This window comes from Dermacoccus sp. NHGro5, from assembly GCF_017565385.1.
Classification (GTDB): Bacteria; Actinomycetota; Actinomycetes; order Actinomycetales; family Dermatophilaceae; genus Dermacoccus; species Dermacoccus nishinomiyaensis.
On sequence record NZ_JAGEKQ010000018.1, the window covers coordinates 56,616 to 113,621 of the forward strand.

Annotated in this window: 50 protein-coding genes and 2 tRNA genes (1 of these 52 cut by a window edge); 30 read left to right on the plus strand and 22 right to left on the minus strand. The window is 70.1% G+C overall.

All coding sequences use genetic code 11. The annotated features are described in order from the left end of the window. Positions 1–552, minus strand: partial view of a TetR/AcrR family transcriptional regulator gene (locus J4Z35_RS09100; protein ID WP_038567284.1) — the 5' portion only. The gene continues 84 nt to the left of window position 1, outside the view; only the first 552 of its 636 coding nucleotides appear in the window; its start codon is at positions 550–552; its stop codon lies off the left edge, out of view. Positions 553–643: 91 nt separating this feature from the next. Here J4Z35_RS09100 and J4Z35_RS09105 point away from each other — a divergent pair, with 91 nt between their 5' ends. The 4 genes from J4Z35_RS09105 (at position 644) to J4Z35_RS09120 (ending at position 9,207) form a co-directional block, all read left to right on the plus strand. After that, positions 644–1,951 carry a HesA/MoeB/ThiF family protein gene (locus tag J4Z35_RS09105; RefSeq protein WP_074040397.1) on the plus strand — a complete coding sequence of 436 codons (1,308 nt, stop codon included), beginning with the start codon at positions 644–646 and terminating at the stop codon, positions 1,949–1,951. A 7-nt stretch (positions 1,952–1,958) separates the two neighbouring features. After that, complete coding sequence (locus J4Z35_RS09110) at positions 1,959–2,261, plus strand: MGMT family protein (RefSeq protein ID WP_074040398.1); 303 nt, start codon at positions 1,959–1,961, stop codon at positions 2,259–2,261. 65 nt (positions 2,262–2,326) lie between these two features. Then, positions 2,327–5,680, plus strand: a complete 3,354-nt coding sequence (locus J4Z35_RS09115) for an ATP-dependent DNA helicase (RefSeq protein WP_083603888.1) — start codon at positions 2,327–2,329, stop codon at positions 5,678–5,680. Then, a complete protein-coding gene (locus J4Z35_RS09120; RefSeq protein ID WP_083603889.1) occupies positions 5,677–9,207 on the plus strand; it encodes an ATP-dependent DNA helicase in 3,531 nt (1,176 codons plus the stop codon). Before J4Z35_RS09115 ends, J4Z35_RS09120 begins: the two co-directional genes overlap by 4 nt. Positions 9,208–9,269: 62 nt before the next feature. Here J4Z35_RS09120 and J4Z35_RS09125 read toward each other — a convergent pair whose 3' ends face one another. Next, positions 9,270–10,478 (minus strand): phosphotransferase, encoded by a 1,209-nt coding sequence (locus tag J4Z35_RS09125; protein ID WP_074040399.1) that lies wholly within the window; start codon positions 10,476–10,478, stop codon positions 9,270–9,272. Positions 10,479–10,522: 44 nt separating this feature from the next. On the opposite strand from J4Z35_RS09125, the gene nudC reads away from it, so the two are divergent. The 4 genes from nudC to J4Z35_RS09145 all read left to right on the plus strand — a co-directional run bounded on the left by nudC (position 10,523) and on the right by J4Z35_RS09145 (position 14,595). Further along, the gene (nudC, locus tag J4Z35_RS09130; protein WP_074040400.1) at positions 10,523–11,512 is read left to right on the plus strand and encodes an NAD(+) diphosphatase; all 990 of its coding nucleotides are present in this window, start codon (positions 10,523–10,525) and stop codon (positions 11,510–11,512) included. Between the two features lie 76 nt (positions 11,513–11,588). Then, positions 11,589–13,715 (plus strand): ATP-dependent DNA helicase UvrD2, encoded by a 2,127-nt coding sequence (locus J4Z35_RS09135; RefSeq protein ID WP_074040401.1) that lies wholly within the window; start codon positions 11,589–11,591, stop codon positions 13,713–13,715. A 158-nt stretch (positions 13,716–13,873) separates the two neighbouring features. Further along, positions 13,874–14,131 carry a hypothetical protein gene (locus J4Z35_RS09140; protein WP_074040402.1) on the plus strand — a complete coding sequence of 86 codons (258 nt, stop codon included), beginning with the start codon at positions 13,874–13,876 and terminating at the stop codon, positions 14,129–14,131. A gap of 182 nt (positions 14,132–14,313) precedes the next feature. Beyond that, positions 14,314–14,595 carry a WhiB family transcriptional regulator gene (locus tag J4Z35_RS09145; protein WP_006943409.1) on the plus strand — a complete coding sequence of 94 codons (282 nt, stop codon included), beginning with the start codon at positions 14,314–14,316 and terminating at the stop codon, positions 14,593–14,595. A gap of 73 nt (positions 14,596–14,668) precedes the next feature. Here the strand turns inward: J4Z35_RS09145 and J4Z35_RS09150 are convergent, their stop codons facing one another. Continuing rightward, positions 14,669–15,358, minus strand: a complete 690-nt coding sequence (locus tag J4Z35_RS09150) for a hypothetical protein (RefSeq protein ID WP_050786405.1) — start codon at positions 15,356–15,358, stop codon at positions 14,669–14,671. A 257-nt stretch (positions 15,359–15,615) separates the two neighbouring features. Here J4Z35_RS09150 and J4Z35_RS09155 point away from each other — a divergent pair, with 257 nt between their 5' ends. Next, positions 15,616–16,233, plus strand: coding sequence for a M48 family metallopeptidase (locus J4Z35_RS09155; RefSeq protein WP_082740613.1), 618 nt, complete (start codon positions 15,616–15,618; stop codon positions 16,231–16,233). A 28-nt stretch (positions 16,234–16,261) separates the two neighbouring features. Here J4Z35_RS09155 and J4Z35_RS09160 read toward each other — a convergent pair whose 3' ends face one another. After that, entirely contained in the window at positions 16,262–16,831 is a 570-nt protein-coding gene (locus tag J4Z35_RS09160) for an NUDIX domain-containing protein (protein ID WP_040014202.1), read from the minus strand. Positions 16,832–16,908: 77 nt separating this feature from the next. Then, positions 16,909–18,636, minus strand: coding sequence for a zinc-dependent metalloprotease (locus tag J4Z35_RS09165; protein WP_040014192.1), 1,728 nt, complete (start codon positions 18,634–18,636; stop codon positions 16,909–16,911). A 169-nt stretch (positions 18,637–18,805) separates the two neighbouring features. Here J4Z35_RS09165 and J4Z35_RS09170 point away from each other — a divergent pair, with 169 nt between their 5' ends. From J4Z35_RS09170 to J4Z35_RS09200, 7 genes are all read left to right on the plus strand, one after another. Then, a complete protein-coding gene (locus J4Z35_RS09170; RefSeq protein WP_208065530.1) occupies positions 18,806–19,903 on the plus strand; it encodes a S16 family serine protease in 1,098 nt (365 codons plus the stop codon). 20 nt (positions 19,904–19,923) lie between these two features. Continuing rightward, positions 19,924–20,448, plus strand: a complete 525-nt coding sequence (locus J4Z35_RS09175; RefSeq protein WP_038567306.1) for a PPA1309 family protein — start codon at positions 19,924–19,926, stop codon at positions 20,446–20,448. A 228-nt stretch (positions 20,449–20,676) separates the two neighbouring features. Beyond that, positions 20,677–20,753, plus strand: a tRNA-Met gene (locus tag J4Z35_RS09180). A 139-nt stretch (positions 20,754–20,892) separates the two neighbouring features. Further along, positions 20,893–22,152 (plus strand): glycosyltransferase 87 family protein, encoded by a 1,260-nt coding sequence (locus tag J4Z35_RS09185; protein ID WP_208065531.1) that lies wholly within the window; start codon positions 20,893–20,895, stop codon positions 22,150–22,152. Between the two features lie 169 nt (positions 22,153–22,321). Further along, on the plus strand, positions 22,322–22,957 hold the full coding sequence (locus tag J4Z35_RS09190; protein ID WP_208065532.1) for a hypothetical protein: 636 nt from the start codon (positions 22,322–22,324) through the stop codon (positions 22,955–22,957). Between the two features lie 260 nt (positions 22,958–23,217). Continuing rightward, positions 23,218–23,607 (plus strand): RNA-binding S4 domain-containing protein, encoded by a 390-nt coding sequence (locus J4Z35_RS09195; RefSeq protein WP_131940690.1) that lies wholly within the window; start codon positions 23,218–23,220, stop codon positions 23,605–23,607. Between the two features lie 179 nt (positions 23,608–23,786). After that, positions 23,787–24,767 (plus strand): endonuclease/exonuclease/phosphatase family protein, encoded by a 981-nt coding sequence (locus J4Z35_RS09200; RefSeq protein ID WP_208065533.1) that lies wholly within the window; start codon positions 23,787–23,789, stop codon positions 24,765–24,767. A 90-nt stretch (positions 24,768–24,857) separates the two neighbouring features. Here J4Z35_RS09200 and J4Z35_RS09205 read toward each other — a convergent pair whose 3' ends face one another. Together J4Z35_RS09205 and J4Z35_RS09210 are read right to left on the minus strand one after the other, a co-directional pair. Continuing rightward, positions 24,858–27,443 carry an ATP-binding cassette domain-containing protein gene (locus J4Z35_RS09205; protein WP_347813544.1) on the minus strand — a complete coding sequence of 862 codons (2,586 nt, stop codon included), beginning with the start codon at positions 27,441–27,443 and terminating at the stop codon, positions 24,858–24,860. Positions 27,444–27,534: 91 nt separating this feature from the next. Then, positions 27,535–28,458 (minus strand): FHA domain-containing protein, encoded by a 924-nt coding sequence (locus J4Z35_RS09210; protein ID WP_074046231.1) that lies wholly within the window; start codon positions 28,456–28,458, stop codon positions 27,535–27,537. Positions 28,459–28,682: 224 nt separating this feature from the next. Here J4Z35_RS09210 and J4Z35_RS09215 point away from each other — a divergent pair, with 224 nt between their 5' ends. Beyond that, positions 28,683–30,140: an NAD(P)/FAD-dependent oxidoreductase gene (locus tag J4Z35_RS09215; RefSeq protein WP_006945907.1), complete on the plus strand. Its 1,458-nt coding sequence runs from the start codon at positions 28,683–28,685 to the stop codon at positions 30,138–30,140. A gap of 67 nt (positions 30,141–30,207) precedes the next feature. Here the strand turns inward: J4Z35_RS09215 and hisN are convergent, their stop codons facing one another. The 4 genes from hisN to J4Z35_RS09235 form a co-directional block, all read right to left on the minus strand. Beyond that, a complete protein-coding gene (gene hisN, locus J4Z35_RS09220) occupies positions 30,208–31,044 on the minus strand; it encodes a histidinol-phosphatase (protein ID WP_040014769.1) in 837 nt (278 codons plus the stop codon). A gap of 89 nt (positions 31,045–31,133) precedes the next feature. Beyond that, complete coding sequence (gene rsgA, locus J4Z35_RS09225) at positions 31,134–32,213, minus strand: ribosome small subunit-dependent GTPase A (RefSeq protein ID WP_006945866.1); 1,080 nt, start codon at positions 32,211–32,213, stop codon at positions 31,134–31,136. Position 32,214: 1 nt separating this feature from the next. Further along, positions 32,215–33,675: a 3-phosphoshikimate 1-carboxyvinyltransferase gene (gene aroA, locus J4Z35_RS09230; RefSeq protein WP_231729431.1), complete on the minus strand. Its 1,461-nt coding sequence runs from the start codon at positions 33,673–33,675 to the stop codon at positions 32,215–32,217. Further along, positions 33,672–34,196 (minus strand): DoxX family membrane protein, encoded by a 525-nt coding sequence (locus tag J4Z35_RS09235; protein WP_062257114.1) that lies wholly within the window; start codon positions 34,194–34,196, stop codon positions 33,672–33,674. The genes aroA and J4Z35_RS09235 overlap by 4 nt, the downstream gene beginning before the upstream one ends. A gap of 442 nt (positions 34,197–34,638) precedes the next feature. On the opposite strand from J4Z35_RS09235, the gene J4Z35_RS09240 reads away from it, so the two are divergent. From J4Z35_RS09240 to rsrA, 5 genes are all read left to right on the plus strand, one after another. Beyond that, entirely contained in the window at positions 34,639–35,631 is a 993-nt protein-coding gene (locus J4Z35_RS09240) for a hypothetical protein (protein WP_156444935.1), read from the plus strand. Positions 35,632–35,791: 160 nt separating this feature from the next. Then, complete coding sequence (locus tag J4Z35_RS09245; RefSeq protein ID WP_062257118.1) at positions 35,792–36,637, plus strand: SOS response-associated peptidase; 846 nt, start codon at positions 35,792–35,794, stop codon at positions 36,635–36,637. Then, on the plus strand, positions 36,634–37,404 hold the full coding sequence (locus tag J4Z35_RS09250) for an alpha/beta family hydrolase (RefSeq protein WP_062257120.1): 771 nt from the start codon (positions 36,634–36,636) through the stop codon (positions 37,402–37,404). Before J4Z35_RS09245 ends, J4Z35_RS09250 begins: the two co-directional genes overlap by 4 nt. A 104-nt stretch (positions 37,405–37,508) precedes the next feature. Continuing rightward, entirely contained in the window at positions 37,509–38,327 is an 819-nt protein-coding gene (locus J4Z35_RS09255) for a sigma-70 family RNA polymerase sigma factor (RefSeq protein ID WP_207623455.1), read from the plus strand. Beyond that, the gene (rsrA, locus tag J4Z35_RS09260) at positions 38,324–38,578 is read left to right on the plus strand and encodes a mycothiol system anti-sigma-R factor (protein ID WP_062257123.1); all 255 of its coding nucleotides are present in this window, start codon (positions 38,324–38,326) and stop codon (positions 38,576–38,578) included. Before J4Z35_RS09255 ends, rsrA begins: the two co-directional genes overlap by 4 nt. Positions 38,579–38,652: 74 nt before the next feature. On the opposite strand, the gene J4Z35_RS09265 is transcribed toward rsrA, so the two are convergent. Continuing rightward, positions 38,653–38,793, minus strand: a complete 141-nt coding sequence (locus tag J4Z35_RS09265; protein ID WP_006945980.1) for a hypothetical protein — start codon at positions 38,791–38,793, stop codon at positions 38,653–38,655. Positions 38,794–38,956: 163 nt separating this feature from the next. On the opposite strand from J4Z35_RS09265, the gene J4Z35_RS09270 reads away from it, so the two are divergent. Continuing rightward, positions 38,957–39,628: a biliverdin-producing heme oxygenase gene (locus J4Z35_RS09270; protein WP_062257125.1), complete on the plus strand. Its 672-nt coding sequence runs from the start codon at positions 38,957–38,959 to the stop codon at positions 39,626–39,628. Between the two features lie 4 nt (positions 39,629–39,632). Then, positions 39,633–40,013: a VTT domain-containing protein gene (locus tag J4Z35_RS09275; protein WP_062257127.1), complete on the plus strand. Its 381-nt coding sequence runs from the start codon at positions 39,633–39,635 to the stop codon at positions 40,011–40,013. Between the two features lie 160 nt (positions 40,014–40,173). Here the strand turns inward: J4Z35_RS09275 and sodN are convergent, their stop codons facing one another. The 7 genes from sodN to rfbA all read right to left on the minus strand — a co-directional run bounded on the left by sodN (position 40,174) and on the right by rfbA (position 45,515). Next, positions 40,174–40,578 (minus strand): superoxide dismutase, Ni, encoded by a 405-nt coding sequence (sodN, locus tag J4Z35_RS09280; protein WP_006945950.1) that lies wholly within the window; start codon positions 40,576–40,578, stop codon positions 40,174–40,176. Between the two features lie 54 nt (positions 40,579–40,632). Next, positions 40,633–41,013 carry a S24/S26 family peptidase gene (locus J4Z35_RS09285; RefSeq protein ID WP_006945900.1) on the minus strand — a complete coding sequence of 127 codons (381 nt, stop codon included), beginning with the start codon at positions 41,011–41,013 and terminating at the stop codon, positions 40,633–40,635. A 34-nt stretch (positions 41,014–41,047) separates the two neighbouring features. Then, positions 41,048–41,824 (minus strand): amino acid ABC transporter ATP-binding protein, encoded by a 777-nt coding sequence (locus tag J4Z35_RS09290; protein WP_156444936.1) that lies wholly within the window; start codon positions 41,822–41,824, stop codon positions 41,048–41,050. A 107-nt stretch (positions 41,825–41,931) separates the two neighbouring features. Next, positions 41,932–42,861, minus strand: coding sequence for an amino acid ABC transporter permease (locus J4Z35_RS09295; RefSeq protein WP_062257133.1), 930 nt, complete (start codon positions 42,859–42,861; stop codon positions 41,932–41,934). Positions 42,862–42,872: 11 nt separating this feature from the next. Beyond that, entirely contained in the window at positions 42,873–43,799 is a 927-nt protein-coding gene (locus J4Z35_RS09300) for an ABC transporter substrate-binding protein (RefSeq protein ID WP_062257135.1), read from the minus strand. Between the two features lie 217 nt (positions 43,800–44,016). Next, positions 44,017–44,619, minus strand: a complete 603-nt coding sequence (locus J4Z35_RS09305) for a dTDP-4-dehydrorhamnose 3,5-epimerase family protein (protein WP_131940698.1) — start codon at positions 44,617–44,619, stop codon at positions 44,017–44,019. Continuing rightward, a complete protein-coding gene (gene rfbA, locus J4Z35_RS09310; RefSeq protein WP_131940700.1) occupies positions 44,619–45,515 on the minus strand; it encodes a glucose-1-phosphate thymidylyltransferase RfbA in 897 nt (298 codons plus the stop codon). Before rfbA ends, J4Z35_RS09305 begins: the two co-directional genes overlap by 1 nt. A 22-nt stretch (positions 45,516–45,537) precedes the next feature. Between rfbA and rfbB the strand changes: the two genes are divergently transcribed. The 3 genes from rfbB to J4Z35_RS09325 all read left to right on the plus strand — a co-directional run bounded on the left by rfbB (position 45,538) and on the right by J4Z35_RS09325 (position 49,031). Then, positions 45,538–46,572, plus strand: coding sequence for a dTDP-glucose 4,6-dehydratase (gene rfbB / locus J4Z35_RS09315; RefSeq protein WP_131940702.1), 1,035 nt, complete (start codon positions 45,538–45,540; stop codon positions 46,570–46,572). A gap of 2 nt (positions 46,573–46,574) precedes the next feature. Beyond that, entirely contained in the window at positions 46,575–47,444 is an 870-nt protein-coding gene (gene rfbD / locus J4Z35_RS09320; RefSeq protein WP_131940704.1) for a dTDP-4-dehydrorhamnose reductase, read from the plus strand. A gap of 114 nt (positions 47,445–47,558) precedes the next feature. Continuing rightward, the gene (locus J4Z35_RS09325) at positions 47,559–49,031 is read left to right on the plus strand and encodes a sugar transferase (protein ID WP_131940706.1); all 1,473 of its coding nucleotides are present in this window, start codon (positions 47,559–47,561) and stop codon (positions 49,029–49,031) included. Between the two features lie 115 nt (positions 49,032–49,146). On the opposite strand, the gene J4Z35_RS09330 is transcribed toward J4Z35_RS09325, so the two are convergent. From J4Z35_RS09330 to J4Z35_RS09340, 3 genes are all read right to left on the minus strand, one after another. Beyond that, the gene (locus J4Z35_RS09330; RefSeq protein WP_006945919.1) at positions 49,147–49,800 is read right to left on the minus strand and encodes a GDSL-type esterase/lipase family protein; all 654 of its coding nucleotides are present in this window, start codon (positions 49,798–49,800) and stop codon (positions 49,147–49,149) included. A 17-nt stretch (positions 49,801–49,817) separates the two neighbouring features. Then, a complete protein-coding gene (locus J4Z35_RS09335; protein ID WP_131940709.1) occupies positions 49,818–49,997 on the minus strand; it encodes a DUF6104 family protein in 180 nt (59 codons plus the stop codon). A 136-nt stretch (positions 49,998–50,133) separates the two neighbouring features. Continuing rightward, positions 50,134–53,970 carry a multifunctional oxoglutarate decarboxylase/oxoglutarate dehydrogenase thiamine pyrophosphate-binding subunit/dihydrolipoyllysine-residue succinyltransferase subunit gene (locus J4Z35_RS09340; RefSeq protein ID WP_131940711.1) on the minus strand — a complete coding sequence of 1,279 codons (3,837 nt, stop codon included), beginning with the start codon at positions 53,968–53,970 and terminating at the stop codon, positions 50,134–50,136. A 298-nt stretch (positions 53,971–54,268) separates the two neighbouring features. On the opposite strand from J4Z35_RS09340, the gene J4Z35_RS09345 reads away from it, so the two are divergent. The 3 genes from J4Z35_RS09345 to J4Z35_RS09355 all read left to right on the plus strand — a co-directional run bounded on the left by J4Z35_RS09345 (position 54,269) and on the right by J4Z35_RS09355 (position 56,856). After that, positions 54,269–55,621 carry a hemolysin family protein gene (locus J4Z35_RS09345; RefSeq protein WP_006946029.1) on the plus strand — a complete coding sequence of 451 codons (1,353 nt, stop codon included), beginning with the start codon at positions 54,269–54,271 and terminating at the stop codon, positions 55,619–55,621. Further along, the gene (locus J4Z35_RS09350) at positions 55,618–56,724 is read left to right on the plus strand and encodes a hemolysin family protein (protein ID WP_006945979.1); all 1,107 of its coding nucleotides are present in this window, start codon (positions 55,618–55,620) and stop codon (positions 56,722–56,724) included. The genes J4Z35_RS09345 and J4Z35_RS09350 overlap by 4 nt, the downstream gene beginning before the upstream one ends. A 60-nt stretch (positions 56,725–56,784) precedes the next feature. After that, positions 56,785–56,856 (plus strand) — tRNA-Arg (locus J4Z35_RS09355). Positions 56,857–57,006 lie beyond the last annotated feature (150 nt).

The following is a 57,006-nucleotide window of genomic DNA, read 5'->3' on the forward strand; positions in this document are numbered from 1 at the left end:
CGCGCGGGGGATCGGCGAACCCGTCGTGATCCAGTAGCGCGCGACGACCTGCGACATGCCGACGAGGGCGACGGCGACGAGCGTCGCCTGCTCCGTCGGAAGCTCCGTGTCCTCCTGCACGACCTTGGCGACCTCGGCCGCGGTCTCCGTCAGCATGCGTTCGACCTTCTCGCTGACGGCGGGCTCGTTCGTCAGATCCGATTCGAAGACGAGGCGGAAACCCGCGTCCTCGCGCTCGACGAAGGCGAAGAACGCGCCGATCGCCGCGGCGACGCGCTGGCTGTTGTCGGACGTCGACTCGATGGCCTCGCGCACGAGGAGCGGCACCTCACGCGTGTGCTGCTCGAGCAGCGCCAGGTACAGGTCGAGCTTGCCGGGAAAGTGCTGGTAGAGCACCGGCTTGCTGACGTGGGCGCGCTCCGCGATCTCGTCCATCGCCGCACTGTGGTAGCCGGATTCGACGAAGACGGACTGCGCCGCCTCCATGAGTTGGGCTCGCCGCGCCGATCGGGGGAGGCGTCCGCGTTTGGTCGAATCGTCCACGTGGGTCATGGATGAGGCTCCTTGCTCGTCGGTCATAAGCTGGGTGCGACTTTATCGCCCATGGGCCATCTCGGTGGCCCGGTCACGGAATGAGGTGCCTGTGCGAGACGCCCGGCCCGACGATCCCGGCGCCCGACGATACGCGCGCCACCACTCGCTGGCCGGCTTCGGGGTGACCGGGCAGCGACGGTTGGCAGCGGCGCGGGTGCTCGTCGTGGGCGCCGGCGGGCTCGGCTCACCCGTCATCTCCTCGCTCGCCGGCTGCGGCGTCGGGCACCTCGTCGTCATGGATCCGGACGTCGTGGAGATCTCCAACCTGCCGCGTCAGCTCATCCACACCGAAGCCGCGATCGGCACGGCGAAGGTGACGTCGGTGCAGCGCGCCGTCGCGGCGCAGAACAGCGGTGTCGAGGTGAGTGCGCTGCCCGAGCGCCTCAGCGTGACGCGGGCGCTCGAACTCGTCGCCGAGGTCGACGTCGTCGTCGACTGCACCGACAGCATCGAGGCTCGCTACGTGCTCAACGACGCCTGCGTGCTGCTCGGCGTACCGCTCGTATGGGCGTCGATCGCGCAGTATGCAGGGCAGTTCGGCGTCGTCGAGCCCGCAGTCGGGCCGTGCTATCGGTGCGTCTTCCCCGATCCGCAGGCCGTCGCCGGGCTCGCGACGTGCGAGGAGGCGGGGGTGCTCGGCGTGCTGCCGGGCGTGCTCGGCGCGATGCAGGCCGTCGAGGTGATCAAGCTGTGCTCCGGCATCGGCGCTCCGGCGCGCGATGCGATCCGGTTGTACGACGCCCTCGGCGCGACGATGGCGACGCTGCCCGTCGCGCGCGACCCCGAGTGTCGCGTCTGTGGGCTCGAAGCGGGGTACTTCGAGGGGGTTGCCGGCCTCGAGGGGGTGGATGCGCCTCCAGGGTTCGCTGATTTCGGTGGATCTGGTGGTTTTGGTGGTCTCGGTGCGGCGGGTGGCCCTGGGGCCGACGGGCGCGCGGCGGCGTCAGGCGCGGTGGCCGAGATCGGGCCGCAGGAGTGGCCGGACGCGGGGTTCGTCCTCGTCGACGTGCGCAACCCCGATGAGGTCGAGGCGGCGCCGTTGCCGCCATGGATGACGGTGGGCGCCGACGAGACGTTCGTCGAACCGTGGGCCGGCGGCTGGAACGAGGCGACGCGAGCGTCCGTGCACGCGCGGGTGGGGGAGCGCGACGTCGTGCTCGTCTGTGCGCGCGGTGCGCGTTCGCGTGCGGCCGCGGGGGTGCTGGGTGCGAGTGCGATGGAGCATGCTGCTGCGTCGGGCCGGGAGGCGGACTCTGGTCAGGATGCGACGCCGGGCGATGATGCGGCGGCTGACGGATCGTCGAGGCGCTCGGGTCGCATCCTGAGTGTGCGTGGGGGCCTGGCGGCGGCGTCATGAGGCCGGCATGACGGGCGGGGCACGCGACGAACTGAGCGAATCGGTCGCCGAGGTCGTCACCGACGTGCCGCCGGGGCGCGTGACGACGTACGGTGCCATCGCCGCGGTCGTCGGCACGGGCGCACGCCAGGTGGGGCGCATCCTCGCGGACGGTCGGCCGGGGTGGCCGTGGTGGCGGGTGACGAACGCGCGGGGGCTGTTGCCGGAGGCGCTGAGGGCGCAGGCGTTCGAGCAGTACGAGGCGGAGGGGACGCCGACGCGAGGTGAGGGAGTCGACCTGCGTCGGGCTGGTTGGGTGCCTCCGTTCTGACGGGTGGGTGACGAAAAATTCCGCGGAATCCCGGCGTTGTCGGCGCGCTGTGCTGGGATGACATCATGACGAATCACGAGGGTTTGACGGCGCAGACGCCGGCCGGCGCGCCCGTCCAGGGCGAGGCCGCCCTGCCGATCGCTGCGCTGCCGCCGAGCGTGGTCGAGGGCGTCGTGGCGAGCGTCGATCCGACGCGTCTCACCCCGGCGCTGCGTGGCGCGACGCAGACCGAAGCGGCGGCGCCGCTCGATCTCGATCCTGCGCAACAGGCCGTGCTCGAGGCCGACGATCGGGTGCTCCACGTCGTCGGCGCGCCCGGCACGGGCAAGACGACGCTCGCCGTCGAACTCGTCGCGCAGGCCGTGGAGGGTGGTGCGCGTCCCGATGAGTGCGTCCTGCTCTCACCGACGCGCGTGGCAGCCGGGGCGTTGCGCGCCCGCGTCACGACCCGCGTGGGCGGCACCTCGAGCGAGCCGATCGCGCGCACCCCGCAGGCGCTCGCGTTCGGCATCCTGCGCATGCGCGCCGCGATGGACGACCTGCCGGCGCCGCGCCTGCTCGCCGGTCCGGAGCAGGACGTCGTGCTCAAGGAACTGCTCGAAGGCCACCGCCTCGGCCTCGGCGCGGCGCCTGCCTGGCCCGAGGATCTGGCGGAGGCGCTGACGACGCGCGGGTTCCGCAACGAACTGCGCGACCTCATCATGCGCGCGGTGGAGTGGGACGTCAGCAGCGACCACCTGCGCCGGCTCGGCGCCGAGCACGGGCGCGACGAGTGGATCGCGGCCGCGGACGTCCTCGACGAATACGACGACGTCACCGCCCTGTCACGTCCGGGAGCGTTCGACCCGGCCTGGATCCTCGGTGCGGCGGCGCAGGCGTTGCGCGAGAACGAGACGCTGCGCGAGCGGGTGCGGGCGCAGCTGAGACTCGTCGTCATCGATGACGCGCAGGAACTCACGCGCGCGTCCGTCGGTTTCCTCACCGAACTCGTCGGCCCGGGTCAGCGGCTCGTCCTGCTCGGCAACCCCGACGTCACGGTGCAGGCCTTCCGCGGCGCCGACCCGCGCTACCTCGAGCAGGTCGCGGCACAGCACGGCGCGAGTCGACGGTTCGTGCTCGGCTACGGCCACCGTCAGCCCCGAAGGCTCGCGGAGGTGGTCGAACGCGTCACCGCGCGCATCGGCAGCGTCGACGGCATCGCGCACCGCAGCGTCGTCACGCGCCCCGGTGGGGGCGTCGACGTCGCGCTGCTGCGCAGCGGCGCGCAGGAAGCCGCCCACATCGCGGGGGTGCTGCGTCGAGCACACCTCAAGGACGGGGTGGCGTGGAAGGACATGGCCGTCATCGTGCGAGCCGCTGCCGGAACGTCGGCGCTGCGGCGCGCCCTCAACGCGGCCAAGGTGCCCGTGGCCGTCCCTCCGGCGTCCTTGGCCCTGCGCGACGAACCCGCCGTGCGGCCGTTCCTGCACGCCCTCGAGATCGTGACGAGCCGGACGCGTGGCTCTGAACAGGCCCCGGTGGACGGCGACGCCGATGCCTCGCGGGCGGGCGTCAGTGCCGACCTCGCCCTCGACCTGCTCACCTCGCCGCTCGGCGGAGCCGACCCGGTCGTGCTGCGACGACTGCGACGTTCGCTGCGCCGTGAGGAACTGGCCGCCGGCGGCAACCGCGTCTCCGACGAGCTGCTCGGCGCCTGCCTGCTCGAACCGGCGCTGCTCGTCTCCCTCGGCCCCGAAGCGGCGCCTGCGCGCCGGGTGTCGCGCGTTCTCGCGGCAGGGGCGGCCGCGCTGAGGGCCGCTCCGCCCCACGACGACGCCGAGCACGTGCTGTGGCAGATGTGGCAGGCCAGCGGCCTCGCCGAGGCGTGGGAGGCGAACGCGTTGGCCGGGGGAATCTCCGGAACCCGCGCCGACCGTGACCTCGATGCGCTGCTCGCGCTCTTCGCAGCGGCTGCAGCGTTCGTCGAGCGGCTGCCCGGCGCGGGCGTGGCCGACTTCCTCGACCACGTCCGCAGCCAGGACGTGCCGGGCGACCGCCTCGTCGCCGCAGCCCCCGACGAAGACGCCGTCGCGCTCGTCACCGCAGCCGGCTCGGCGGGCGGCGAGTGGCACACGGTCGTCGTCGCGGGCGTCCAGGAGGGCGTCTGGCCCGACCTGCGATTGCGCGGTTCGGTGCTCGGCTCGGAGGATCTCGTCGACATCCTCAGCGGTCGCGGGCGCTCGCTCCCCGCGCGGCAGGCGGCCGTCCGGCACGACGAGACGCGGCAGTTCGCGATGGCGATGAGCCGGGCGCGCGAGCACGTCGTCGTGACGGCCGTGCGTGACGAGGACGAGCAACCGAGCGTCTACCTCGACATCGTCGACCCGCTCGCGCCGGGCGCTGCGGCCGACGCGATGCGAGAGTTCACCCCTGTCGCCCGGCCGATGACCCTCGCCGGGCTCGTCGCCGAGGCCCGACGCATGCTCGCCGACCAGGACGAGGCCGTCCGTGACGAGGGCGCCCGCCGTCTGGCGCGCCTCGCCGAGCACGACGTGCCGGGCGCCGACCCCGAGCAGTGGTGGGCCCTCGTCAGCCGCAGCGACGACAGGCCGGTCCGCCCGCCGCAGGAGTGGGTGCGGGTCAGCCCGTCGAAGATCGAGGGATTCCACCGCTGCGGTCTCAACTGGCTCCTCACGACCAACGGTGGTTTCGGCCCGTCGGTCGGGGCGAGCACGATCGGCACGCTCGTGCACGAACTCGCCGAGGAGTTCGCCGACGAACCCGCTCTCATGGACGAAGCGCTCGAGAAGCGGTGGCCGCGTCTCGGCCTCGGCGACTCGTGGGTGTCGCGCGGCGAGAAGGCGCGCGCTCAGAGCATGGTGAAGAAGCTGCAGGGCTACCTCGGCGACGCGGCGGCCACGGGATGGGCCGGCGAGGCCGCCGAACGACGGTTCTCCGCGATCGTCGGGCGAGCCAAGATCTCCGGCTCGATCGACCGTCTCGAGCACCACCCCGAGCGCGGGCTGCGCGTCATCGACTACAAGACGGGCAGCTCGAAACCGAAGGACGAGGAAGTCGCAGCGCACCCGCAGCTCGCCGCCTACCAGGCCGCGCTCGAGGCAGACGCGTTCGGCCCGGGGCGTCCCAGCGCCGGGGCTGCTCTCGTGCAGCTCGGCCAGGCCGCCGGCACCGGCGCGAACAGCACCGCTCGCGTCCAGGCCCAGCCGCCCCTCGTCGCCGACGAGGACGCCGCGAGTGACGGCGAGCCCGGGGCGGGCGACGAACCGATCGTCGGCACCCGCGGGTGGGCGTTCGACCTCATGCAACGCACGGCTGACGGCATGGGCGCCGCCACCTTCGTCGCGGCCGCCAACCCGAACTGCACGATGTGCCCCGTCAAGAGCTCCTGCCCCATCCAGCCGGAAGGCCGAACGCTGTGACCGACGACCTCACTCCAGCAACCAGCGACCCGTCGGGGCCACAGGGCTCCGAGGCGAAGGATCGCCCCGCTCGTCTGAGCGCGGACGCCATCGCCGACGCGCTGGAGCGCTATCACCACACACCCGAGCAGGTCGCCGTCATCGAGGCGCCGCTGGAGCCGCTGCTCGTGGTGGCGGGAGCCGGCTCGGGCAAGACGGACACGATGGCTTCGCGCGTCGTGTGGCTCGTGGCGAACGGCTTGGTGCGCCCGCAGGAGATCCTCGGCCTCACCTTCACCCGCAAGGCCGCCGGTGAGCTCGCCGAACGCGTCAACCAGCGCCTGCGCATGCTCGAGGCGAGTGGCCTGTGGAGCCCGCCCGATGATCCGGACGGCACGCCGAGCCTCGGCGAGAGCCCCACGATCTCGACGTACAACGCGTACGCGGGGCGCATCGTCGGTGAGCACGGTCTGCGCCTCGGCATCGAGCCGGATGCGCGGATGCTGTCGGAGGCCGCCGCGTGGCAGTTCGCGCACGAGGTCGCGAGTGGGTGGGACGGCGACATGTCGCAGGTCGCCGTCAAGCTGCCGAGCGTGACGGCGGCCGTCCTCGCGACCGCGGGTGAACTGAGCGAGCATCGGCGCAGCGTCGACGAGCTGCGCGCCTACTACGACTCCCTCCTCGGCTCGCTCGACGCGATCCCGTTCGCGCCGCGAAAGCGTTCCCTCGGGGACGCGGGCAAGGCGCTCACGGCGAAGGCGAAGGGCCACCAGCAGATCCTCCCGCTCATCGAGCGGTATCAATCGCTGAAGAAGGACAGGTCGGCGCTCGACTTCTCCGACCAGATCGCGTTCGCCGCCGAACTCGCCGACCGCTTCCCGGCCATCGGCGCGATCGAGCGCGCGCGCTACCGCATGGTGCTGCTCGATGAGTTCCAGGACACGAGCTCAGCGCAGATCGCCTTCCTCGCAGCCGTCTTCGCCGCCGGGGAGACGCAGCAGCGTCCGGGCGTCGTGGCGGTGGGGGATCCCCACCAGTCGATCTTCGGCTGGCGCGGCGCGAGCGCGACGACCCTGTCGGCCTTCCGTCGCTCCTTCGCCCTACCGGGATCCGACCTCACGCCCGTCGCCTCGCTCGCGACGTCGTGGCGCAACGACGCCGCCGTCCTCGACGCGGCCAACGTCACCGCCGCGCCGCTGAACAGGGCCTCGCGCGTGCCCGTGGCGACGTTGCGCCCCCGCCCCGACGCAGGCCCCGGCGCCCTGGCCGCCGCCCGCTACCTGACGGAGGCGGACGAGGCACGCGCCGTCGCGCAGTGGGTGGCCGAACGACGCCGTCCACTGCGTCCGGGCGAGGCGCCCCGAACCGCTGCGGTGCTGTGCCGCAAGCGATCTCAGTTCGTGCCGATGCTGGATGCCCTCCACGACGCGGGCGTCCCCGCGGAGGCCGTCGGGCTCGGTGGCCTACTGCAGACCCCCGAGATCGTCGACCTCGTCTCGATGCTGTGGGTGGTCGACGACCCGAGCCGCGGCGACCATCTCATGCGCCTGCTCACCTCCCCGGCGATGCGTCTCGGTGCGGCCGACATCGCAGCGCTCGGGTCGTGGGCCAAGGAGTTGCACCAGCGACACCAGGACGACGCCGCGGCAGCCACCGAGGAGCGCGCCGAGGGCGGCAGCGCCGAACCGGCGAGCAGCGAATCCGACGCCGGCGAGGGCGCGCCGTCTGAGCCTGTACCCGGGCCTGATGGGGAGGCGGCCAGGCGCGGTGCGCGGGCGGAGCGCGACCTCGCGCAGGACACGCGGGACGAGGTGAGCCTCGTCGAGGCGATCGGCGAACTGCCCGACGCGTCATGGCGTGGGCGCGACGGCGAGTACCTCTCCGACGTCGCCCGTGAGCGGCTGCGGGGGTTCCACACGTCGGTGCAACGCCTCCGGTTGCTCTCCGGGCTGCCGCTCGCCGACTTCGTCGGGGAGGCCGAACGCGTGCTCGGTCTCGACATCGAGGTGCTTGCCCGCCCGGGGTACGACCCGTCGAGCGCCCGGGCCCACCTCGACGCCTTCGCCGACATCGCGGGGACGTTCTCGGTCCAGGCCCAACGTCCGACGCTCGGGGGGTTCCTCGAGTGGCTCGACGCGGCCCGGCAGGAGGAACGCGGCCTGGAGATGCCCGCCATCGAGGTCAACCCGCATGCGGTTCAGGTGCTCACCGTGCACGCCGCGAAGGGGCTCGAGTGGGACGTCGTCGTCGTGCCCGGCCTCGTCGAAGGGGTCTTTCCGAGCCTCGGCGGTTCGACGCGGGCCGAGGGCGAGCAGTGGCAGTACAAGCCGCACAAGGCGCGCGGCTGGCTCAGTGGTCTTCAGTCGATCCCCTACGATCTGCGCGGTGACAGGGAGGGGCTGCCCGCCCTCGCCGTCACGGGTGCGGAGGATTCCGACGAGCTGGCCGACCGGTTCACCGAGTTCTGCGAGCAGGGCCTCGAGCACGCGGTGACGGAGGAGCGCCGTCTTGCGTACGTGGCCTTCACCCGCGCGCGCAGCACCATGTTGCTCACCGCTCCGATCTGGTACGCGAGCGGCACGACCCCGCGCGAGACGTCTCGTTTCCTCACCGAACTGCTCGAGGAACCCGATCTCGGCGCGAGCATCGAGCGTCTGCACTGGGAGCAGATGCCGCCGACGCAGGTCGACGGCGAGCGCCCCAGCAACCCGCTCGACGCCGACGTCCTGACGGCGACGTGGCCGCTCGACGCGATGGCCGACCAACGCGCCCACCTCGTCCCTGCCGCGGACCAGGTGCGCGCGCTGCGCACCCGGCTGCAGAACGGGGAGGCCCTCGAGCCGGCCGGGCAACTGGCGCTCGGGTTGGAGGGGACGATCGAGGACAGGGAGCAGGAGATGGAGTTGCTCCTGGCCGAACGACAGCGCGAACGCACCCGGCTGCGCAGCGACGTCGTGCTGCCCTCGCACCTGTCCGCCTCCCAGCTCGTCGCACTCGCGAGCGACAAGGACCTGTTCGCGCGGCGCCTGCGACGCCCGATGCCGAGTGAACCGGCGGTGGCGGCGCGGCGCGGTACGGCGTTCCACGCCTGGGTGGAGCGGCACTACGGTGCTGCGGCCCTCGTCGACCTCGACGAACTGCCTGGCTTCGGTGACGAGGACGTGGCCGCCGACGAGATGCTGCCCGTGCTGCAGACCAACTTCCTGGCCAGCGAGTGGGCGGATCGGGTGCCGGTCGACGTCGAGGTCGCCCTCGAGACCGTCGTCGCCGGGTACGCGGTGCGCGGCCGCATCGACGCCGTCTTCGCGCGTGACGGCGGCGGGTTCACGGTCGTCGACTGGAAGACCGGAGCCAAGCCGGCGGGGCCGACCCTGCGTCATCGCTCGCTGCAGCTCGCCGCCTACGCCCTCGGTTACGCGCGCCTGCGCGGCCTGGATCCCGAGGACGTCGACGCCGCGTTCTTCTACGCCGCCACGGGTGAGACGTATCGCCCCGGCGTTGCGTCGCAGCGCGACCTCGAGGAGCTTCTCGGGTCGGTCGAGGGCTGACGGCGGTGCTTGTCGCGCTCGGGTCGCGGAGGCGGGGCGTCCCGCGGGTGCGGCCCGAGCGGTCAGCGGGATCTCGCGTTCCCGCCGGACGATTCGTCGGCGACGGCGCCTGCCGAGTCGTCGCTCGAGGCCGCGGGCTCCTCGGACGAGCCGTGAGGCAGTCGGGTGCGCGCGGCGTCGCCATCGACGCGCGTGGCGCCTGCGTGCTCGGAGCGGTCCTCTCGCTCCGGGGCCAGGCGCACGGGGATCTCGACGGTGGCGTCCTCCTCGCCGACCTCGGCGTCGACGACCTCGATGTCGGCGGGGTCGAGCGGGGGGACGAGGTCGATCGGCGCCGTGCCCGCGCGGCGCGCCGGCGGCAGGAGACTCGAGTCGCCCTCCACCTCGAAGGCGAGTTCCTCGAGCGCCGCGGCGTGACGCTCGACGCGCGCGTCGTCGCCCATCGTGCGGCTTGCGAGCAGCGCGTACGCGAGTTCCATCTCGCCCATGAGCCGGATGCGGCGCTCCAGGTTCGGGTCGGGCCGCTCGGCGCGTTCGGCGGCGTAGGCCTCGAACACGGTGTCGAACGCCTGCTGCGGCGCAGAGTTCCACAGCAGCGCGAAGTCGCGCGCGGGGTCGGCGACGCCGGCATGCTCCCAGCCGCTGATGGCGCTCACCTCGCCCTCGTCGACGTGGACGTCGGCGCCGCGCAGCGGCCCGTGCGTCACCGTCGTCGAGAAGCGCCACAACGCCGGCGTGTCGAGGGCCTCGCGCCAGCGGGCGATGAGGGCCGACGGCACCCGGGACGTCGCGGCGGCGCGATCGACGTCGGCGCGCAGACGCTGACGGTGGGTGTCGGCGTCGTAGGTGGCGAGGCCGGCCTCCTCGACGACGCGCGGGTCGACGCCGTGCAGGTGCGCCAGCGCCTGGCCGAGGGCACGCGCCGCGGCGGAGCGTCCGGCGAGGTGGCGCCAGTCGAGCGCCTTGCCGCGGGGGCGCGCGTAGACGGCGACGGCCGAACCCTCCTTCGGGCGTGCGGAGCCCTCGACGCGGGGCACGTCGAAGTCGACGCGTCGCGTGAGCAATTGCACGAGGGCGTCGGATGCGGCGAGTTCGGCGCCCGCGGCTCCCGTCAGCGCAGAGCGGACGAGCCAGACCCGGCCGTCGGCGCCCGTGATGTGGGCACTCTGGTAGAGGTCGCCGGCCGGCACGGGCAGGCCTTCGACCTTGATGGGGCGGATTCCGGGCACGGCGGCGTCGGCGAGGGCGGCGAGGAGCAGGGGCGAGCGCATCACCCCCACACCGTATGTCGGAGGTGGCGTCTAGCCTGGGAGGCATGCCCGACGCCACGCGACCTTTGCCCGATCTCGTCCTCGGCGACGCCGTCGTCGACCGTGATGCGCTGCGGCGCTCCGAACCGGATCTCATCGAGCGGCTGCTCGCCGTCGCGACGACGCGGGTCCTCGACGTGCGCGGCGCCTCGGTGCCGCAACGGCGCACCCAGCTGCTCTGGCGCGCACCACAGGCCGAGGATCGGCAGTGGTTCGACACCGGCGGTGTCGTCCTCTACCTCGGTCAGACGTCCCACGGCCCCGCGCTCGCCGTGCTTCGCCCGCAGGACGACGCACCGGTGCCTGCGCCGACGGGGGAGCGCCCTGGCAACGCGGCTACCGCCACGACTTCGGAGGATGACGGCGACGACGCGCCGTCGTGGCGCACCCTGCGCGACATCGGGCTCGAACTGTCGGGCGACGACCTCGCCTGCGTCACCGCGGCCGTCGCGTTGGCCCAGTGGCATGCGACGCACACGCACTGCCCGCGCTGCGGGGCGCCCACCATCGTCGTCGAGGCGGGCTGGGTGCGTCGCTGCGAAGCGGACGGTTCGCATCACTTCCCGCGCACCGACCCGGCCGTCATCATGGCGATCGTCGACGAGTCCGACCCCGACGACTCGCGCCTCCTGCTCGCCCGCGGCCCACGCTGGAAGGGCCCGCACCGTTCGGTGCTCGCGGGTTTCGTCGAGCCAGGGGAGTCGTTCGAGCAGGCCGTGGCGCGCGAGACGTTCGAGGAGTCCGGCGTCGAGGTCACCGACGTGCGCTATCTCGGCAGCCAGCCGTGGCCCTTTCCCGCCTCCGTCATGATCGGCTGCATCGCGCGTGCGGTGACGACACCGCTGCGCGCTCAGGAGGGCGAGATCGAGGAGATCGGGTGGTACTCGCGCGCCGACGTCCGTCAGGGCCTCGCCGACGGTTCCCTCGCGCTGCCGGGGCGCCTGTCGATCGCGCGCGCTCTCATCGAGCATTGGTACGGTGAGCCGCTCCCGTGACGGTGGCGCACGATCCGACCGACCAACCCGCCCACCCGCATCGCGACGAACGACCATTTCGAGGAGTACCTGAGCAGTGAACGAGCATGACGCCGATTCGGTGCTCGCGGGTCTGGACCCGCAGCAGCGGGAGGTCGCGGCGAACCCGCTCGGCCCGATGGTCGTCCTCGCCGGCGCGGGCACGGGCAAGACGCGCGCCATCACGCACCGCATCGCGTACGGCGTGCACTCGGGCGCTCTCGTCGGTCAGCGCACGCTGGCGGTGACGTTCACCGCGCGTGCTGCGGGCGAGATGCGCACGCGCCTTCGCGAGTTGGGCGTCCCGCAGGTCGTCGCACGCACCTTCCACGCCGCGGCGCTGAGCCAACTACGCTACTTCTGGCCGCAGGCGATCGGTGGGGGCGCGCCGGAGGTCGTCGGGACGAAGGGCAGCCTCGTCGGCGAGGCGGCGGGGCGGCTGCGTCTGCAGGTCGATCGCACCGGGCTGCGCGACCTCGCCGGTGAGGTCGAGTGGGCCAAGGTCTCGATGCTCACCCCGGAGACCTACCCGGCCGCAGCACGGCGCGCCGGCCGTCAGCCCGCCGATCTCGACGTCACGGCGATGGCGCGACTGCTCGATGCCTACGAGGACGTCAAGTCCGCGCGCGGCGTCATCGACTTCGAGGACGTCCTGCTCCTGGCCGCCGGCATCCTCGCCGAGCGCGAGGACATCGCCCGTCAGGTGCGCGATCAGTACCGCCACTTCGTCGTCGACGAGTACCAGGACGTCAACACCGTCCAGCAGTACCTGCTGTCGCTGTGGGTCGGTGAGCGCAAAGATCTGTGCGTCGTCGGTGACCCGGCGCAGACGATCTACTCGTTCACCGGCGCCTCGCCGCGGCATCTGCGCACCTTCGCCCAGCGCTTCGAGGGTGCCGCGAAGGTCGAGCTCGTGCGCAACTACCGCTCCGACCCGCCCATCGTCCGCCTCGCCAACGACGTGATGAAGCGCGCCGATCAGGCGTTCGGCAGCGTGACGCTCCAGGCGCAGCGCGAGGGGGGCGTCACGCCGAAGCTCGTCACCTACCCCGACGATCCGGCGGAGGCGCGGGGCGTCGCGAAGGAGATCAAGCGGCTCCTCGCCGACGGCGTAAAGGCCAGCGGCATCGCCGTCCTGTATCGCACCAACGCGCAGTCCGAGGCCTTCGAGACGGCGCTCGCCGACGCGGGCGTTCCCTACCAGATACGCGGCGGTGAACGCTTCTTCCACCGCGACGAGGTGCGCAAGGCCGTCCTGCTCATGCGCGGCGCGGCCCGCAGCGACGACGGCTCGAAACCGTTGCCCGACGTCGTCGCCGACGTCCTGAGCGGCGCCGGCTGGTCGCAGCAGGCGCCCGCGGCGGGGGCGAGCCGTGAACGGTGGGAGTCGCTGCAGTCCCTCGCGGAACTGAGCAAGGACGTCGCCCGCACCGTCCCCGGCGCGCGGTTGCGCGACTTGGTCGCCGAGCTCGACCGACGTGCGTCCGAGCAGCACGCGCCGAAGGTCGAGGGCGTGACGCTCGCGTCGCTGCACGCGGCCAAGGGACTCGAGTGGGACGCGGTGTTCTTCGTCGGCGCGAGCGACGGGCTGCTGCCCATCATGATGGCGAGTGCGCCCGAGGCGATCGAAGAGGAGCGGCGTCTCATGTACGTCGGCATCACGCGTGCGCGCCGTTTCCTGCAGCTCAGCTACTCGCGCAGCCGCCACGAAGGTGGCCGGGCGTCGCGCAACCCGTCACGCTTCCTCGACGGGCTGGGCGACTCGCTCGACGGCGCCGTCGTCGCGGCGACGAAGACGAAGCGCGCCGCGCCCGCCCCCAAGCGCTCGACGGCGAAGTGCCGCACCTGCGGCAAGGATCTGTACTCCGCGCCCGAGCGCAAGATCGGCCGCTGCACCGAATGCCCTGCGACCTATGACGAGGCCCAGTTCGAGGCGCTGCGCGAATGGCGCGCCGCGGTCGCGAAGCGAGACAAGGTACCGGCGTTCGTCGTCTTCACCGACGCGACGCTCGTCGCCATCGCCGAGACGCTGCCGACGAACCCCGCCGGCCTGCGCGCCATCGCGGGGGTCGGCAACACCAAGATCTCCAAGTACGGCGCGTCCGTCCTCGCCGTCCTGGGCGGCGCGAAACCGCTCGACGAGGTCGAGAAGCCGTCGCAATTCGGCGACTTCGACCCGGCCTGAGAAGCCGCCGAAGAACTTTCTCGATAATTCGGTTGCTCCCTTCTCGCGGGCGCCGCTAGCCTGAGACCACTTCGCGCCGCGCCTTGGGTGCGCCGCGAACGATCCGCACGAACGAACCAAGTTCGCCCGACGCGAACCGCCGACCCAGGAGGTGCCTCATGGACATCATCACGACGATGACGACGTACGCCGCCTCCCTGCGTGCTTCCCTGCGCCCGAGCGCTCAGGCGTTCCTCCTCGATCTTTCGGGGGAGACGTCTGCCCAGACCGTCATCGGCTCCGGGCTGCACGCCGCCGGCATCAATGGCTCTGAAGCCCGCCACATCTTCCGCGAGGTGGGCGTGCCGTTCAGCGCCGAGCGTCGCCCCCACACCCCTCGGTTCTTCCTGCTCTCCTGCACGGCGCAGGTGGTCTAGCCACCTGCGAACGTCAGCGAAAGCCGCGAGATCCGAACCCGGGTCCGCGGCTTCTTTCGTGTGACGAACCGATCCAGCATCGAGCGTCTTCGCGAACGAGGCTCAGGGCCCCCACCAGAAACTCCCCGACACCGGGGCCCACCTCCTTTCCGAAGCAAGAGCGAGAGACCGACATGACTGCAATGTTCGAAGACCTGATATCCGACGCCCTGATACCCCTGGCGGGCGGTGACGTCGACACGCCGTGCGCCACCGCTGACCCCGAGCTGTGGTTCGCGCAGTCCCCGGCGGACGTCGAGTTCGCCAAGGCGCTCTGCGCCACCTGCCCCGCGGCGCAGCTGTGTCTCGCGGGCGCGAAGGAGCGTCAGGAGCCATGGGGCGTGTGGGGCGGTGAGCTGTTCGAACGCGGCGTCGTCGTGCCGCGCAAGCGCCCGCGTGGGCGTCCGCGCAAGAACGCCGCGTGAGCGCTACTGCCCGCCCCGAAGCGCGCGATGACCCGGGGTACCGATGCACCCGACACGCTGCCCGAGCTGCTGCTCAGGCAGCGTCTCGGCATGTCGGGGTGCACGACCACAGGCGGTGCTCGACGTGCGGCGCGGCCATGTCGAAGGTGAGACTGATCGAGCAGGCCGTGACGTTGCCCGCCGCGAACGCCCGGACGAACAACCCGGCCGCACCCGCGGCGAAGGCGAACAGGGCGGGGCTGAGGGCGGCGTCTGGGCGCCGCGTCCCGCTCGAATAGGCCGGGTTGACGCACCCGGCGCACGCGCCGCCTGCGCCAGCGACGGGGCCGACGGTGACGGTGCGAGCCGTGAACGCGAGCGGCAGGACGGCCGGCGCCGGGCCGGTCAGCGGGCCGGGCAGATCGGGGACGTCACCCAGTTCTTCGTAACGCCACGGCAGCGCCCCGATGAGCAGATCGGGCGCGGATGCACTCGCGCGGCCGTCCCACACCCCGGCCCCGTCGCACAGCGGGGCGACGACGTCGAGGACGGCTCGTTCGAGCGCCGCAGGACCGGTGACGAGGGTGCGCGTCGTGCGTCGCGGGCGGTGGGTGACGGCGGCGACGAGGTCGCGCCAGCCTGCGTCGTGGGCGGGGGCACCGGAACCGGGTTCGGGGTCGGTGAGGGCGTGCAGCGAGGTGTCGTCGAGGTCGTTCAGCACGAGGTGACGCAGGGCGCGGCGCTCGGCGACGTGGGGACGCGGCGTGATGACGGTGTCGGACACGAGGGGCTCCTGTGGGTGGGTGACGCGGATGGGACGGATACCGAGGACGGCGAGTGGGTGGCGAGGGCACGGTCGAGCGCCCACGCGAACGGTTGGCCGGCGCACCCGAGCAGGTGATCCAGCACGACGGGCGGTGCCCGTCATGTCTTCGAGCCTGCCCCGCGCGCGCAGATCGCCGCAGGGCTCGTCCACAGGCGTCACACCTGGGGATGACGCAGAATCCCGGGGTTGTCAGTCGCTGTCGATAGCCTCGGGGCATGCCGAGAACCACCGCCCCCGCACCCACGCGAATCACCGTCGACGGTCAGGACGTCGAGATCCGGCGTAGCGCGCGCCGCACGCGATCCGTGCAGGCACGCTTCGAGGACGGCGTCGTCGTCGTGCTCGCCCCGGCGACGCTCTCGGCGCGCGAGGAGACACGCATCGTCGAAGATCTCGTGCGCAAGATGCTGCGCAAGAGTCGCTCGCAGCGCAACGACGACACCCTGATGCGGCGAGCCGTGGCGCTCAGCCGACGCTTCGTGCCCGGCGCGCCCGAGCCTGCCTCGGTGCGGTGGGTGTCGAACATGACGACCAGGTGGGCGTCGTGCTCACCGGGGGATGCTTCGATCCGGCTCTCCGACGCGATGGTCGGCATGCCCGACTACGTCGTCGACGCGGTGCTCCTGCACGAGGTCACGCACCTGCTCGAGCGCGGGCACGGGCCGCGCTTCCAGGAGATCGTGCGCCGCTACCCGGAGCACGAACGCGCCCAGGCCTTCCTCGCCGGCGCCTCGTTCGGGGCAAGTCGTGCCGCGCCCGCGCCGTCGGCGTCACTCGATGACGACCTCGGCGAAGAGGAAGGAGACGTCGCCGACCCGACGAGGGAGCCGTGACGGCCGCGTCGATCGCGGCCGAGTGGGCTCAGAGCCCGGGGTTGGCGCGGACGCGCTCGCATGCGAGGGCGATGGCCTCGCGCAGCGCCGGTTCGGCATCCTCGGGCAGGGCGTCGACGTCGAACCAACGCACATCGTCGGATTCGTCGCTCACCGTGAGGGATTCGCCGCCTGCCACGGCGACGTACCGCACGTCGAGGTGTTCCGTGCACCATCCGAACGCCCCGTCGAGAGCATGGATGTCGACGGCGAGCAGCCCAGGCAGCAGCCGCAGGTCGGCGAGGCCGGATTCTTCGAGGCCCTCCCGCAGGGCCGCCGCCTCGAGCGTTGCGTCGCCGCACTCGAGGTGCCCGCCGAACTGGAACCACCGCTTCGCCTTCGCGTGCAGCGTCAGCGCCACGCGGCGGGCGTCGGCATCGACGACGACCAGCGACGTCGTGAAGTGGGCTCGGCTGTGATGACGCCACATTGCTGTCGCATCGAGTCGCAGGGTCTCGACCATGCGGGCGCGCATCTGCTCCTGCGGCGGGCTCGGGGCCGTCCAGGTGCTCAGGTCGGCGAGCGCCTGCGAGTGCAGCGCCGTGAACTGTTCGGGCATGGCGGGCTCGGCGCGCGACGACGGGGCCGAACGGGTCTCGACCCGCCCGGCCCCGTGGTCGGATGTCGTGGAGTGGTTCACGCGCCCGGCGTTCCACCCTGCGTCGGATCGTCCTGGCCGTCTCCGTCGCCGGCGCCGCCTTCGTCCTCCGACGTGCCACCCTTCGCGCTGCCCGCCGAGTCGACCTCACCGGGGGCCTCGTCCGCGCGGTCGTCCAGACCGTCATGACGCGGATCGCGCGGGTTCATGGCGGCCTGCTCACCGGACGCGGCACCGGCCGACGCGTCATCCGACGACGAACGGCCCGTCGATGAACCGCCGTAGCCTTCACCGCCGGCCGAACTCGACTCGCCCATCTCGGCGAGCCCCTGGGCCAGCAGCGCGTCGAGGGCGTCGTCCATCTCATCGCGGCCCGTCTCGGGAGTCTCCTCGCCGCTCGCGCGCGCGATGAACGTCGACGGGTCGTCGAGGTCAGTGGCGCTGGGAACGTGGTCGGGGTGCGACCACACGCCGTCGCGGGTGGCGGCGTCCGTCGCGTCGGTCAGCTGCGTCCACAGCGCTGCCGCTTCACGCAGGCGGCGCGGGCGCAGTTCGAGCCCGACGAGCGAGCTGAAGACCTTCTCGGCCGGGCCGGCGGAGGCGCGACGGCGACGCACGACCTCGGCGAGGGCCGCGGCGTTCGGCAGGTGCTGCGCGACCGCGGCGTCGGTGACGACGTCGACCCACCCCTCGACGAGAGCGAGCAGGTTCTCCAGGTGAGCGAGCGTGCGCTTCTGCGCATCCGACGGTTCGGGGGAGAACAGGTTGCCGGCGAGCGCTCCCTGCAGGGCCTCGGCGTCCTGCGGGTCGATGTCGCGCAGCTTCTCCTCGATGGCGTCGGTGTCGATGCGGATGTCACCGGCGTACGTCTGGACGGCGGCGATGAGGGCCGCGTCGAGCCACGGCACGCGCTCGTACAGGCGCACGCGGGCGGCCTCGCGCACCGCGAGGTAGAGGTGCACCTCGCCGGCGTCGAGCTCGAGGCCGTCGGCGAACGACGCGACGTTGTGCGGCAGGATCGTGACGGCGTTGGGGCGCAGCAGCGGCAGGCCGACCTCGGTGCCGGTGACGCTCTCCTTCGCGAGCGCGCCGATGGCCTGGCCGACCTGCACGCCGAACATCTGCGCACTCATCTGCTTGAGCATCGGCGTCATCTGAGCGCTGAGGCTGGAGATGTCGAAGCCTGGCGGCAACATGCCCTCGGGGATGCCGAGCTGCGACAGGTCGCTCGCGTCGAACGAGCCGAGCTGCTTCATCATCGCGTCTGCGACGGCGTTGCCGACGCCGCCCGCGACGGGTTCGACGACCTTGCGCCAGGTCGGCATCGTCGCCTCGACCCATTCGCTGCGCGACAGGGCACGGGCCGGGGCGCCGGGAGCGGCGAAGTCGGTGACCGCGTCGAGCCACAGGTTGGCGACGGCCGCGACCTGCGCGACGTCGCTCTTCGTCGAGGTGGGCACGCTCGGGTCACCCTCCGCGGAGACGACCTGGCGCGCGACGTTCGCCGCGAGCTGTTCGTTGAACGCCGAGCCCGAGTCGCCGCTCATCATCGCCTGCAGCTGCGCCTGCATCATCCCCATCTGCGCCGGGTCCATCGAACCCATGCCCATCTGGCGCAGCGCATCCATCATCTGCGGGTCGGGCGTGCCCCCACCCATGAGGCCGCGCAGCATCTCCTCGAGACCGTCGCCGCCGTTCGCGTCACCGCGCTCGTCGTCGTCCTTGCGGCCGCCGTAGGGGTTCATCGGGTTGTGGTCATCAGCCATGGTGCGCACCTTCCGAGAGGTTCGTGTCCGTCTGGAGCCGACACTACCGGCCGTCGTCGGCGCCGCGCGTGCGGCGGGCAGGCCTGAGCGGGCGCCCGCGCCGCTGTGGGCAGGTGAGAGGATGACGGCTGTTCGACTCCTTCGTGACGTACAACAGCGAGAGGCGCCCATGAGTTCCCGAACCGTCGACGCGGCCGAGCGCCGCCCGTCACGCTGGGCGTCGATGCGCACGCGGACCAAGGTGATGCTGGCGATCTTCGTCGTCGTGCTCCTCGCCGTGGTCGCAGGCTTCGGCATCAAGGTGCCCTACGTCATCCTGCGCCCCGGCCCGGCGCCGAACACCCTCGGCACCTTCGAGGGAAAGAAGGTGTTGACGCTGAGCGGCGCGAAGACCTACCCGACCTCGGGCGGCCTGCACTTCACGACGGTCTCGATGGTCGGCGGCCCCGGCAACCGCCCCAGCCTCATCGAGTACGGGCTCGCGAAACTCGACGATCACGCGCAGATCTACGAAGAGTCGCAGCTGTTCGCGCCGCAGACCACGCGGGAGCAGGTGCAGCAGCAGAACGAGGCGGAGATGACGGGGTCGCAGTCGTCGGCCGAGGTCGTCGCCGCGCGTCAGGCGGGCTACGACGTGCCCGAGATGATCGAGATCGCCGGCATCTCCGACTCGGCGAGCGAGGCGAAGAAGCTGCTGCGCGTCAAGGACGTCATCGTCTCCGTCAACGGGGTGAAGATTGCGGATTCGCTGTCGCTGCAGCGCGAGATGAAGAAGGTCACGCCGGGGCAGAAGGTGCAGCTCGGCATCACCCGCGGTGGCAAGGCGATGACGTTCGCCGTGCCGACGACGAAGGTCGAGGACCGCGCCGTCATGGGGCTGGCGCTCAATCCGAAGGCAACGATGCCGTTCAAGGTGAACATCTCCGTCGGCGACGTCGGCGGCCCTAGCGCCGGCACGATGTTCGCCCTCGCGATCTACGACGAACTGACGCCCGGCGCGCTCACCGGTGGCAAGCAGATCGCGGGCACGGGCACGATGGACTCAGCCGGTGACGTCGGCGCGATCGGCGGCATCCGTGAGAAGGTCGTCGGCGCGCGCCAGGCCGGCGCGACGGCGTTCCTCGCCCCGGCCGACAACTGCGCCGAACTGAAGGGCCACGTGCCGAGCGGGCTCGACGTCTACCGCGTCGCGACGATCAAGGACGCCATCTCGACGGTCGAGCACGTCGCCGACGGTTCGACGCAGGGGCTGCCGCGCTGCGGCTGAACGCCCCTACGATGGGTCGCATGAGTGCCGTCAAGCCCGTGCTGTCCCCTCTCACCCGCGCTGCTCTCGAGACCGAGGCGCACGTCGCGACAGACGGGTGGGGTCAACCGGCGCGCCTGTTCTCCCTCGCCCGCAACGGTGAGCTGCTGCGTCGTCAGCCGGCCCTCGCGGCGATGCTCGGCGACGTCGACCCCGACGAGTTCTCCGCGATCGAGCAGGAGGGCGTCATCCGCGGTGACGACCTCGAGAAGGCGCTAGGGCACACGGCTTGGCCGGCGGACGTCGACGGGGTGGCGCTCGCGGTCGAGCGCATCATCGTGCCGCCGCAGGCCGAGATCGAGACGTTCGGTCGCGGCGGGACGAATGCGCAGCGGCTGGCGACCCACGAGCAGCGTGAGGACGTGCGCCTGCTCGTCGCGGCGCTGCGCAACGGCGAGATCATCACCCTCGTGCGACGTCGTGCCGAGGACGATGACGACAAGGTCGCGATCGGCACGAACATCGCGCCGGGGCTCGTCGAGGCCCTCAAGGCGACGCTGGCCTGATGACGTGGCCTGGCGGCGACCACCCGGCGACGACCATCTCCATGGCTCCGTGACCCCGCGCATCCTCTTGCGCTCAAGTGCACCCGGGTGCACTTGAGCGCATGGGAGAACGGGGGCAGACGCTCGAGCAGGGCACAGCGCGGAGGCGTCTCGCGGGCGGTGACGAGGCTCACGCGGCATCCGATTTGCATTCTTTGTTCATCTGCTCGTAAAGTTGAGGCATACCGACGCGGGGTGGAGCAGCTCGGTAGCTCGCCGGGCTCATAACCCGGAGGTCGCAGGTTCAAATCCTGTCCCCGCTACCACGTGGCCCGTCGCTTCTGATCTCAGAGGCGGCGGGCTTTTTTGTCGTGAGATCGTCGTGGTGATGACATCGAGTTCAGTGCTCCGACGGTGGCTCACTGTCGAGTAGGCCGGCCGAGGTGGCCGTATGAGGGAGAGTTCATGGGGCGCCGTTCGTTTCGTTGCGAGGCGTGGCTCGTGTACCTGCTCGCCTGCGCGTTCGTGACCGTCAGCGCCATCCTGCAGCTGCGCTCCTGGAACTGGACGCTGTTCGACACCCGCATCTACCTCGACGCGACGACGAAGACGCTGAACGGCACAGCCGATCTGTACGAGGGCCGGTTCGGTGACGGCTGGCCGTTCACCTATCCGCCGTTCGCCGTCCTGGCCTTCGCGCCGCTTGCCGCATTGGCGCGGTCTGTCGCGACGGCGCTGCTGACGCTCGGCAGCCTCGTCGCACTGTTCCGCATCTGCTGGTTGCTCGCGGATCGCTCGATCGCGCAGTGGAGGCTGGGGGAGCGAGCCCCGGCCCCCGGCTTGGCGACGGGAGCCCTCACGCCCCTCGCCGCCGCGGGTGGGGTGCTGCTCGCCGCGCGCTCGGACGCCGTCGGCGGCACGCTCGCCTTCGGCCAGATCAACCTCGTCATGGCCTGGTTCGTCGTCGAGGACTACCTCGGTCTCGGCCGCCGGCGCCTCGCGGGGGCTCGGCTGTCAGGCGTGCTCACCGGCCTGGCTGCGGGCGTCAAGGTGACGCCGGCGCTCGCCGCCGTCCCGCGCCTGTTCACCCGCGACCACGCGAGCGCCCTGCGCGCGCTGGGGGCGGGCGTCGTCACCGTTGGCGTCTCGGCGATCGTGCTGCCGCACGAGGTCGTCACGTACTTCACGTCGGCGTTGTGGGACACGAGCCGGCCCGGCGCGCCGGAGAGTGAGTGGAACCAGTCGCTGTCGGGCCTCGTCGCGCGCGTCATGCACGATGTGCCGGGCGCCGGCCTCGTCCGCCTGCTCGTCATCGCGGCGGCGCTCGTCGCGGGGGTGTTCGTCGCCTCCGCGCTGCTGCGTCGTGACGACGACGTGGGCGCGGTCCTCGTCATCTTCGTCACGACGGGCGCAGTCAGCCCGATCACCTGGTACCACCACCTCGTCCTCGTTCCGCTGTTCGCCGTGTGGGCGATCCTCGCGACGCGCGGTTGGGCCAAGGGGCTGTACCCGGCGATCGCGGCGCAGGCTTTCCTGCTCGGGCTCTGGGTGCTCACCGGGATGTACCAGAGCGTGCCACGCGACAACGGAGCCGAACTGCACCACGACTCTCTCGAGACCGTCATCAGCGAGGCCGTCCCGGTGCTCAGCCTGACGATCCTCCTGACGCTCGCCGCCGCGATCGCGCGCAGCAGACGGGCAACAGAGCCGCACCCGACGCACTGACGTCGTCGGTCGCCGGCCGATTCACCGGCATGCCACCTGCTCGCGGCTCGAACCTGAGCCATCGTGTGAGCTCGCATCGCGTCGTAGGCCACCTGATTCGTCTCTGTTGGGGGCTGGTGGGCCGTCTGCGCGACGGTCGGTCACGGAATCCCGCGCGGGCCGTTCGGCCATGCCCGTGCCCGCGAGCGCGGCTGCGGCGACCTCCGACGACGCGATGCTCGCCTGGGCCATCAAGCACGGGACGGCGGCGGAACGACGCGACATCGCCGGAAGCATCGGTGTCACCTACCCGACGGCCGCCGCGTTCCTCGGCACGACGTGTGACAGGGGCCACGGCTATGCCGGGGTGTGGGTCGTCAACTTCGCGAACACGCCGGCGCGGTGGAACGTCACCCTCGACGGGGTCGGCTACGCGGGCGCTCAGGTTCGGCCCGCGAGCCATGACTACGGCGCACTCGGGGTGCCGGACGGGCGCCACGCACTCGCGTTCGTCGACCCCCGCACCGGCGCGGTCGCTGCGAAGATCGCGACGGACCTGCACTGCGGTACTCCGGCCGGCGGTACACCCACGTCCGGATGGTCACTGACCGGGCCGGTCGAGGACGGTTCGATTCCGGCGACCCACCCGAGCTCGACGCCGCCGCCACCTGCGAAGCGCGCCAGCTCGACGCCCCCGGGCGTCGGCCCGGTCGTCGAGACCGACCACGTGCCGAGCGATCGCGACCCGGGCGCGCTGGTCGTGTCGTTCCCCGGTGCGGCGGGTGCACTGCTGAGCGCGACGCGCCGCCTGCGCCGCGCCCGATGAGCGGCGAGCGACGAGCGCGATCAGCGACGAGCACGAACCGCGCGCCTGAGCACGGGAGCAGGTGCTCAGGGTCGAGACGCCACGATGCGCGCCCGGTCGTAGGACGATGCCGCGGGCGAGCCCAACGCAGGATGGCGACGAACTCACAGGGAAGCAGCTATGACGTGCCTCCCTGTGAGTCAGTCGCCATCCGGCTGGGCGCCGCGAGATCTGCGAGCCGGCCCAGCGTCGGTGCAGGGAGGTGGCTTACCCTGGCGCCCATGAGCATGACGTCGGGGGTGGAGGGCAGCGTCCGCATCGATGCCTGGTTGTGGGCTGTCCGGTTGTACAAGACCCGCTCGGCGGCGACGACCGCCTGTCGCGCCGGGCACGTCCGCATGAACGGTGCGACCGTCAAGCCGTCGACGAGCGTGACGGTGGGCGCCGATCTGCGCGTGCGGCAGCAAGGCTTCGACCGCATCGTGCATGTCACGGGCCTGGTCAAGAAGCGCGTCGGAGCGCCCGTCGCGGCGCAGTGCTACGTCGAGTCGACGCCGCCGCGCCAGCGTGAGACCATCCCGCAGATCCCGGTGCGTGACCGCGGCGCTGGGCGTCCGACGAAGAAAGACCGCCGTGAGATGGAGCGCCTGCGTCACGGGGGAGCGCGGTGAGCGATCAGGGTGCGCAGGCCGACGGTGATCAGTGCGCCGGAGAGCATGCCGGCAGCTCACCTGCGTCGACCACGGTGAACGCGGTCGACGATCGAGAGAAGGGCGGCTCGAGCGGGCGGAGGGCACGATTCGGGCGAAGCGCCGTCGAGGATTGGTCGGGAAGCAAGTCGAAACGCTGGGTGGCGAGGCCCGCAGGCCGCGTTCGTCGCGTGCTCGGTGTCGTCATCGCGCTCGCGTGCCTGCTCACTGCCGCGCTGTGCGCTCTCATGTGGTGCGACGTGCTCATCGGCAACGTCGTGCCCGTTCTGCAGGCGCTCACGCCGGTCTGGGTGCTGATCGCCGCGGTGATGCTCGTCGCGGCGGTGCTCGTACGCCGGCGCGTGGCGCTCCTCGCGGCGCTTCCCATGCTCGTCGCCGCAACGGCGGCAGGCGTGGCACTCGCGCAGCATCCGAGCCCGCCGTCGTCGGTGCAGCATGCTGCCGGCCAGCGGCACCTGCGTGTCCTCGCGCTCAACCTCGAGTTCGGAGGTGCTGACGCACGCGCCGTCGCCGCTGAGGTCGCCCGGGTGCGCCCGGACGTCGTCGTCATGCCCGAGACAACGGCCGTGAAGCTGCGCCTGCTCGACGCGGCGGGTCTGGGTGGGCGGTTGCCGTACCGCGCCTCGGGGCTCGTCGACGACGGCTCACGCGGCACGGCCGTCCTGTCGCGCTACCCGCTGCACACGCTTGACGACGGCCGCCACCTCGGCCCCTACGACCTGCAGATGCCGATCGTGACGGTCGCAGCACCCGGCGCCGATGTCACCGTGCACGGCGTGCACACCTACCCGCCGCTGCAGGACGGCGCGAACCAGTGGCGCCCGCAGCTCGAGGCGCTGGGACGCTGGCAACGCGGCGAGAACGCGCCGCACCTCGTCATGGCGGGCGATTTCAACGCCTCGGCGGCGCACCCGGCGTTCCGGCATCTCGCGGATGGCCTCATCGACGCCTTTCCCGCCCGGCATGGCAACTGGCCGCCGACGTGGCCGCAGGACGCCGTCGTGCCGCCGTTCGCCCAGATCGACCACATCCTCACGCGTGGTTTCGTGCCCGTCGACGCGGGCACCTTCACCGTCCCCGGCACCGATCATGCCGGCGTGTGGAGCGACCTGCGCTACTGACGGAACACCCCCTGACGAACGTCGCTCGGAAACGCGTCGTGGCTGACGCGTTTCCGGGCGATGTTCGAGGACTCGTGAGCCCGGCGGGCCTCACATGCTCTTGCGGCGGCGCGAGCTCCACCAGGCGATGGTCGTGCCGACCACGAAGATGGCGATCAGCGCGGCCGCGGCGATGAGCCAGTGGTCGGTGTCCCGCACCCAGAACGGATCCCACGAGCGGGAACGGCCGGGGATCGTCATGCTCGTCTTGACGTCGGCGGTCTGGGCACCCATGGCCAGGCCCCAGCGGCTCGGGAAGATGCTGCCGAGGCCGCGCATGAGCTGGCTGTCGAGATCGAACAGCCCACCCGAGAAGACCAGCGCGCCCATGATGACGATGACGAGCATCGGCATGACCTGCTCGTTCGTCTTCGCGAAGCTCGACAACGCGAGGCCGATCGCGACAGCCGCGAGCCCCGTCAGGAAGGCGAGGACGAACGTCTCGAGCGTCGTGTTGGCGAGCGCGACGGGGGCGGTCGGCGCGCCCTTGCCCGCGATGACGAGCAGGACGAGGATGGCGCACTGCACCGCGACGAGCAGCCCGTACGTGACGACCTTGCTGCCGATGTAGGCGAAGGGTGACAGTCCGACGGCCTTCTCCCGCAAGAAGATCGGGCGCTCGGCGACGAGTTCGCGGATGGTGGCGGCCAACCCCATGAAGACCGATCCCATGACGATGAGCGTCATGATCTGGGTTCCTTCAGCCCGCAGCGTCACCTTGCCGGGGTCGCCCCCGTTGGCGATGAGTTCCTGCTCGAAGAAGACCGTCTTCAGCCCGTGCGTGCCCGGTACGAGCATTGCCAGGCCCGCGAGGGCGATGGGGAGCAGCAGCATGAAGGCGACGAAGCCGCGGTCGGCCGCGATGACCCTGAACTGGCGTCGGATGAGCGTCGACAGCTGACGAAAGATCGACTGCTGACGCGGTGGCACGTCCCGCTGCGACGACGCGGACGGGCGCGGCGCGCTCAGGGGAGCGGACACCTGGCTGCCCATCATCGCCGAGGAGCGGAACACGTCCTGCGAGCGCTGCGGGTCGTCGGTGACGGTGTTGAACACATCGGCGTGATCGCTCGCCGAGAAGTAGGGCAGCATCTCGTCGGGCGGGCCGAAGTAGGCGACCCGTCCGCCCGGTGCGAGCATGAGCACCCGGTCGCACACGCCGAGGCTCGCGACGTTGTGCGTGATGACGACGACGGTGCGGCCGCCGTCGGCGAGGCCGCGCAGCGTCAGCATGACGCGCTTGTCGAGGCCCGGGTCGAGGCCGGAGGTCGGTTCGTCGAGGAAGAGCAGCGACGGGCGCGTCAGCAGCTCGAGGGCAACGGATGTGCGTTTGCGTTGGCCACCGGACAGGCGTGAGACCTGGGTGGTGGCGTGCTCCGTCAGCCCCAGTTCGTCGATGACCTCCTCGACGCGGGCCTCGCGCGACTCACGATCGAGGTCGGCGGGGAAGCGCAGCTCGGCCGCGTACCGCAGGGCCTGACGGACCGTCAGCTCGGGGTGGACGACGTCGTCCTGCGGGACGACGCCGATACGGTGACGCAGATCCTCGTAGTTGTCGTAGAGGTCTCGTCCGTCGTAGTAGACCTCGCCCTCGGTAGCCTTCTGGGCGCCGATGAGGGCCTTGAGCAGCGTCGACTTGCCCGCACCCGAGGGGCCGATGACGGCGACGAGACTTGATCCTTCGAGGCCGAAACTGACGTCGTCGAGCAGCTTCTTGCCGTCGGGCAGCGAGAACGACAGGTGGTTGGCGACGAAGGTGACGTCGCCTTCGTCCTCGCTCGCGACGAGACGCCCGTTCTTCAACGTGAATCGGGTGTGGCCGACGGCGAGCAGGTCGTCCTCGCGCAAGGTGCCGCGGGTGATGCGCGCACCGTTGATGTAGGTGCCGTTGCTGCTGCCGAGATCCTCGACGGCGAAGCTGTCGCCCTGCGGCACGAGGCGGGCGTGACGCCGGCTCGCGAGCAGGTCGCGCACGACGATCTCGTTCTCGGTGCCGCGACCGATGGTGATGGTGCCCGACGGCAGGGCCATGGCCTGCGGGACGGCGCCCTGGACGGTCAGGCGGCCGGTGGGTTCGGGCTCGAGCTGCCCGGTCCATCCCTGGAACACGTCGCCGCTCGCACGTCGCTCGGCGGGGGCCTGCGGGGGGCGGGGCAGCCGGATCGGGCCGGTCTTCAGGCTCGAACCGGTCGTGGCGTCGGGCGTGGGCGCAGCGCTCGAAGCGCCGCTGCTGCGACGCGGCATCGGCACGGAGATCGAGGTTGCCTCAGGCGGGGCCTGTGACGGGCTCGCGCCGTTCGGGTCGACACTGCGCGCGACCTGCTCACCTGCTGGGGTGGAACTTCGCGAGAACTGGACTCGCGTCCCACGGGGCCCGCCGAGTCGGACGTCCTCACCACCGCGCAGATCGCGGTAACCGTGCACGCGCTGGCCGTCGACCCAGGTGCCGTTCGAGCTGTCGAGGTCACGCACCTGCCACCCCTCGCCCTGCGCGCTCACCTGAGCGTGGCGTCGTGAGACGTCGACGTCGACGATCGTGATGTCGCAGTCGCGGCCGCGGCCGATCGTCGCGCTCTCACCTGGTTGCAACCGCACGACGTGCCCGTCGACCTGCACCGTCAGTTCTTGTATTCCCACGCTTCCCTCCCGGAGCGTTCCAGCGCCCACGGGCGCTGCTGTGGTCGATGTCCAGGTTGGATCGCGGCCGGTCCGGACGGGTGTTCGCGGCTCAGACCGAGACGAGCCAGCCGTCGCGCACCTCGAAGGTGGAGGCGCCGATGCCGATGCGGTCGCCTTCGTGCAGCAATGTCTGCTCGACGCGGCGCCCGTTGACGAACGTGCCGTTGCGCGACCCGAGATCGCGCAGCAGCAGACCCTCATCCTCCGCCGTGATGACGACGTGTCGGCGCGAGACGAGCATGTCGTCGAGCACGATGCTGTTGCTGCGGCTGCGGCCGATCGTCAGCGAGTCCTCCGGCAGATCGTCGTTCTGGCCGACGACCTGAGGCGGCGCCGACTCGTACCCGCTCGAGGAGTACCCGTTCGACGGGGGAGCCGACGCATAGCCCCCAGACGGAGGTGCGGACGGGTAACCACCCGACGGAGGTGCCGACGGGTAGCCGTTCGACGGGCTCGTCGCCTGCGCGTCGGCTGCCGGCGCGGGCACGGCTCCGACGGGTGAGGCGCCACCGCGGGGTGCCTGGTCGGCGTCGCCGTCGGCCTGGTCGTGGCGCGGCGACTCGGATGCACCGTCAGCGGGGTCGGAGCCCACCGCGTGAGGCGCCGAGGGCGCCGCGTGCTGACCTGCATCGCCGGGCGCAGGCCGCCCGGCGGGCTGCTGTTCGCCTGCCCACCCCACGGGCGTGGCGGCGGGCTGGGCGTCGTTCCACGGGTTGCCGAGCTGCCCGGGAGCGGCCGGGCCGACGCCCTGCTCGTCGGCCGAGCTCGCGTCCGTCTGTCGCGCATCCCTCTGCTGCGGCGTGGCCGGGGCATCGCCCGACGAGCGTCCGCCGGCGGCAGCCGGAGCGTCAGCCTGGCCGGCGGGCGCGTCGAGCTGAGCATCTGGTCGCGGCCCGGCCCACGCCGGCTGCGCGGTGCCCGTGGCGGGCGCGTTCCACTGGATGGGGTACGGCTCGCGGCCTCGTTCGCTCATCGTCCACTCCGTTCGCGGCGCGGGGCGCCGTCCCGTCCTACGTCGATCCGTCGTTGTCATCCGGGTGTCGGCCCGCCGATGTCGGTGGTCGGGCGCGCCCGTGTCATGGGGCAGCCTACCGGCCGCGACACACCCATGGGTGGGCGTCGGGAATGAGTAAGCTGGGGGCAGCGTCCAAGCGTGATCGGGCCAGGCGACACGCACGCGAGATCTGCGAGGAATCCATGGGTATTGCACACAAGAGCGCCACGCGCCACCGCGTCGTCATCATCGGCTCCGGCTTCGGCGGTCTGTTCGCCGCGACCCAGTTCAAGGACGAGGACGTCGACGTCGTCCTCATCTCCTCGACGACGCATCACCTGTTCCAGCCGCTGCTGTACCAGGTCGCGACCGGCATCCTCAGCGAGGGCGTCATCGCCCCGAGCACGCGCGAGGTGCTCAAGAAGGTCAAGAACGTCGAGGTATTCCAGGGGACGGTCAGCGACATCGACGTCCAGAACAAGCGCGTCTTCGCGCAACTGCTGGACTCGACCCAGACGTACGACTACGACTCGCTCATCGTCGCGGCCGGCGCGGGGCAGTCGTACTTCGGCAATGACCACTTCGCCGAGTTCGCGCCCGGCATGAAGAGCATCGACGACGCGCTCGAGCTGCGAGGTCGCATCTTCGGTGCCTTCGAGACAGCGGAAGTGGCCGCGGCCGCCGGCGAGTGGGACGACGTGCGCACGCTGCTGACGTTCGTCGTCGTCGGGGCCGGCCCGACGGGCGTCGAGATGGCCGGGCAGATCAGCGAACTCGCCAACCGCACCCTCGCCGAGGACTTCCGCCACATCAACCCCAAGGACGCGCGCATCGTCCTCGTCGATGCGGCGCCGCAGGTGCTGCCACCGTTCGGCAAGAACCTCGGCGAGAAGGCGAAGAAGCAGCTCGAGAGCATGGGCGTCGAGGTGCTGCTCGGGCAGATGGTGACGAATGTCGACGCCACGGGCATCGAGATGAAGACGCAGGACGGCACCGTCACCCGCATCGACTCCGCGTGCAAGGTGTGGGCCGCAGGCGTCGCCGCGAGCCCGCTCGGCAAGCTGCTCGGTGACAAGACGGGCGCCGAGGTCGACCGCGCCGGGCGCATCTCCGTGCAGCCCGACCTGACGCTGCCCGGCCACCCGGAGATCTTCGTCGTCGGCGACATGATGAGCCTCGACAAGCTGCCCGGCGTCGCGCAGGTGGCGATCCAGGGCGGAAAGTTCGCGGCCAAGTCGATCCTCGCGGGCGTCAAGGGTGAGCCGGCCCCGGCGAAGTTCAAGTACTTCGACAAGGGCTCGATGGCGACGATCTCCCGTTTTTCGGCCGTGACGAAGGTGGGCCGCCTCGAGACGGAGGGGTTCATCGCGTGGCTCATGTGGCTCGGCGTTCACCTCGTCTACATCATCGGCTTCAAGTCGCGCCTGTCGACGATGCTGAGCTGGGCCGTCGCGTTCGCGAGCGACAGCCGCGACGAGCGCACCACCACGGAGCAGCAGGTCCACGCGCGTCTCGCGATCGCCGAACTCGGGGAGAAGTACCACCCGAGCGTCGACGTGCCCGGCCTGCTCGAGCTGTCGAAGGGCAGCGCGCAGCTCGAAGCCGTTGACGGTGCGGACGCGCCGGCGCTCGAGAAGCAGTCTGAGACGCCGAAGGCCTGATTCCGGTCGCACGAATCCGTGCGATGCGCGACGGCGCCCCGCTCACGCGAGCGGGGCGCCGTCGTCGTCACTCGCCCGGGATGAGGGACGGCGCGGGGGAGTCGTCGCCGAGACGAGCGAGCACCTCGTCGTGGAGCAGGCCGTTCGTCGAGACGCCGTTGCCGCTCCAGCAGCCGGGGCGTCCGTCGAGGCCGGTGAAGCGGCCGCCCGCCTCGGTGACGATGGGCACGAGCGCCGCCATGTCGTAGTCCTCGAGCTCCGGTTCGGGCGCGATGTCGACGCTTCCCTGCGCGACGAGCATGTGCGAGAAGAAGTCGCCGTAGGCGCGTGAACGCCAGCATTCCTTCGACAGGCGGAACAGGTCCATGTCCTTGCCACGTTCGGCCCAGCCGTTGAACGAGGAATAGCTGAGAGAGGCGTCCGCCAGCCTGTCGACCTTCGAGACGCTGATCGACGTCGCGCTCGTGAGGCTGCGTCCGGTCCACGCGCCGGTGCCCTGCGCGGCCCACCAGCGGCGGTGCAGTGCGGGTGCGGCGACGAGACCGACGACGGGCGTGCCCGCGTCGACGAGGGCGATGAGGGTCGCCCAGACGGGCACACCGCGCACGTAGTTCTTCGTCCCGTCGATGGGGTCGATGATCCACAGCCGATCGGCGTCGCCGCTCGTGCCGAATTCCTCACCCTTGATGGCGTCGCGCGGGCGCGCGCGCTTGAGGTTCTCGCGGATGACGCGTTCGGCCTCGCGGTCGGCCTCCGTCACGGGGGTGAGGTCGGGTTTCGACTCGACCTGCAGGTCGGCGGCGCCGAAGCGCGACATCGTGATCTCTTCGACCGAGTCGGCGAGGACGTGGGCCAGGCGCAGGTCGTCGTGGTACGGGCTGGGGTCGCGCAGGGTGTCGCTCATTGCGCCCACGCTACCGGCTCGCCGGCACCGCGAGCACGCGGTGGCGGGGTAGGCGAGTGAGTGCTCACTCGTCTACCCCGCGGTCGGGTTCAGCGTCGCTCGAGGTGCTCGTCCTTGTCGGGCACGTGGCGCGAGCGCAGCAGACGACGCAACGACGCCAGGCGCGCCGGGCCCGTCGTGCCGGCGTGACCCGCGGCGACGTAGGCGTCGAGCGCGCAGTCTGCCTCGTCGTGCGAGCAGCCGCGTGGGCATTCGGCAGTGCCGGGGGCGAGCTCAGGGAAGTGGTCGACGATCGTCGTCGGGTCGATGTGTGCGAGGCCGAACGAACGAATGCCGGGGGTGTCGATGATCCAGCCGCCCTCCGGCCCGGGAAGTTCGAGGGCGATCGCCGACGTCGAGGTGTGGCGCCCGCGTCCCGTCACGTCGTTGACGTGGCCGGTCGTGCGCGCGGCATCCGGAACGAGGGCGTTGACGAGTGTCGACTTGCCGACGCCGGAGTGCCCGACGAGGACGCTGACACGCCCGGCGAGGCGGGCGCGCAGGTCGTCGAGACCGTCGAGGTCACGGGCGACACGACCACCGGACGCGATCAGCTCGTCCCGTTGGGCGTCGCTCAGCTCGTGCGCCGACGTGACGCTGTGCGGCACGTCGAGGTCGGCGTAGTTCGCGAGGAACGGCGCCGGGTCGCCAAGGTCGGCCTTCGTCAGCGCGAGCAGCGGGTCGAGCCCCGCGTCGTAGGCGGCGACGAGGCAGCGGTCGATGAGGCCGGTCCGCGGCTCGGGGTTCGCGACCGCCGTCACCATGACGAGCTGGTCGGCGTTCGCGACGATGACGCGCTCGTACGGGTCGGTGTCGTCGGCGGTGCGGCGCAGCACGCTCGAGCGTTCCTCGACGCGCACGATGCGCGCGAGCGAGCCCTCGTGACCGCTCGTGTCGCCGACGAGCGCAACACGGTCACCGACGACGATGGGCGTGCGCGTCAGCTCGCGGGCGCGCATCGCCGTGATCTGCCGTCCGTCGAGCAGGACCGACCAGCGGCCGCGGTCGACACCCGTCACCATGCCGATGACGGCGTCGGCGTGCTTGGGGCGATCCTTCGTGCGGGGCCGAGATCCCTTGCGGTTGGGGCGCACGCGCACGTCGGACTCACTCCAGTTGCGACTCGCCATCTCAGACCGTCCGCTGCAGCGCCGGCTCGTGCGCCGCACTCGTGCCGTCGAGCAGCGCCTCCCACCGCCGGTCGAAGTGCGGCAGCGTCTTGGCGGTCGTGCCGACGTTCTCGACGACGATGCCGTCAACGACGAGCCCGACGACCGCAGCCGCCATCGCCATGCGGTGATCGTCGTACGTGTGGAACAGCCCGCCGTGCAGCACTTCTCGCGGCACCGGGGTGATGACAAGACCGTCCTCGGTCTCGTGCACCTGCGCCCCGATCGCCGTGAACTCGCGCGAGAGCGCCGCGAGTCGATCGGTCTCGTGGCCGCGGATGTGGGCGACGCCGCGGATGCGGCTGCCACCGTCGGCGAGCGCGCACAGGGCGACGACGACGGGCGTCAGCTCGGACGCTTCGGTGAGGTCGACGTCGATGCCCCGCAGACGACCGCTTTCGGGGCCGCGCACACGCAGACCGTCACGATCGAGCGTCACCTTGCAGCCCATGCGCTCGAGAACGCCACGGATGTGATCGCCCGGCTGCGTCGTGAACGTCGGCCAGTCGGCCATGAACACCTCGCCACCCGTGACGGCGGCCGCCGCGAGGAAGGGGGCAGCGTTCGACAGGTCGGGCTCGACCATGACGTCGAGCGCGCGGATGTCGCTGGGTTCGACGCTCCACGCGTAGCTGCCGCGCCCGTCGGCGTCGACGTCGTCACCGACCTCGATGACGACGCCCGCGTCACGCAGCACCTCGACCGTCATGTCGATGTGGGGGATGCTCGGCAGCGTTGCGCCGGTGTGGACGATCGTCACGCCCTCGTCGAAGCGCGCGCCGGAGAGCAGCAGTGCGGAGACGAACTGCGAACTCGTCGAGGCGTTGACCTCGACGCGCCCGCCCGTGACGGCTCCGGTGCCGTGGACGGTGAACGGCAGTGCGCGGCGGCTGTCGTCGTCGATGCGGACGCCGAGGTCGGCGAGGGCCTGCAGGACAGGACCCATGGGGCGATTGCGGGCGTGCTCGTCGCCGTCGAAGGCGACCGGCCCGTCCGCGAGGGCGGCGACCGGCGGGAGGAAGCGCATGACGGTGCCGGCGAGGCCGCAGTCGACCTGTGCGGGGCCCCGAAAGGGTGCAGGAGTGACGTGCCAGTCGTCGCCCTCGGGGGAGTCTCCGGGCACGTCCTCGACCTGGACGCCCATCGCGCGCAGTGCTTGCGCCATGAGGAGGGTGTCGCGCGAGCGCAACGGCGCCCGCAGGAGAGAGTCGTCGTCGGCGAGGGCGGCGAGGACGAGGTAGCGGTTCGTCAGGGACTTCGAGCCGGGGACGCTGAACGCGCCGACGACCGGCCGGTCCGCGCGAGGTGCGGGCCAGTCGCTCGTCGGGTTCGCGGAAGCGGCGCTCGTCGCGGCGGTGGTCGTCATGTCGGAGTTCTTCATGTCGAGGCCCGCTGCGCGAGCGCTCGTACTGCCGGAGGTCATGAGGGCAGCTTGCTCCCGGCGACGGCGGCCATGAGCTTGGCCTCGCGACGAGCCGTCTTCGCGGCGCGCTTGGCCTCACGGCGCGTGACGTCGACGCCGTGCGAGGTACGCCAGGCGAGGCCCGGCTTGCCCGCGGTGTCGGCGGCGGCGAGCAGCACGCCACCGACGATGGCAGCAGTGCGGAAGAAGTTGGACTGCTTGCGTGCCTTCACCTCCGGGTCCTTCTCGGCCCAGAACGCCTCGTGCATGTAGGCGTTCGCGCCGACCGTCGGGGCGAGCAGAGCCGCGGACAGGCGCGGGAACTTGCCGAGCGCGAGGGCGGTGCCGGCGGCACCCATGAGCGCGCCCTGGCCCTTGACGATCATCTCGGGGTCGTTCGGCACCTTGCTGCCGCTCTCGCGGCTGACGAACTCGACGAACGGCGCGGCCTCGGCGGCCTGCGACTTCGTGTTGGTGAACGCCTTGGCCGCCTCGTTGAGGAAGTAGCTGGCGAGCGCGGTACGCGCGATGCGACGGATCATGGTTCCTCCTCCTGTGAAGGTCGGCGTCGATCGTCGACGCCTTGGCCTCCCACGTTAGTCGGCGCCACCGACAACATGCGAGCCCTGTACTGCCACCGGCCGCCCGGCTGCGGACTCACTCCAACGCTGTGGGGCAGTGGGCGCGGTCCATCCTGGCCGATCCGTGGGCGAACTCGCAGATGGAGTTGCCCGATCGGCCCCCGCAGAGCCGCGTGGGGGCCGACTAACATGATGTCTCGTCGTGGACGCGACCGTCCTCGCATCCAGGGGCAGGGAGATGCACACGATGGCAAGACTTCGAACCGTCACCATCGATGACAGGGACCCCTTCGGAGAATGGGACCTGACAGAAGAGTCTCTCCGAACCGCTTATGTCGCGGCCGGTCACGTCACGAAGGCCTTGGGCGCGCTTGCCACTCCTCTCACCGGCCGGAGGGCGTACATGGCTGCCGACCTGACGGGTTCTGATCGGGCGATGAAGGCCGGGCTGAGTGACATGACCCTGTCGACCGAGCCATCGGCCCCGTCCTACTTGAGCCAGATGATCGACGCCATCAAGGGGATGGCCTTCGAGGACACGACGGAGTTCGAAAGGATTCTCGCGGGAGTCGATCAACGTTCCTTCCGTAGGGAGCTCCCCGTCAGGAAGAGCCGGGCGATCCGCGAGGCAAAGCTGATTCATACCATCGTCGTGGATAGCGGAGTGGGATACACCCTGGCCGTGAGTCACGCGAATGGCCGTTCCCTCTACGTCGTTCCTCATGACGAGGCTTCCCCCACCATCGCCATGGGGATCGCACGCTCCATCTACGTCGACGATTCAGGTCCGTCGTTCGAAGTGAGGGGGAAGTTCAAGCCGGCACCGTCTTTCGACACTGCGGGGAGGCGTTGTGTGATTCCGGATGCTTTCTTCTTGACGAATCACGTGAGCCGAGCCGCTTCACGTCGGTGCGATGCGCATGACCGCAGCGGCGCCACGCTCGTGGGGGGTGCAGCGCGCGTCAATGATGCGGTCCGGGCGATGAACCCAGCGCACCCGCGCTTCGCGGCGCATTTCACGCACCCCATCTACGACGACCCCGCAGATGAATGGTCTCCGTTCGGCAGTGACGGGGCCGCCGGTGTGCTTGCGGAGTGGGAGAGCCGTCGGGACGAGCTGACGTCCTCCACGCGCTTGCGAGAGATGTACGACACGGACGAAGAATGGCGGGAGTCGGCCGCCGCGATCGGCACGTCGCCCCTCGATGCAGTTGACGAAGCGACCTGGGTGGTGGCGAGAGCATTCACGCTGCTGCGTCTGACCGGCCAGATCGACGAGGGCGGCAAGGTCGCTGCTCTGCGTGGTCTTGATCGATTTCTGCTCGAGACGGACGGTGCAGACGAATACCTCCAGCAAAAGCGTGACCTGCAGTCGTGGCGCAGCGGGCGCGCCTGAGACCCGGGCGTGCCAGACGGGCAGGGGCAGCGCCGGGGGCCCGAAAGCCGGTTGCGCTCGGTGAAGTGATGGAGGCACGACGGGCGGCGAATGGTCGCTTTCTTCACCGGAGCCGGGCAAGACTGGGTGAGACGACGACCTCTCCTCTTAGGCTTGGCCCATGTGCGGCAGATACGCAGCCAGTGCGAGCACGGGTGAGTTGGTCGAGGAGTTCGAGGTCGACGTCGACGCGACGGGCGAGCAGACGCGGTCGCTGCTCGCGTCGCCGCAGAACCCGCCTGTCGGTGAGCCCGACTACAACATGGCGCCGACGAAGCAGGCGCCCGTCGTCCTGACCCGTCCCGAGCGGCTCGACGACGGCTCGCGCGGCGAGGCGAAGCGTCAGCTGCGTCACCTCACGTGGGGGCTCGTGCCCTCGTGGTCGAAGGACACCAAGGGTGGCGTGCGCATGATCAACGCGCGCGCTGAGACGTTGCTCGAGAAACCGTCGTTCGCGAAGGCCGCCCGCGTGCGTCGCTGCCTCGTGCCCGCGTCGGGTTGGTACGAGTGGCAGCTGTCACCGACGGCGCTCGACGCCAAGGGCAAACCGCGCAAGCAGCCGTTCTACATGCGCCGCGTCGACGGCACGGACGTCGCATTCGCCGGCCTCTACGAGTTTTGGTGCGATCGTTCGCTGCCCGACGGCGACCCGGCCGCGTGGCTGACGACGTTCGCCATCATCACGACGAGCGCGGGGCAGGGCCTCGACCGCATCCACGATCGCCAGCCCCTCGCGCTCGAACGCGAGCAATGGGCCGAGTGGCTCGACCCGACGCTGACCGACGACGCCGACGTCGCGACGTTCCTCACGCCCGGCGATTCGAGCCCCTTCGAGGCCTACCCCGTCTCACGCGCGGTGAGTTCGAACCGGACGAACGGCCCAGGCCTCATCGAACCCGCGCCCGAATCCGACCTCGTGGGCGTCGTCGACCCCGCGACCGGCGAGATCATCGGGGCCGAGAAGTGACCGCCGAACCACGTCCCTCCCGGTCTGTCGCGCCGGAACGAGCGCACCGCGTTCTTGACATCGAGACGGACGCCGGGTCGGCACGCGCCTACGTCATCGATCCCGTCGGTGGTCGCGCGAACACGGAGGTGAAGAACTCCGAGTCCTCGAGTACCGAGTCTGCGAACGCTGAGACTGCGGCGGTCACGACGACCGGCAAACACCAGCCCGTCGGAACACTCGTCCTCGGACACGGCGCCGGCAAGGGCACGAACACGCCCGACCTGTGGGGCTTGCTCCACCTCGCCGATGACGGGTGGCGTGTCGTCCTCGTCGACCAGCCCTGGGTGCTCGCGGGCCGCAAGATCGCCACGCCCCCGAAGACCCTCGACGAGGGTTGGCGCGCCGTCGTGAGTCACTTGCGCGAGGCGGGCGAGATCACGGGCCGCTTCGTGCAGGGTGGTCGTTCGGCCGGTGCCCGCGTCGCGTGCCGCACCGCCGTCGAGACGGGCGCTGACGCCGTCGTCGCGCTGGCTTTTCCGCTCGCGCCGCCGGGCAAGGCGGACGACCCGTCGAAATGGCGCACGGACGAGGCGCAAGCCGTGCTCGATGCGGTCGTTCCCCTGCTCGTCGTGCAAGGCGCCACGGACACCTTCGGCGGCCCCGACGCGATCCGCGCCGCGCTGCCCGGCGCCGACGTCGCCGCCGTCGCGGGCCCGCACGGATTCAGCAAGCAGCCGCAGGATGTCGTCGACGCCGTGCGCAGGTGGCTGGCCGCCGCGTCCTGACTCATATCGAGTGCGGGGCGGGGAATAGCGCAGCCCACTCATCGTGTTGACGACGGCGAATCAGAAAGCCCACGAGGGCCATTCGAACGTCGAAAGTGAGCACGATGCTGGTAGCACCCGTGGTTCCGGTCGAACCGTCCGCGCTGAGCCTCACCACCGGTTTCGGTGGCGCGGGCACGCGCGCGTCTCGTGTCGCGCCGCACCCCGCGCTAGGGTTGAGCGCGATGACAGACAACACGACGGTCGACGCCCTCGGCGCGCCGCAGCCAGACGGCGGCGCGGCGCCACGCAGCGTCACCGATTCCAAGGATTTCGACCCGAGTACCGAGACCCCGGCCGAGCGGGCCGCGCGCTTCGAGCGTGACGCGATGCCGTACCTCGATCAGCTCTACAGCGCCGCCCTGCGCACGACGCGCAACCCGAGCGACGCCGAGGATCTCGTGCAGGAGACGTTCGCGAAGGCGTTCGCAGCCTTCCACCAGTACAAGCCGGGCACGAACCTCAAGGCGTGGCTGTACCGCATCCAGACGAACACGTACATCAACTCTTACCGCAAGAAGCAGCGTCAGCCGCTCGAGTCCGACGCCGCCGAGGTGGAGGACTACCAGCTCGCGCGGGCCGAGGCGCACTCGTCGACGGGGTTGAAGTCGGCCGAGAACGAAGCGCTCGATCACCTGCCCGACAGCGACATCAAGAAGGCGCTGCAGGCCTTGCCGGAGGACTTCCGTCTCGCGGTGTACTACGCCGACGTCGAGGGTTTCCCCTACAAGGAGATCGCCAAGATCATGGACACGCCGATCGGCACCGTGATGTCGCGCCTGCACCGCGGACGCAAGCTGCTGCGTGAACAACTCGAGGACTACGCGCGTGGGCGCGGCTTCCTCAAGGGTGAGGCGGACACCGCGAAGGGGGCGAAGAAATGAGCGACAAGTGCCCCGAGTACGTCGATCGTCTCTACGCCTACATCGACGGTGAGCTGACGGCCGAGCAGTACGAGGAGATCAAGGCTCACCTGCTCGACTGCCCCCCGTGTTTGACGGAGTACGAGCGCGACATGCTGCTCAAGAAGCTCATCAAGCGCGCTTGCGCCTGTGAGCAGGCGCCGGAGCAACTGCGCTCGTCGATCCTCACGCGCATCACCTACGAGCGCACCGAGGTGGGCTACGAGGCCTGACGCCGAACCGAGCATGACGAAGGCCGACCATCCCGTGAGGGTGGTCGGCCTTCGTTCGCGTCTGCGGCAGATGCTCAGGCGTTGGGCTTCTTGCCGTGGTTCGCGCCCTTGCCCTTGCGGCTGCGACGCTTGCGTGCGCGCTTGCTCATGGTCTTGCTCCCTGGTTCGGGGTCTTCCCCCCGGTACGTCGGGGGCCAACCTCCCCATTCTGTCACATCGCGCTCGTGCCCCCTGCGGGCATCCGCGCAGCGAGAGGCGGCTCGCTCTCGTCGGCCTGGCGTGGTGGGGAGGTGGAGTCTCGGATCAACCGTTCGATTGATCCGAGCGGAGGTGGACCTTTATTAAGGTGAGCCTTCCTCATCAGAAAGGCTCGGATCCATGACGACGGCCCTCACCCCGCCCCTGTCGGCCGCGCTGCGCGACCACACCCGTGCCGCGCACGAGCACGCCGAGAACCGCGGCTTCATGACCCGCCTCATGGGCGGCGAGAGCAGCATCGGCGCGCACCAGGGGCTGCAGCGTCAGCTGCTGCCGGTGTACGACCACCTCGAGTCGGCGTGCGCGACGCACCGCGATGACCCCCGCCTCGCGCCGCTGCTGGACCCGGCACTCGAGCGCGCCGCATCGCTGCGTCACGACCTCGCCGCGCTGGAACGCCTCGGCTATGCGGACGCCACGGCGATCCTGCCCGCCACGCAGCGCTACGTCGACGACCTCGTCGCCTGCGCCGCCTCGCCGGCCACGCTCATCGGCCACCACTACACGCGCTACCTCGGGGATCTGTCCGGCGGGCAGATCATCGCGACGCTCATGCGCCGCCACTACGACGCGCCTCACGATGTCCTCACCTTCTACCGCTTCGACATCGCCAAGCCGAAGACGTACAAGGACGCCTACCGCGCCCGCCTCGATGAGTTGGCCCTCACGACGCAGGAGCAGGACGAGGCCCTCGACGCCGCCGGTCGCGCCTTCGCCCTCAACGCCGCAGTCTTCGACGCGCTGGACGCCTGCTACCCCGCGGGTGCGAACGCTCGGGCCGAGGCCGTCTGAACGCATGGAATCGATCCGTGAGATGCCCGTGGCGCTCGCGTTCGGCATCCTGTTCTGCATCGTCATGGCGCGAGCCAACGCGACATACTGGATCGGCCGCGGCGCGATCGGCGGCTGGCGTCGGCACCCGAAGTACGCCCACCACCTCGACGCGCGCTCCGTCAAGCGCGCCGAGGGCATGGTGCACCGCTTCGGCCCGCTCGCCGTCCCGCTGTCGTTCCTGACGGTCGGCGTGCAGACGGCCGTCAACCTCATGGCCGGGGCCGGCCGGATGCCGCTCGTGCGCTACCTGCCGGCCGTCGCCGTCGGCAGCCTCATCTGGGCCGGCGTGTACACCGTCGCCGGGGTGGCGTTGCTCGACGTCATCCTCCGCCTCGTGCACTGACGCACCTGACGTCATGAAGGTGGACGAGAATCGCCGATGTGGACGGAAATCGCAGGAGGGGACGGGATTCGCGACGGTGAACGAGAACCGCAGGTGAGGCAGCGAGAACGGCCCGGCATCCAAGGGGGATGCCGGGCCGTTCTCGTTGCGGGAGGGAGGCTCAGGCCTGCTTCGTCTCCGCGAAGATGCGAGCGATCTCGTCGATCTTGCCGAGCAACTCGTCAGCCTTGGCGATGTCCCACTCGCCCTTGGTGCCGCTTGCACCGGCGAGCTTCGTTGCCTCGTTGACGAGGGTGTGAAGCTGCGGGTACTTCTCGAAGTGCGGGGGCTTGAAGTAGTCCGTCCACAGCACCCACAGGTGCTCCTTGACGAGCTGGCTGCGCTGCTCCTTGATGATCGTGGCGCGCATCTTGAAGTCTTCGTCGCCGGGCTTGTCGGCGACCTTGGCGATGATGGCCTTGACCGACTCGGCCTCGATGCGGGCCTGGGCAGGGTCGTAGACGCCGCAGGGCAGGTCGCAGTGAGCCGAGACCTCGACGGTGGGGGTGAAGAAACGCTTCAGCATGAGGGACTCCTTGCTGCTGGTGATCAGCTGCCGAGCGGCAGCACTGCTCTCAACCTATCGCGCGACACGGCCCCGGCGAAAGGTGCTGACGCAGGTGCGACAACGTCGCAGAATCTGCGTCATCACTGGGGAGTCGGGGCTGACGACCCGCCCCCGCATCGCCTCGTCCCCCAGCGCCCCGACGAGCCATGAGTCGACCCCCTCACGGGGGTTGTCACGCTCCACCCACCAGCCCGACGCGCCGTCGGCGAGGCGTTCGCGCCTCGTCACCCGTTTGATCGCGAGCGGGCGGGGGCCGTCGTCGCCGTCAGGGAGGCGGACGACGTGGCAGCGCCCGACCCGGGGCGACGCACCCCAGGCGACGAGGACGACGTCGCCGTCGACGTAGGTCGGTTCCATCGAGCGACCCCTGACGACGACGAAGCCCAGCTGCATCCCACCAGGGTAGTGGGGTGCAGCTGGGCGAGCGTCAGAGCAGTTCGTCGTCGACGAGGGCGGCGATCGCCTCGTGCTCGCTGCGAATGCGCGACAGGAAGCTCTTGGTGCGCTCGTGCTGCGGGTTGTTGATGACGTCGCGCGGCGCGCCGGTCTCGACGACGACGCCGGCGTCCATGAACACGACACGGTCCGCGACGTCCCGCGCGAAACTCATCTCGTGCGTGACGACGACCATCGTCATCCCGTCCTTGGCCAGTTCCTTCATGACGGCGAGCACCTCGCCGACCAGTTCGGGGTCGAGGGCGGACGTCGGCTCGTCGAACAGCATGAGCTTCGGCTGCATCGCGAGCGCGCGGGCGATGGCGACGCGCTGCTGCTGGCCGCCCGAGAGCTGGCTGGGGTAGTGCTTCGTCTTGTCGCCGAGCCCGACCCGTTCGAGCAGCCGCTCGGCCTCCGCCTTCGCCTCGGCCTTGCCCACGCCCTTGACCTGGACGGGCGCCTCCATGACGTTCTCGAGGGCCGTCATGTGTGGGAAGAGGTTGAAGCGCTGGAAGACCATGCCGATCTCACGACGCTGCGCGGCGATCTTCCTGTCCGTGAGGCGGTGCAGTTGCCCACCCTTGTCGGCGTAACCCATGAGGTCGCCGTCGACCCAGATGCGCCCGCCGTCGATCGTCTCGAGCTGGTTGATGCAGCGCAGGAACGTCGTCTTGCCCGAGCCCGACGGGCCGAGCAGCACGACGACCTCGCCGGGGTGGACGTCGAGGTCGATGCCCTTGAGCACCTCGTGCTTGCCGAACGACTTCATGACGTTGACGGCGTGCACGAGTGGCTCATCGGAGCGTGAGGCCACGGGGGCCGTGGTGGCGGACGGTCGCGGCTGGGCGTTGCTCGCCCCGGCGGCGGCGGTGCTCATCAGTGGTCACTTCCGATCGAGGACAGACGTGAGCGGAACCCGCCGGTCGTGGTGCCCTGCGCCCCGAAGCCGCGCGCGAAGCGTCGCTCCAGCCAGCTCTGCAGCAGCATGAGCAGCGTGCAGAGGATGAGGTACCACATGAGGGCGCCGACGTAGCTCGGCATCACCTTGTACGTGTTGTTGGCGACGTTCTGCGCCTGGTTGAACAGTTCGGCGGTGACGGGTACGGCCGTCAGCAGCGACGTGTCCTTGACCATCGAGATGGCCTCGTTGCCGGTCGGCGGCACGATGACGCGCATCGCCTGCGGCAGGATGATGCGGCGCATGGCCTTGCCGTTGCTCATGCCGAGGGCCTGGGCGGCCTCACGCTGACCGTTGTCGACGGACAGGATGCCGGCGCGCGCGATCTCCGCCATGTAGGCGGCTTCGGACAGTCCGAGGCCGATGATGCCGACGGTGATTCCGGAGCTGATCGTCTTGACGTCGAGGGTGTAGAACGTCAGCCCGAGGTCCTTGCCGAACGGCACGCCGAGATCGAGGGTCGGGTAGAGGGTCAGGACGCCGAGACCGAGGATCGTCATGAGGACGTAGCGCGGCACGGCCCGGAAGAACCAGATGTAGACGAACGCCACGCCGCGCAGCACGGGGTTGTCCGACAGGCGCATGATCGCGAGGATGACGCCGAGCACGACGCCCAGGATCATCGACACGATCGTCACGATGATCGTGCCCTTGAGCAGTCCGTCGAGCACGGGCGAGTAGTTCATCACCTTGAGCACGAACGGCCAGTCCCAGGCCTTGTTGGTGACGACGGAGCTGATCATCATCGCGACGAGGACGGCGATGACGGCGAGGGCGACCCATCGGCCGGGATGCCGGACCGGCCGGGCGTCGATGACGCCCGGCCGCTCGGTGGTGGTGTCGGTCATGTCGGTCGCGATCAGGGCTTGGGGTTGACCGGGAACGAGGTGACGGCGCCGTCACCGTTGCTCCAGGCGTCGAGGATCTTCTTGTAGGTGCCGTCCTTGTCGAGGGCCTCAAGGGCCTTCGAGATGGCCTCGGCGAACGCCGTGTTGTCCTTCTTGACGACGATGCCGTACGGGGCCGAGGCGTACTTCGAGCCGACCTTCTCGAGCTTCGCGTCGTTCTTCGCGACGGCCCAGTTGGCGACGGGGGAGTCGGCCGCGAAGCCGTCGACCTTGCCGGCGATGAGGTCGGCGGTCACCTTCGACTGGGCGACCTCGCTGACGATCGTGATCGGCTTCTTGCCCGCGGCAGTGCACTTCTTGTTGCGTGCGGGCAGGTCGTCGGTCTGCTGCACGGTGTCCTTCTGGACGCCGATCGTCAGGCCGCACGCGTTATCTGGGTCGAGCTTCTTCGGGTTGCCCTTGGCGGTGACCCAGGCGGTGCCCGCGCTGTAGTACTGCACCATGTTCGCGGTCTTGAGGCGCTCGGCGTTGATGGTGAACGAGCTGATCGCCGCCGGGTACTTGCCGGCGTTGACGCCGCCGATGAGGGTGCCGAAGTCGCCGTTCTGGAAGGTGATCTTGAGACCGAGCTTCGCGGCGACGGCGTTGAGCAGGTCGATGTCCATGCCCTGGATCGTCTTGCCGTCGGCAGCCGTGAACTCGTTCGGGGCGTATGAGGCGTCCGAACCGATCGTCAGGGTGCCCTCCTTGGCGATGGCGGCGGGGACGAGCTTGGCGAGCGAGTCGTCCTTCGTCACCTCGGCGGCCTTGCTCGATGCGCCCGCAGCGCCCGAGGAGGCCGAGCTCTTGGAGCCGTCGAGGGAGTCGGAGCCACAACCCGACAGCAACAGGGCGGTGGCACTCAGGCCGGCGAGGGCGGGGGCGGTGGTACGACGCATGGGCGGGCCTTTCGGCATGGGGACGACGCGAGCCGTCGGAGACGATGGCCACAGCATGCCACCGCGCCTCGCCCCAGGCGAGCGACACGACATAAGTATGCGGGATCGTGACCTACGGCCCGCCTCGTGCGCGCGACACCGTGCCCGTGCAGCGACCTTGGAGCCGCCTCGTGAGACGTGCGTCACGCGTGATCATGCAGGACGCGGGCCGCTGCGATCAGGCCGAGCGCAACGAGTCGTAGAAGCGCACGCAGTCGTCGTATCGCGGCAGCAGACCCGACGCCTCGGCCTCCGCCAGCGACGGCGCAGCCTCGTCCTTGGGGGACAGCAGCGGTTCGATGTCGTCGGGCAGGGTCAGCCCCACCGTCGTGTCGAGGGGGTTGATGCCGTGCTCGCGCAAGGGGGTGTAGGGCGCGCTGCACAGGTACATCGCCGTCGAATCGTCCTCGAGGGCGCAGAACGCGTGGCCGAGCCCCTCGGCGAGGTAGACCGCCTTGCGTTCGCTCGTGTCGAGCACGACCGATTCCCACTGCCCGAACGTCGGCGACCCGACGCGGATGTCGACGATGAAGTCGATGATCGAGCCCGACAGGACGGTGATGTACTTCGCCTGGCTCGGTGGCACGTCGGCGAAGTGGATGCCGCGCACCGTGCCGCGGCTGCTGACCGAGATGTTCGACTGGACGACGTCCATGCGGTGGCCGAGGTGCTCGGCGAGCTTGTCGCCGCGGAAGCCCTCCATGAACACGCCGCGCCCGTCGGGGAACTGGCGGGGCGTGACGACGTAGGCGCCGTCGATCTTCAGCGGCTGGATGTCCATCACAGGGCCTTGCGGACGGCGGGGGTGATGTGGCCTTCGGCGAGGACGCGGTGCATGTAGGCGCCGTAACCGGACTTGACGAGGGAGTCGGCGAGGGCGGAGAACTGCGCGTCGTCGATCCAGCCCTGACGCCACGCGATCTCCTCGACGCAGCCGACCTTCAGATCCTGCTGCTCCTCGAGGACGTGGACGAACTGCGAGGCGTCCATGAGGCCCTTGAAGGTGCCCGTGTCGAACCACGCGGTGCCGCGCGGCAGCACCGTCACCGTGAGGTTGCCGCGGCGCAGGTACTCGTCGTTGACGCCCGTGATCTCCAGCTCGCCACGCGGGGAGGGCTCGAGGTTCTTCGCGATGTCGACGACGTCGTTGTCGTAGAAGTACAGGCCGGGCACGGCGTAACGCGACTTCGGCTGCTCCGGCTTCTCCTCGATCGAGACGACGTTGCCGTCCGCGTCGAACTCGACGACGCCGTAGGCGCTCGGGTTCGTCACGTGATGAGCGAAGACGTGGCCCCCGGTGAGCTCAGCGTGGCCCTGCAGCGCCGTCCCCATGCCGGCGCCGTGGAAGATGTTGTCGCCGAGGACGAGGGCGACCGAGTCGTCGCCGATGAACTCCTCGCCGATGATGAACGCCTGCGCGAGGCCGTCGGGCGAGGGCTGCACGGCGTAGCTGATCTCGACACCCCAGTCGGATCCCTCGCCCAGCAGCCGCCGGAACTGCTTGCTGTCGTGCGGCGTCGTGATGATGAGGATCTCGCGGACTCCGGCCATCATGAGCGTCGAGATCGGGTAGTAGATCATCGGCTTGTCGTACACCGGCATGAGCTGCTTGCTGATGCCCCGTGTGATCGGGTGAAGTCGCGTTCCCGATCCCCCCGCGAGAATGATTCCCTTCATAGGCCTACCTTATGCTGGCAGGGTGCAGATCCTGGTCACCGGCGGAGCCGGCTTCATCGGCGGCAACTTCGTCCACCTGACGGTGAAGGAGCGCCCAGAGGCGCGCATCGTCGTTCTCGACGCCATGACGTATGCGGGCAACGAGAGATCTCTCGACGGGCTGGGGGAGCACGTCGAGCTGGTGCGCGGCGACATCGCCGACGCCGCGCTCGTCGACCGTCTCGTCGCCGCGTCCGACCTCGTCGTCCACTTCGCCGCCGAGTCGCACAACGACAACTCCCTCGCCGAGCCGTGGCCGTTCGTCCAGACCAACATCGTCGGCACCTACACGCTGCTCGAGGCGGCGCGCAAGCACGACGTCCGGTACCACCACATCTCCACCGACGAGGTGTATGGCGACCTCGAGCTCGATGACCCGGAGCGTTTCACCGAGGCGACGGCGTACAACCCGTCGAGCCCGTACAGCTCAACCAAGGCCGGCAGCGACATGCTCGTGCGTGCCTGGGTGCGCAGCTTCGGCGTCAGGGCGACGATCTCGAACTGCTCGAACAACTACGGTCCGCGCCAGCACATCGAGAAGTTCATCCCGCGCCAGATCACTAACCTCATCGACGGCGTGCGCCCCAAGCTCTACGGTGACGGGCTCAACGTGCGCGACTGGATCCACGTCGACGACCACAACGCGGCCGTCTGGGCCATCATCGAGCGCGGGCGCATCGGGGAGACCTACCTCATCGGCGCCGACGGTGAGCTCGACAACAAGACCGTCGTGCAGGCCATCCTCACCGGGATGGGGCGTGACGCCGACGACTTCGACCACGTCACCGATCGGCCCGGCCACGACCGCCGCTACGCGATCGACTCGACGAAGCTGCGCGAGGAACTCGGCTGGAGTCCGCGCTACACGTCGTTCGAGGAGGGCCTGGCCGCGACGATCCAGTGGTATCGCGACAACGAGTCGTGGTGGCGCCCGTTCAAGGACGCCACCGAGGCCAAGTACGCAAGCCAGCAGGTCGTCGCGGCGCCTGCTGACACCGCCACCGGTCAAGGGGCATGACGATGGCGCGTCGCTGGCTCGTCCTCGGAGGCACGGGCATGCTCGGTCAGGATCTCGACGCGCTGCTGCGCAGCCGCGGTGAGAGCGTCGTCTCGCTCGGCTCCGCCGGATGCGACGTCACCGAGCTGGAGACGGTGCAGCGCGTCATCGGCGATCACGCGCCGGACGTCGTCGTCAACTGTGCTGCGTACACGGCCGTCGATGCCGCTGAGAGCGACGAGGCCGCGGCGTTCGCAGTCAATGGGACGGGTGCGTTCAACGTCGCTCGAACCGCGCGGGCCGCGCATGCCCAGCTCGTCCACGTCTCGACCGACTACGTCTTCGACGGCCGTGCCGAGGAACCGTACGATGTCGAGCACCCGCAGGCCCCGCAGTCGGCCTACGGACGCACCAAGGCGGCCGGAGAATGGGCCGTTCGTGCCACGCACCCCGACGCGCTCATCGTGCGCACGGCATGGCTCTACGGAGCGCACGGAAGCAACTTCGTCGCGACGATGCTGAAGCTCGCCCAGAACCGTGACACCCTCGACGTCGTGGCCGACCAGGTCGGACAGCCGACGTGGGCGGGCGACCTGGCGGACACCATCGTCGGGCTGATCGAGCAGGAATGCTCGGGCGGGTTCTACCATGGGACGAGTTCGGGCAGCGGGTCATGGTTCGACCTCGCACGAGAGGCATTCATCCTCGCAGGCCTGGATCCTGAGCGCGTGCGCCCGACGACGTCGGAGGCGTTCCAGCGGCCCGCGCCGAGGCCCGCCTACAGCGTGCTCGCACGCTCACCGCGCGGGCCGAGCATCGGTGACTGGCGTGCACGACTCGCCGCGTCCGGCGTCGTTCAGCAGGAGCGCGCTGCAGAGCGCGCGCGGGCCTGAGGAGCAGGCTCGAGACGACCGCGGTGCGGGGGACGCAGCCGAACGGGAACGAGGGGAATTCGGACGCGTCCGACGAAGGGGAAACAGGGTTTTGTGGGAAAGGCGCCGGCGAGCATGACTGACGGGGCGAGAGGCAGGCGCGACCTGCTCGGCAGGATGCGTGGCAACTGGCGGCGCAACCTGTTCCTGCTGCTGTTCGTCCTCGACCTGGGCGTCATCACACTCGCCGTGGCTGCCGGGTTCTTCGCGCGCTTCGCAATGGCGGAGGCGTCGCTCGACACCGTCCGCTCGCAGGGCAACCTCTACCTCGTCGTCGTGCCCGCCCTCATCCTCGGATGGCAGGCCTCGCTGCTGCTCAATCAGACGCACAACATGGAGATCATCGCGATCGGCACCGACGAATATCGTCGTGTCGTGCGCGCCACGTTCTTCACGTTCGGCGCGCTCGCGATCGTCCTCGTCCTGCTGCGCTGGCAGGTAGCGCGCGGCTTCCTGGCCGTCGCCCTCCCACTCGGGCTCGTCCTGCTTCTCATCGAACGTCTCCTGGTCCGCCGCTGGGTGCTCGCGCGACGCCGCCGCGCGATGCTCGTCGACGGCGTCGTCGTCGTCGGCTCACCGCATGAGGTGCGCTACGTCGCCGAAGGCATAGCCCGCAACCCGGCTGCGGGCCTCGTCGTGCGCGCCGTCGCGACGGACACGACCGATGCTCCGACGTTCGAGCTCGCCAACGGAGTGGTCGTGCCCCAGGCCGGCGCGATCGCCGACGTCGTCGACGCCGTGCACCGCTACGACGCCAGCACGATCATCGTCGCCGGCCATAACCGCATCAACCGCAAGCAGCTGCGCGAACTCGGCTGGCAGCTCGAGGACACCACCATCCGCCTCGCCCTCGCCAGCCGCATGACGGACGTCGCAGGCCCCCGCATCCACTGGCACCCCATCGAAGGGTTGCCGCTCATGAGCGTCGAGATGCCCCGCTACAGCGGCGTCAAGTACTCCCTCAAACGGGCCTTCGACCTCGTCGTCGCCACCGGGATGGTCGTCCTCGTCGCCCCGATCCTGCTCGCCATCGCCATCGCCGTCCGCCTCGACAGCCCCGGGCCCATCTTCTTCCGCCAGACCCGAGTAGGCGTCAACGGAACGCCGTTCAAGATGACCAAGTTCCGCTCGATGGCCGTCGACGCCGAAGCGCGCCTCGCCGGACTCGAACGACAGAACGAAGGCTCCGGCCTACTGTTCAAGATGAAAGACGACCCCCGCACCACCCGCGTCGGCGCCTTCATCCGCCGCTACAGCCTCGACGAACTGCCACAACTGTTCGACGTCATCGCCGGCAGCATGTCACTCGTCGGACCACGCCCCCCACTGCCCCGCGAGGTCGAAGCCTACGACCACCACGTCCACCGCCGCCTCAACGTCAAGCCAGGCATCACTGGACCCTGGCAGGTCGGCGGACGCTCGAACCTCTCCTGGCAAGAATCCGTGCGCAAGGACCTCTACTACGTCGAGAACTGGTCCCTGTCCGGCGACCTCGTCATCATGTTCAAGACCCTCCGCGCCGTCCTCGCACGCGACGGCGCGTACTGACATTCCCTTGTCTCGCCTTCCGGCCGGCCCCCGAAGGGGGGTCAGAACGTGGTTGTCGGGACGACGAACGCCCCACGTCGACGACGTGAGGCGCTCGAAGGGGCGATGAGGGCCGTCAGACGGAGAGCCAGTCCTGCCAACCGGCGTGCAGCACGAGCCACGCCATGAGGCCGTAGCCCGCCTGGCCGGGGTGGTAGCCGTCGCTGGCGGCAAGATCCGACTGCCACTGATCGTGCCCGAGCAGCGGACGGAAGCAGTCGACATACGTCACGCCACGACGCGCGCAGACGTCCGCGTGCGCGTCGACGAGCACCTCGAGCTTCGCGTTCATCTCCGGGTCGCTCGTGGGCGGCGGGCCGACGACGAACGTCGCGATGCCGTTCGTCGACGCATCGTCGAGGATGTTCGCGAGGTTGAGGCGCGAACGTGCTGTCGTCAGACCCTGCGCCGCGTCGTTCGTGCCGAAGCCGATGACGAGTCGGCGCTCGTTGCAGTTCTTCCACCGCAGCGCCGCCTCACCCCGCCAGCGCGCGAGGACGTCCGAGGAACTGTCGCCGCGCACGCCGAGGTTGTACGTCGTCAGCCTGACGCCCTCGTGCGGCGTACGCGCGACGACCCGCGAGACCCATCCCAGGGCCTTCGGGTCGCCGTAGCCGTTGACGAAGCTGTCGCCGACGAAGACGAGGCCGACACGGCGCTCACCCTCGGCGACGTGGAAATCGGCGCTCGGCCGGAACTCGGGCTCGCTGCCTTCGGTGGGGTAGGACACGCTACGACCGCCTTCACTCACTCGTCATCGTCGTCGTCGAGCCGTGCCAACCATGTGGCGAGGCGCTCGACGGGGATCTCAAACTCCGGGTTGAGGTCGACGAAATGACGCAGCTGCTCCGCGAGCCACTCGAACGTCACGTCTTCTCCGCCGCGGCGCGCCGCGAGCTCCTCGATACCCCGATCCGTGAAATACACGCGCCCAGCTTATCGTCCGTCAGCTCGGTGCCCACCCCGCAGGCGTCGCGAGCCCACGACGAAGCGGTGCCCACCCCGCGTGGGGGAGGGCACCGCTTCATCAGGAACGCACCATCAACGGCTGCTCACGTGAACCTCAGCGCGCGAACGCCTGCTCCATGAGCTCCGCGTTCTGCGCGGCGTGACGCTTGCTGTTGCCGGTCGCGGGCGACGCGGACGCCGGACGCGACACGACGCGCAGACGTCGCGTCTCGCCGTGGCTCTCGAGCAGGTCGGGCAGGTTGAAGTACATGAACGGCCAGGCGCCCTGGTTCTTCGGCTCGTCCTGCACCCACACGATCTCGGCGTTCGGGTACGCCGAGACCGCCTCGGCGATCTCCTTGGCCGGGATCGGCGCGAGCTGCTCGACACGCACGATGGCGGTCGTGTCGTCACCGCGCTTCTCACGCTCCGCCTCGAGGTCGTAGACCACGCGGCTCGAGGCGAGCAGCACCCGCTCGACCTTCGAATCGTCGAGCTGCTTCTGGTCCTTCAGCACCGGCTCGAACTGGCCCGAGGTGAAGTCGGCCGGCGAGCTCGTCGCGGCCTTCACGCGCAGCAGCTGCTTCGGTGTGAAGACGATGAGCGGCTTGCGCGGTCGCGCGTGCGCCTGGCGACGCAGCAGGTGGAAGTACGACGCCGGCGTCGACGGGTAAGCGATCGTCATGTTGTCCTCGGCGAACAGCTGGAGGAAGCGCTCGATGCGCGCCGAGCTGTGGTCCGGACCCTGACCCTCGTAGCCGTGCGGCAGCAGCAGCACGACGGAGCTGCGCTGCGCCCACTTCTGCTCCGAGCTCGAGATGAATTCGTCGATGATGGTCTGCGCACCGTCGACGAAGTCACCGAACTGCGCCTCCCACAGCACGAGCGCGTCGGGACGCTCGACCGAGTAGCCATACTCGAAGCCCATCGCGGCGTACTCGCTGAGCAGCGAGTCGTAGATCCACAGCCACGCCTGGTCATCCGTGAGGTAACGCAGCGGCGTCCACTCGTTGCCGTTCGCCTTGTCGATGAGGACGGCGTGACGCTGCACGAACGTGCCGCGTCGGGTGTCCTGACCGGACAGACGCACCGGCGTGCCGTCCATGAGTAGCGAACCGAACGCGATGAGCTCGCCCATGGCCCAGTCGATGCCGCCGTCCTTGACCATCGCCGTGCGACGCTCGAGCAGCTGCTTGAGCTTCGGGTGCAGCGTGAAGCCCTCCGGCGGGTTCGTCCACACCGCGCCGATGCGCTCGAGAGCGGCCTCGGTGATCGCGGAGGAACGGCCCGAGGAGTAGGCGCTCTTCGCGTCGTCCTCGAGCTGAGCGGACGGGCGCTCGAGGCCGCCGTGGCCCTCGGCGTCGGTGCCCTGGCTGGAATCGGACGAAGCGCTCTGCGCGGCGCTGTCGGCAGCGGCCTTCTTCGTCGCCTCCTTCGTCTCGACGAAGACGCGCTCGAGCTGCTGCTGGTAGTCCTTGAGCAGTTCGTCGGCACGCTCCTGGTCCATGTCGCCGCGGCCGACGAGGGCCTCGGCGTACAGGCGACGCACGGACTTCTTCGCCTCGATCAGCTTGTACATGAGCGGCTGCGTCATCGACGGGTCGTCGCCCTCGTTGTGACCGCGGCGGCGGTAGCACACCATGTCGATGACGACGTCCTTGTTGAACGTCTGGCGGTACTCGAACGCGAGTTCCGCGACGCGGACGCAGGCCTCCGGGTCGTCACCGTTGACGTGGAAGATCGGCGCCTGCACCATGCGCGCGACGTCCGTCGAGTACGTCGATGAACGCGACGAGCTCGGCGCGGTCGTGAAGCCGACCTGGTTGTTGATGACGACGTGGATCGTGCCGCCGGTTCGGTAGCCGCGCAGCTGCGACAGGTTCAACGTCTCGGCGACGATGCCCTGGCCCGCGAACGCGGCGTCGCCGTGGAGCAGGATCGGCAGCACCGTGAACGCCGTGCCGGCGAGGTTGATGCGGTCCTGCTTGGCACGGGCGATGCCCTCGAGCACCGGGTCGACGGCCTCGAGGTGGCTCGGGTTGGCGGCGAGGTAGACCTTCGTGTGGTTGCCCTCATCGGAGACGAACTCGCCCTCGGTGCCGAGGTGGTACTTGACGTCACCGGAGCCCTGCACCGAGTTGGGAGCGGCGGTGCCCTCGAACTCGCGGAAGATCTGGCCGTACGACTTGCCCGCGATGTTGGCGAGCACGTTGAGACGGCCACGGTGCGGCATGCCGATCGCGGCCTCTTCGAGGCCGGCGTCCGCGGCCTCCGACAGGATGCGGTCGAGGATCGCGATGACGGACTCGCCGCCTTCGAGGCTGAAGCGCTTCTGGCCGACGAACTTCGTCTGCAGGAACGTCTCGAACGCCTCGGCCTGGTTGAGCTTGCGCAGGATGCGCTCCTGCTCGTCCGACGTCGGCTTCGAGTACGTCTTCTCCAGCTTGTTCTGCATCCAGGCCCGCTCCTCGGGGTTCTGGATGTGCATGTACTCGACGCCGACCGTGCGGCAGTACGAGTCACGCAGGATGCCGAGGATCTTGCGCAGCTTGAGGAAGTTGGCGCCGCCGAAACCGCCCGTGGCGAACGTGCGGTCGAGATCCCACAGCGTCAGGCCGTGGCTCGTGACGTCGAGGTCGGGGTGACGACGCTGCTTGTACTCGAGCGGGTCGGTGTCGGCCATGAGGTGACCGCGCACGCGGTAGGCGTGGATGAGCTCCTGCACGCGCGCGACCTTGTTGATGTCGTCGTCGTGGTTGGCGGAGATGTCCTGCACCCAGCGCACCGGCTCGTAGGGGATGCGCAGCGACTCGAAGATCTCGTCGTAGAAGTTGTTCTCACCGAGCAGCAGCTGGTGGATCTGACGCAGGAACTCCCCGGACGTCGCACCTTGGATGATGCGGTGGTCGTAGGTCGAGGTGATCGTCAGGATCTTGCTGACGGCGTTACGGTTGAGCGTCTCCTCGCTCGCGCCCTGCCACTCGGCGGGGTAGTCGAGCGCGCCGACACCGATGATGGCGCCCGCGCCCTTCATCAGACGCGGCACCGAGTGCACCGTGCCGATGCCCCCGGGGTTGGTCAGCGAGATCGTCGTGCCCGCGTAGTCCTCGAGCGTCAGCTTGTTGTTGCGCGCCTTCTTGACCATCTCTTCGTACGCGGCCCAGAACTGCGCGAACGTCATCGCCTCGGCGCCCTTGATCGACGGCACGACGAGCGTGCGCGAACCGTCGGGCTTCTGCAGGTCGATGGCGAGGCCGAAGTTGATGTGCCCCGGCTGGTGCAGGACGGGCTTGCCCTTCTCGTCGACCGAGAGGGAAGCGTTCATCTCCGGCATGACGCGCAGCGCCTTGATGATGGCGTAGCCGATGATGTGGGTGAAGCTCACCTTGCCGCCGCGGCCGCGGGCGAGGTTCGAGTTGATGACGATGCGGTTGTCGATCAGCGCCTTCGCAGGGACGGCGCGGACCGACGTCGCGGTCGGGACCTCGATCGAGGCCTCCATGTTCTGCACGATCTTGGCGGCGATGCCCTTGAGCGGGGTGTCCTTGTCGTCCGCCGCCGGCACGTCACCGAGGGCGCCGTCGCCCTGGTCGCGCGGCGTCGGCAGCGGTGTGTGGCCCTCGGCCTGCTTCGGGTCGAGCTTCTGCGGCTCGCTCTCGGCGGTGCGCGTCGGCTCGGCGGCCTGCTGTGCAGGCGCCTCCTGCTGGTCGCGCGGTGCCTCGGCGGCCATCGGCTTCTCGGTTCGGGGAGCGGCCTTCGCGCCCGAGCCCGACGTGGACGTGGAGGCCGGCGCCGAGGAGTTCGACGAGCCCGGCTGATAGGTCGCGAAGAACTCCTGCCATGCGGCATCCACGGAGTTCTTGTCCTTGCTGTACTGCTCGAAGAGTTCCTCGACGAGCCACTCGTTCGCGCCGAAGTCGTCGTGCTCAGAGCTGGGGGACTGGGATGACACGCAGATGCGCCTCTTTCATTCGCGTCGATTCACGTACACGTGCGGGAGGCGTCCCGTTGCCCCCGCCATGACGCGGCGCGTGGCCGTGTCAGGCAGGAGCGAGGTGAACCACTCCACTGCCGTGTGGTACACGGCATACGTTGCCACCCTATCGCTCCCGCGCCGCCGCCGCGAGAGGCGGTCGGTGGTGAGGTGGCCCACCCCGGCGCGAGACTGCGCGGGCCTCGCCGGTCGAGGCCAGCCCGGGAGGTGGAACGAGCCCGGTGAACGGCTGCGCCCGTGGTAATTTCACTGCGTCATGACGCAGTGGATATTGATCCTCCTCGGAGTTGTCCTCACGCTCGGAACGGCACTGTTCGTCGCCACCGAGTTCTCTCTCGTCGCGCTGGATCGTCACTCCGTCCAGCGCGCCATCGACGACGGCGACGAACGCGCCCGCCCCGTCCTCGCCTCGCTGCGCGGGCTGTCGACGCAGCTGTCGGCCGCGCAGGTCGGCATCACCCTCACGACGCTGATCCTCGGCTTCATCGTCGAACCCAGCGTCGGTGCGTTGCTGCGCACCCCGTTGGCGGCCATCGGCGTCACCGGCGGCGCGGCCTCGGCGACCTCGACCGTCCTCGCGATGGTTCTCGCCTCCGCCTTCTCGATGATCTTCGGTGAACTCGTCCCGCAGTTCCTTGGTATCTCCGCGCCTCTTCGCGTCGCCAAGATCGTCGCGCGGCCCGTACAGGTGTTCGCCGCCCTCTTCAAGCCGCTCATCGTCGTGCTCAACGGATCGGCGAACCTGCTGCTGCGCTCCATGGGCATCGAACCGCAGGAGGAACTGTCCGCCGCCCGCACGCCGCAGGAGCTGAGCTCCATGGTGCGTCGCAGCGCCGAGGCCGGCACGATCGAGGAGGGCACCGCGCACCTGCTGACGCGCTCGCTCAACTTCGGTGAGCGCACCGCGTCCGACGTCATGAGCCCGCGCGTGCGCTGCGAGGCCGTCGATCGCGACGCGACGGCGGATGACGTCGTCCGGCTAGCGAGGTCGACGGGCCACTCGCGCTTCCCGGTGCTGGGGGAGGACTGGGACGACGTCCACGGTGTCGTCCACGTCAAGAAGGCCATCGCCGTGCCCGTCGAACGCCGCGGCGATGTGCCCGTCACCGCTCTCATGGTCAAGCCGACTTTCGTGCCCGAGACGATCACGCTCGAACCGCTGCTCGTGCTCCTGCGTGGCGCGGGGCTGCAGCTCGCCATCGTCATCGATGAGTACTCCGGAACCTCGGGCCTGGTGTCGCTCGAGGACGTCATCGAAGAGATCGTCGGTGAGGTCAGCGACGAGCACGACAAGCTGCACGACGCGAGCCGTCACCTGCCCGACGGGTCCTGGACGGTGCCCGGGCTGTGGCGCCCCGACGAGGTCGTCGATCGCATCGGCGCGCCCGTGCCCGACGATCGCGCCTACGAGACGCTCGGTGGTTACGTCATGCAACAGGTCGGCCGCATTCCCGAGGTCGGGGACGAACTCATGCTGCCGGGATGGCGCCTGCGCGTCGTGTCGATGGACGGCCGGCGCGTCAACCGCGTCCGGTTCACCCCGGCGGTGCAGGGGCAGTCGATGGACGATGTCATCGGCGGCGCAACCCGGGCCGGTGAGGCCCGATGATGCTCTGGATCTCGCTCCTGCTGCTGCTCGGCAACGCGTTCTTCGTGGGCGCCGAGTTCGCCGTCATGGCAGCGCGGCGCTCGCAGCTCGAACCGATGGCCGCGGAGGGCTCGAAGCGCGCCTCTGCGGCGTTGGAGGCCCTCGAGAACGTCGCCTCGCTGCTCGCCTGCGCGCAGCTCGGCATCACGGTCTGCTCGGTGCTGCTGGGTGCCGTCGCCGAGGACGCGGTGCACCACCTCATCGCCGGCCCCCTCGAGGCGACGGGCATGCCGGACGGGCTGACGCACGTCGTCAGCCTGCTGCTCGCGCTGCTCATCGTCGCGTACTTCCACGTCGTGCTCGGTGAGATGGTGCCGAAGAACCTCGCCATCGCCGGGCCCGACCGGGCAGCGTTGCTGCTCGCGCCCGCACTGCTGTGGGTGACGAAGGCGATCCGCCCGCTCGTCACGGTGCTCGAGAACGTCAGCAAGGCCATCGTGCGACGCATGGGCATCGAACCGCAGGACGAGGCGGCCTCGACGTTCTCGACCGAGGAGGTCGAGATGATCGTCGAGGAGTCGCACCGAGAGGGTCTGCTCGAGTCGGGGCAGGAGCGCCGCGTGCGTGAGGCCCTCGAGTTCACCGACAAGGTCGCGAGCGACGTGGCCGTGCCGCTCGACTCGCTCGTCACGCTCTCGTTGGGCGCGACGCCCGCCGATGTCGACGCGATGGTCGCCAAGCACGGGTTCTCGCGCTTCCCGGTCATGACGACGTCGGGGGAGCTGCGCGGTTACATCCACCTCAAGGACGTGCTATACGCGCAGGACGAGGCGTACACCGAGCCTGTTCCGCCGCGCCGCATCCGGCTGCTCGCGACGGTGCGTCCCGGGGACGAGGTCGAGGACGTGCTCGTCACGATGCAGAACTCGGGCGCGCACCTCGCGCGCGTCGTCGGTGACGACGGGCGCACGAGCGGTGTCGTGTTCCTCGAGGACGTGCTCGAGGAACTCGTCGGCGAGGTCGCGGACGCGACGCAGCGCTTCGACGCGCGCGCGTTGGCCGGAGCGTCGCGGGCCGAGTCGGCGTCGGTCGTCCGGGCTGACCAGGCGCGCCCGCGCGCGTGATGATGCCCGCCGTCGCCGGGAACTGCTGGTAAGGTTTCGTCTCGCGCTCCTGGAGCGCATGCCCCCTTAGCTCAGGGGATAGAGCACCGCCCTCCGGAGGCGGGAGCGCAGGTTCGAATCCTGCAGGGGGCACAAGACGAAACCTTACCAGCAGTTCCCGGCGACGGCGGGCATCATCACGCGCGCGGGCGCGCCTGGTCAGCCCGGACGACCGACGCCGACTCGGCCCGCGACGCTCCGGCCAACGCGCGCGCGTCGAAGCGCTGCGTCGCGTCCGCGACC

Bases quoted from the DNA above. Each gene is read 5' to 3' on its own strand.
- J4Z35_RS09195 (WP_131940690.1), top strand. From the start codon at position 23,218: ATGAGCATGACGTCGGGGGTGGAGGGCAGCGTCCGCATCGATGCCTGG.
- J4Z35_RS09275 (WP_062257127.1), top strand. From the start codon at position 39,633: ATGGAATCGATCCGTGAGATGCCCGTGGCGCTCGCGTTCGGCATCCTG.
- J4Z35_RS09300 (WP_062257135.1), bottom strand. From the start codon at position 43,799: ATGCGTCGTACCACCGCCCCCGCCCTCGCCGGCCTGAGTGCCACCGCC.
- J4Z35_RS09325 (WP_131940706.1), top strand. From the start codon at position 47,559: ATGACTGACGGGGCGAGAGGCAGGCGCGACCTGCTCGGCAGGATGCGT.
- J4Z35_RS09290 (WP_156444936.1), bottom strand. From the start codon at position 41,824: ATGAAGTCGTTCGGCAAGCACGAGGTGCTCAAGGGCATCGACCTCGAC.
- J4Z35_RS09305 (WP_131940698.1), bottom strand. From the start codon at position 44,619: ATGGACATCCAGCCGCTGAAGATCGACGGCGCCTACGTCGTCACGCCC.
- J4Z35_RS09215 (WP_006945907.1), top strand. From the start codon at position 28,683: ATGGGTATTGCACACAAGAGCGCCACGCGCCACCGCGTCGTCATCATC.
- J4Z35_RS09160 (WP_040014202.1), bottom strand. From the start codon at position 16,831: ATGCCCGAACAGTTCACGGCGCTGCACTCGCAGGCGCTCGCCGACCTG.
- J4Z35_RS09170 (WP_208065530.1), top strand. From the start codon at position 18,806: ATGAGTTCCCGAACCGTCGACGCGGCCGAGCGCCGCCCGTCACGCTGG.
- J4Z35_RS09235 (WP_062257114.1), bottom strand. From the start codon at position 34,196: ATGATCCGTCGCATCGCGCGTACCGCGCTCGCCAGCTACTTCCTCAAC.
- J4Z35_RS09165 (WP_040014192.1), bottom strand. From the start codon at position 18,636: ATGGCTGATGACCACAACCCGATGAACCCCTACGGCGGCCGCAAGGAC.
- J4Z35_RS09295 (WP_062257133.1), bottom strand. From the start codon at position 42,861: ATGACCGACACCACCACCGAGCGGCCGGGCGTCATCGACGCCCGGCCG.
- J4Z35_RS09345 (WP_006946029.1), top strand. From the start codon at position 54,269: ATGACGCAGTGGATATTGATCCTCCTCGGAGTTGTCCTCACGCTCGGA.
- rfbD (WP_131940704.1), top strand. From the start codon at position 46,575: ATGGCGCGTCGCTGGCTCGTCCTCGGAGGCACGGGCATGCTCGGTCAG.
- J4Z35_RS09145 (WP_006943409.1), top strand. From the start codon at position 14,314: ATGTTCGAAGACCTGATATCCGACGCCCTGATACCCCTGGCGGGCGGT.
- J4Z35_RS09115 (WP_083603888.1), top strand. From the start codon at position 2,327: ATGACGAATCACGAGGGTTTGACGGCGCAGACGCCGGCCGGCGCGCCC.
- J4Z35_RS09125 (WP_074040399.1), bottom strand. From the start codon at position 10,478: ATGCGCTCGCCCCTGCTCCTCGCCGCCCTCGCCGACGCCGCCGTGCCC.
- J4Z35_RS09110 (WP_074040398.1), top strand. From the start codon at position 1,959: ATGACGGGCGGGGCACGCGACGAACTGAGCGAATCGGTCGCCGAGGTC.
- J4Z35_RS09185 (WP_208065531.1), top strand. From the start codon at position 20,893: ATGGGGCGCCGTTCGTTTCGTTGCGAGGCGTGGCTCGTGTACCTGCTC.
- J4Z35_RS09190 (WP_208065532.1), top strand. From the start codon at position 22,322: ATGCCCGTGCCCGCGAGCGCGGCTGCGGCGACCTCCGACGACGCGATG.
- J4Z35_RS09140 (WP_074040402.1), top strand. From the start codon at position 13,874: ATGGACATCATCACGACGATGACGACGTACGCCGCCTCCCTGCGTGCT.
- aroA (WP_231729431.1), bottom strand. From the start codon at position 33,675: ATGACCTCCGGCAGTACGAGCGCTCGCGCAGCGGGCCTCGACATGAAG.
- rfbA (WP_131940700.1), bottom strand. From the start codon at position 45,515: ATGAAGGGAATCATTCTCGCGGGGGGATCGGGAACGCGACTTCACCCG.
- rsrA (WP_062257123.1), top strand. From the start codon at position 38,324: ATGAGCGACAAGTGCCCCGAGTACGTCGATCGTCTCTACGCCTACATC.
- J4Z35_RS09270 (WP_062257125.1), top strand. From the start codon at position 38,957: ATGACGACGGCCCTCACCCCGCCCCTGTCGGCCGCGCTGCGCGACCAC.
- J4Z35_RS09245 (WP_062257118.1), top strand. From the start codon at position 35,792: ATGTGCGGCAGATACGCAGCCAGTGCGAGCACGGGTGAGTTGGTCGAG.
- J4Z35_RS09210 (WP_074046231.1), bottom strand. From the start codon at position 28,458: ATGAGCGAACGAGGCCGCGAGCCGTACCCCATCCAGTGGAACGCGCCC.
- hisN (WP_040014769.1), bottom strand. From the start codon at position 31,044: ATGAGCGACACCCTGCGCGACCCCAGCCCGTACCACGACGACCTGCGC.
- J4Z35_RS09350 (WP_006945979.1), top strand. From the start codon at position 55,618: ATGATGCTCTGGATCTCGCTCCTGCTGCTGCTCGGCAACGCGTTCTTC.
- J4Z35_RS09255 (WP_207623455.1), top strand. From the start codon at position 37,509: ATGCTGGTAGCACCCGTGGTTCCGGTCGAACCGTCCGCGCTGAGCCTC.
- J4Z35_RS09175 (WP_038567306.1), top strand. From the start codon at position 19,924: ATGAGTGCCGTCAAGCCCGTGCTGTCCCCTCTCACCCGCGCTGCTCTC.
- J4Z35_RS09285 (WP_006945900.1), bottom strand. From the start codon at position 41,013: ATGCAGCTGGGCTTCGTCGTCGTCAGGGGTCGCTCGATGGAACCGACC.
- rsgA (WP_006945866.1), bottom strand. From the start codon at position 32,213: ATGGCGAGTCGCAACTGGAGTGAGTCCGACGTGCGCGTGCGCCCCAAC.
- J4Z35_RS09240 (WP_156444935.1), top strand. From the start codon at position 34,639: ATGGCTGCCGACCTGACGGGTTCTGATCGGGCGATGAAGGCCGGGCTG.
- J4Z35_RS09155 (WP_082740613.1), top strand. From the start codon at position 15,616: ATGCCGAGAACCACCGCCCCCGCACCCACGCGAATCACCGTCGACGGT.
- sodN (WP_006945950.1), bottom strand. From the start codon at position 40,578: ATGCTGAAGCGTTTCTTCACCCCCACCGTCGAGGTCTCGGCTCACTGC.
- nudC (WP_074040400.1), top strand. From the start codon at position 10,523: ATGCCCGACGCCACGCGACCTTTGCCCGATCTCGTCCTCGGCGACGCC.